The organism is Blastococcus saxobsidens, from assembly GCF_002938435.1.
Taxonomy (GTDB): Bacteria; Actinomycetota; Actinomycetes; order Mycobacteriales; family Geodermatophilaceae; genus Blastococcus; species Blastococcus saxobsidens.
In genome coordinates this window covers 1-50,514 of sequence record NZ_POQT01000032.1, presented here as the reverse complement: position 1 = coordinate 50,514, position 50,514 = coordinate 1, and the positions used below count along the sequence as shown (strand labels likewise).

At 73.9% G+C, this 50,514-nt stretch carries 46 protein-coding genes, 2 tRNA genes and 3 pseudogenes; 24 read left to right on the top strand and 27 right to left on the bottom strand.

Annotated features, from left to right (window positions below; genetic code table 11):
* A partial coding sequence (locus C5507_RS17185; RefSeq protein ID WP_104529723.1) for a PucR family transcriptional regulator occupies positions 1 to 773 on the bottom strand: 773 nt, incomplete at its 3' end.
* Between the two features lie 176 nt (positions 774 to 949).
* Between C5507_RS17185 and C5507_RS17180 the strand changes: the two genes are divergently transcribed.
* Positions 950 to 1,882: a proline dehydrogenase family protein gene (locus C5507_RS17180; protein ID WP_207225632.1), complete on the top strand. Its 933-nt coding sequence runs from the start codon at positions 950 to 952 to the stop codon at positions 1,880 to 1,882.
* Positions 1,883 to 1,896: 14 nt separating this feature from the next.
* Positions 1,897 to 3,522, top strand: a complete 1,626-nt coding sequence (gene pruA, locus C5507_RS17175; protein WP_104529722.1) for an L-glutamate gamma-semialdehyde dehydrogenase — start codon at positions 1,897 to 1,899, stop codon at positions 3,520 to 3,522.
* A 31-nt stretch (positions 3,523 to 3,553) separates the two neighbouring features.
* Here the strand turns inward: pruA and C5507_RS17170 are convergent, their stop codons facing one another.
* Both C5507_RS17170 and C5507_RS17165 read right to left on the bottom strand, forming a co-directional pair.
* Positions 3,554 to 4,063: a gluconokinase gene (locus C5507_RS17170; RefSeq protein WP_104529721.1), complete on the bottom strand. Its 510-nt coding sequence runs from the start codon at positions 4,061 to 4,063 to the stop codon at positions 3,554 to 3,556.
* A gap of 13 nt (positions 4,064 to 4,076) precedes the next feature.
* On the bottom strand, positions 4,077 to 4,610 hold the full coding sequence (locus C5507_RS17165) for a DUF488 domain-containing protein (RefSeq protein WP_242610913.1): 534 nt from the start codon (positions 4,608 to 4,610) through the stop codon (positions 4,077 to 4,079).
* Between the two features lie 89 nt (positions 4,611 to 4,699).
* Here C5507_RS17165 and C5507_RS17160 point away from each other — a divergent pair, with 89 nt between their 5' ends.
* Entirely contained in the window at positions 4,700 to 5,872 is a 1,173-nt protein-coding gene (locus C5507_RS17160) for an MFS transporter (RefSeq protein ID WP_104529719.1), read from the top strand.
* 95 nt (positions 5,873 to 5,967) lie between these two features.
* Here C5507_RS17160 and C5507_RS17155 read toward each other — a convergent pair whose 3' ends face one another.
* Entirely contained in the window at positions 5,968 to 6,312 is a 345-nt protein-coding gene (locus tag C5507_RS17155) for a hypothetical protein (RefSeq protein ID WP_104529718.1), read from the bottom strand.
* Between the two features lie 31 nt (positions 6,313 to 6,343).
* On the bottom strand, positions 6,344 to 6,850 hold the full coding sequence (locus C5507_RS17150) for a cupin domain-containing protein (RefSeq protein WP_104529717.1): 507 nt from the start codon (positions 6,848 to 6,850) through the stop codon (positions 6,344 to 6,346).
* Positions 6,851 to 6,936: 86 nt separating this feature from the next.
* Here C5507_RS17150 and C5507_RS17145 point away from each other — a divergent pair, with 86 nt between their 5' ends.
* A complete protein-coding gene (locus tag C5507_RS17145) occupies positions 6,937 to 8,061 on the top strand; it encodes a helix-turn-helix transcriptional regulator (protein WP_104529716.1) in 1,125 nt (374 codons plus the stop codon).
* 42 nt (positions 8,062 to 8,103) lie between these two features.
* On the opposite strand, the gene C5507_RS17140 is transcribed toward C5507_RS17145, so the two are convergent.
* From C5507_RS17140 to C5507_RS17130, 3 genes are all read right to left on the bottom strand, one after another.
* On the bottom strand, positions 8,104 to 8,922 hold the full coding sequence (locus tag C5507_RS17140) for an ABC-2 transporter permease (RefSeq protein WP_104529715.1): 819 nt from the start codon (positions 8,920 to 8,922) through the stop codon (positions 8,104 to 8,106).
* Positions 8,919 to 9,845 carry an ABC transporter ATP-binding protein gene (locus C5507_RS17135; protein WP_104529714.1) on the bottom strand — a complete coding sequence of 309 codons (927 nt, stop codon included), beginning with the start codon at positions 9,843 to 9,845 and terminating at the stop codon, positions 8,919 to 8,921. Before C5507_RS17135 ends, C5507_RS17140 begins: the two co-directional genes overlap by 4 nt.
* Before the next feature lie 111 nt (positions 9,846 to 9,956).
* Positions 9,957 to 11,066: an NAD(P)-binding domain-containing protein gene (locus C5507_RS17130; RefSeq protein ID WP_104529713.1), complete on the bottom strand. Its 1,110-nt coding sequence runs from the start codon at positions 11,064 to 11,066 to the stop codon at positions 9,957 to 9,959.
* Between the two features lie 178 nt (positions 11,067 to 11,244).
* Between C5507_RS17130 and C5507_RS17125 the strand changes: the two genes are divergently transcribed.
* Entirely contained in the window at positions 11,245 to 12,561 is a 1,317-nt protein-coding gene (locus tag C5507_RS17125) for an ATP-grasp domain-containing protein (RefSeq protein ID WP_104529712.1), read from the top strand.
* 169 nt (positions 12,562 to 12,730) lie between these two features.
* On the opposite strand, the gene C5507_RS17120 is transcribed toward C5507_RS17125, so the two are convergent.
* The 6 genes from C5507_RS17120 to C5507_RS17095 all read right to left on the bottom strand — a co-directional run bounded on the left by C5507_RS17120 (position 12,731) and on the right by C5507_RS17095 (position 20,036).
* A complete protein-coding gene (locus C5507_RS17120; RefSeq protein WP_158657633.1) occupies positions 12,731 to 14,917 on the bottom strand; it encodes a CocE/NonD family hydrolase in 2,187 nt (728 codons plus the stop codon).
* A gap of 201 nt (positions 14,918 to 15,118) precedes the next feature.
* Positions 15,119 to 16,345 (bottom strand): ABC transporter permease, encoded by a 1,227-nt coding sequence (locus tag C5507_RS17115; RefSeq protein ID WP_207225633.1) that lies wholly within the window; start codon positions 16,343 to 16,345, stop codon positions 15,119 to 15,121.
* Between the two features lie 104 nt (positions 16,346 to 16,449).
* A complete protein-coding gene (locus tag C5507_RS17110) occupies positions 16,450 to 17,157 on the bottom strand; it encodes an ABC transporter ATP-binding protein (protein WP_242610914.1) in 708 nt (235 codons plus the stop codon).
* A 19-nt stretch (positions 17,158 to 17,176) separates the two neighbouring features.
* Positions 17,177 to 18,721 carry an efflux RND transporter periplasmic adaptor subunit gene (locus C5507_RS17105; protein WP_207225634.1) on the bottom strand — a complete coding sequence of 515 codons (1,545 nt, stop codon included), beginning with the start codon at positions 18,719 to 18,721 and terminating at the stop codon, positions 17,177 to 17,179.
* A gap of 1 nt (position 18,722) precedes the next feature.
* Complete coding sequence (locus tag C5507_RS17100) at positions 18,723 to 19,727, bottom strand: hypothetical protein (protein ID WP_104529710.1); 1,005 nt, start codon at positions 19,725 to 19,727, stop codon at positions 18,723 to 18,725.
* 233 nt (positions 19,728 to 19,960) lie between these two features.
* Positions 19,961 to 20,036: transfer RNA gene (locus C5507_RS17095), tRNA-Lys, on the bottom strand.
* A 293-nt stretch (positions 20,037 to 20,329) separates the two neighbouring features.
* Here C5507_RS17095 and C5507_RS17090 point away from each other — a divergent pair.
* From C5507_RS17090 to C5507_RS17075, 4 genes are all read left to right on the top strand, one after another.
* Complete coding sequence (locus C5507_RS17090) at positions 20,330 to 21,397, top strand: L,D-transpeptidase (RefSeq protein ID WP_242610915.1); 1,068 nt, start codon at positions 20,330 to 20,332, stop codon at positions 21,395 to 21,397.
* 67 nt (positions 21,398 to 21,464) lie between these two features.
* On the top strand, positions 21,465 to 21,875 hold the full coding sequence (locus tag C5507_RS17085) for a hypothetical protein (protein ID WP_104529708.1): 411 nt from the start codon (positions 21,465 to 21,467) through the stop codon (positions 21,873 to 21,875).
* Positions 21,876 to 21,931: 56 nt separating this feature from the next.
* On the top strand, positions 21,932 to 23,014 hold the full coding sequence (locus C5507_RS17080) for a sialidase family protein (protein WP_104529707.1): 1,083 nt from the start codon (positions 21,932 to 21,934) through the stop codon (positions 23,012 to 23,014).
* Between the two features lie 10 nt (positions 23,015 to 23,024).
* Positions 23,025 to 23,306 carry a ubiquitin-like small modifier protein 1 gene (locus C5507_RS17075; RefSeq protein ID WP_104529706.1) on the top strand — a complete coding sequence of 94 codons (282 nt, stop codon included), beginning with the start codon at positions 23,025 to 23,027 and terminating at the stop codon, positions 23,304 to 23,306.
* A 7-nt stretch (positions 23,307 to 23,313) separates the two neighbouring features.
* Here C5507_RS17075 and C5507_RS17070 read toward each other — a convergent pair whose 3' ends face one another.
* The 3 genes from C5507_RS17070 to C5507_RS17060 all read right to left on the bottom strand — a co-directional run bounded on the left by C5507_RS17070 (position 23,314) and on the right by C5507_RS17060 (position 26,062).
* Entirely contained in the window at positions 23,314 to 23,826 is a 513-nt protein-coding gene (locus C5507_RS17070; protein ID WP_158657632.1) for a P-loop nucleotide/nucleoside kinase family protein, read from the bottom strand.
* Positions 23,827 to 23,872: 46 nt separating this feature from the next.
* On the bottom strand, positions 23,873 to 24,115 hold the full coding sequence (locus C5507_RS17065; RefSeq protein ID WP_104529729.1) for a hypothetical protein: 243 nt from the start codon (positions 24,113 to 24,115) through the stop codon (positions 23,873 to 23,875).
* 153 nt (positions 24,116 to 24,268) lie between these two features.
* Positions 24,269 to 26,062 (bottom strand): AMP-dependent synthetase/ligase, encoded by a 1,794-nt coding sequence (locus C5507_RS17060; RefSeq protein ID WP_104529704.1) that lies wholly within the window; start codon positions 26,060 to 26,062, stop codon positions 24,269 to 24,271.
* A 126-nt stretch (positions 26,063 to 26,188) separates the two neighbouring features.
* Here C5507_RS17060 and C5507_RS17055 point away from each other — a divergent pair, with 126 nt between their 5' ends.
* The 5 genes from C5507_RS17055 (at position 26,189) to C5507_RS23545 (ending at position 31,910) form a co-directional block, all read left to right on the top strand.
* Positions 26,189 to 27,331, top strand: a complete 1,143-nt coding sequence (locus C5507_RS17055; protein ID WP_104529703.1) for an acyl-CoA dehydrogenase family protein — start codon at positions 26,189 to 26,191, stop codon at positions 27,329 to 27,331.
* A 90-nt stretch (positions 27,332 to 27,421) separates the two neighbouring features.
* Positions 27,422 to 28,636 carry an acetyl-CoA C-acetyltransferase gene (locus C5507_RS17050; protein WP_104529702.1) on the top strand — a complete coding sequence of 405 codons (1,215 nt, stop codon included), beginning with the start codon at positions 27,422 to 27,424 and terminating at the stop codon, positions 28,634 to 28,636.
* Between the two features lie 12 nt (positions 28,637 to 28,648).
* Positions 28,649 to 30,799, top strand: a complete 2,151-nt coding sequence (locus C5507_RS17045; RefSeq protein ID WP_104529701.1) for a 3-hydroxyacyl-CoA dehydrogenase NAD-binding domain-containing protein — start codon at positions 28,649 to 28,651, stop codon at positions 30,797 to 30,799.
* An 80-nt stretch (positions 30,800 to 30,879) separates the two neighbouring features.
* Positions 30,880 to 31,434 carry a TetR/AcrR family transcriptional regulator gene (locus C5507_RS17040; protein ID WP_158657631.1) on the top strand — a complete coding sequence of 185 codons (555 nt, stop codon included), beginning with the start codon at positions 30,880 to 30,882 and terminating at the stop codon, positions 31,432 to 31,434.
* A 155-nt stretch (positions 31,435 to 31,589) separates the two neighbouring features.
* Entirely contained in the window at positions 31,590 to 31,910 is a 321-nt protein-coding gene (locus tag C5507_RS23545) for a hypothetical protein (protein WP_158657630.1), read from the top strand.
* Here C5507_RS23545 and C5507_RS17030 read toward each other — a convergent pair.
* From C5507_RS17030 to chrA, 3 genes and pseudogenes are all read right to left on the bottom strand, one after another.
* Positions 31,807 to 33,299, bottom strand: a pseudogene (locus C5507_RS17030) (alanine/glycine:cation symporter family protein). The gene C5507_RS23545 and the pseudogene C5507_RS17030 sit on opposite strands and share 104 nt — an antisense overlap.
* 22 nt (positions 33,300 to 33,321) lie before the next feature.
* Positions 33,322 to 33,739: pseudogene (locus C5507_RS23195) on the bottom strand (universal stress protein).
* Positions 33,740 to 33,858: 119 nt separating this feature from the next.
* A complete protein-coding gene (gene chrA, locus C5507_RS17015) occupies positions 33,859 to 35,268 on the bottom strand; it encodes a chromate efflux transporter (RefSeq protein ID WP_242610918.1) in 1,410 nt (469 codons plus the stop codon).
* 227 nt (positions 35,269 to 35,495) lie between these two features.
* On the opposite strand from chrA, the gene C5507_RS17010 reads away from it, so the two are divergent.
* The gene (locus C5507_RS17010) at positions 35,496 to 35,948 is read left to right on the top strand and encodes a hypothetical protein (RefSeq protein WP_130504128.1); all 453 of its coding nucleotides are present in this window, start codon (positions 35,496 to 35,498) and stop codon (positions 35,946 to 35,948) included.
* Positions 35,949 to 36,535: 587 nt separating this feature from the next.
* Here the strand turns inward: C5507_RS17010 and merA are convergent.
* Positions 36,536 to 37,906: a mercury(II) reductase gene (merA, locus tag C5507_RS17005; protein ID WP_104529725.1), complete on the bottom strand. Its 1,371-nt coding sequence runs from the start codon at positions 37,904 to 37,906 to the stop codon at positions 36,536 to 36,538.
* A gap of 55 nt (positions 37,907 to 37,961) precedes the next feature.
* On the opposite strand from merA, the gene C5507_RS17000 reads away from it, so the two are divergent.
* Positions 37,962 to 38,381, top strand: a complete 420-nt coding sequence (locus C5507_RS17000; RefSeq protein WP_104529697.1) for a heavy metal-responsive transcriptional regulator — start codon at positions 37,962 to 37,964, stop codon at positions 38,379 to 38,381.
* A gap of 165 nt (positions 38,382 to 38,546) precedes the next feature.
* Here the strand turns inward: C5507_RS17000 and C5507_RS16995 are convergent, their stop codons facing one another.
* The 3 genes from C5507_RS16995 to C5507_RS16985 form a co-directional block, all read right to left on the bottom strand.
* Positions 38,547 to 39,770: an MFS transporter gene (locus C5507_RS16995; RefSeq protein ID WP_242610919.1), complete on the bottom strand. Its 1,224-nt coding sequence runs from the start codon at positions 39,768 to 39,770 to the stop codon at positions 38,547 to 38,549.
* 303 nt (positions 39,771 to 40,073) lie between these two features.
* Positions 40,074 to 40,940 carry a cytochrome c biogenesis CcdA family protein gene (locus C5507_RS16990; protein WP_104529695.1) on the bottom strand — a complete coding sequence of 289 codons (867 nt, stop codon included), beginning with the start codon at positions 40,938 to 40,940 and terminating at the stop codon, positions 40,074 to 40,076.
* Positions 40,937 to 41,530, bottom strand: coding sequence for a TlpA family protein disulfide reductase (locus C5507_RS16985; RefSeq protein ID WP_104529694.1), 594 nt, complete (start codon positions 41,528 to 41,530; stop codon positions 40,937 to 40,939). The genes C5507_RS16990 and C5507_RS16985 overlap by 4 nt, the downstream gene beginning before the upstream one ends.
* 154 nt (positions 41,531 to 41,684) lie before the next feature.
* Here C5507_RS16985 and C5507_RS16980 point away from each other — a divergent pair, with 154 nt between their 5' ends.
* The 6 genes from C5507_RS16980 to C5507_RS16950 all read left to right on the top strand — a co-directional run bounded on the left by C5507_RS16980 (position 41,685) and on the right by C5507_RS16950 (position 45,783).
* A complete protein-coding gene (locus C5507_RS16980) occupies positions 41,685 to 41,897 on the top strand; it encodes a hypothetical protein (protein ID WP_104529724.1) in 213 nt (70 codons plus the stop codon).
* A 181-nt stretch (positions 41,898 to 42,078) separates the two neighbouring features.
* Positions 42,079 to 42,447, top strand: a complete 369-nt coding sequence (locus C5507_RS16975) for a BlaI/MecI/CopY family transcriptional regulator (RefSeq protein ID WP_104529693.1) — start codon at positions 42,079 to 42,081, stop codon at positions 42,445 to 42,447.
* Entirely contained in the window at positions 42,444 to 43,403 is a 960-nt protein-coding gene (locus C5507_RS16970) for a M56 family metallopeptidase (protein ID WP_130504129.1), read from the top strand. Before C5507_RS16975 ends, C5507_RS16970 begins: the two co-directional genes overlap by 4 nt.
* A gap of 63 nt (positions 43,404 to 43,466) precedes the next feature.
* Positions 43,467 to 44,360 (top strand): F510_1955 family glycosylhydrolase, encoded by an 894-nt coding sequence (locus C5507_RS22420; RefSeq protein ID WP_158657628.1) that lies wholly within the window; start codon positions 43,467 to 43,469, stop codon positions 44,358 to 44,360.
* Positions 44,360 to 44,950: a TlpA family protein disulfide reductase gene (locus C5507_RS16960; RefSeq protein WP_104529691.1), complete on the top strand. Its 591-nt coding sequence runs from the start codon at positions 44,360 to 44,362 to the stop codon at positions 44,948 to 44,950. Before C5507_RS22420 ends, C5507_RS16960 begins: the two co-directional genes overlap by 1 nt.
* A gap of 578 nt (positions 44,951 to 45,528) precedes the next feature.
* Positions 45,529 to 45,783 carry an SHOCT domain-containing protein gene (locus C5507_RS16950; protein WP_207225635.1) on the top strand — a complete coding sequence of 85 codons (255 nt, stop codon included), beginning with the start codon at positions 45,529 to 45,531 and terminating at the stop codon, positions 45,781 to 45,783.
* Between the two features lie 79 nt (positions 45,784 to 45,862).
* Here the strand turns inward: C5507_RS16950 and C5507_RS16945 are convergent, their stop codons facing one another.
* From C5507_RS16945 to orn, 3 genes are all read right to left on the bottom strand, one after another.
* Positions 45,863 to 46,597: an SCO family protein gene (locus C5507_RS16945; RefSeq protein WP_207225636.1), complete on the bottom strand. Its 735-nt coding sequence runs from the start codon at positions 46,595 to 46,597 to the stop codon at positions 45,863 to 45,865.
* Positions 46,598 to 47,103: 506 nt separating this feature from the next.
* Positions 47,104 to 47,176: transfer RNA gene (locus tag C5507_RS16940), tRNA-His, on the bottom strand.
* A gap of 88 nt (positions 47,177 to 47,264) precedes the next feature.
* Positions 47,265 to 47,912: an oligoribonuclease gene (gene orn / locus C5507_RS16935; protein WP_242610920.1), complete on the bottom strand. Its 648-nt coding sequence runs from the start codon at positions 47,910 to 47,912 to the stop codon at positions 47,265 to 47,267.
* A 158-nt stretch (positions 47,913 to 48,070) separates the two neighbouring features.
* On the opposite strand from orn, the gene C5507_RS16930 reads away from it, so the two are divergent.
* Positions 48,071 to 49,255 (top strand): hypothetical protein, encoded by a 1,185-nt coding sequence (locus tag C5507_RS16930; protein WP_104529686.1) that lies wholly within the window; start codon positions 48,071 to 48,073, stop codon positions 49,253 to 49,255.
* Between the two features lie 161 nt (positions 49,256 to 49,416).
* A pseudogene (locus tag C5507_RS16925) lies at positions 49,417 to 50,514 on the top strand (hypothetical protein); the annotation flags it as partial.

Here is a 50,514-nt window from a genome sequence, read left to right as displayed (position 1 = left end):
CGCCACTGGCCGGCCAGCGCGCCGGTGCCGCTGCGGACGGCCGAGACCCCGGCGGCGCTCCCGCGCGGCAGCGAGCGGAGCGAGGCGGCGGTCAGCGCGCCGGCCGGGCGCAGGTCGGTGGCCGTGGGCAGGGGGAGGAGGACGGCGACGGGTCCGTCGTCGAGCACGGTCGCGACGGCGCCGGCGGCCGGCAGCCGCCAGTGCAGGGGCAGCCGCCCCCCGGCGGGGGCGAGCGCCACCAGCACCTGCGCCCCGTCGCCGGAGAGCTGGTCGGCCAGCCGGCGCTCGGCCTGCGCACGGGCACCCGGGCGTCCGGTGAGCGCGTCGGCCAGCGTCCGCCCCAGGTCCGCCGCCGGGCGGTCCGCGAGCAACCGGCCCGCCTCGGCGGCCAGCTCCACCGCCCTGGCCAGCGCGGGGTCGCCGTCGTCGTCGGGGTCGATCCGGCCGTCGTCGAGGAGCCACAGGTAGCCGTGGGTGCGCTCGTCGTGCCGCACGGGCAGCACGATCCGGGTGAGGATCCCGGCGGCCGCGTCCGCGGGGGTGCGCAGCGGCCGGGTCGTCGAGGCGATGCCGAACTCCTCGAACCAGCGCCGGGTCTCGGGGGCCGAACCCCGGGTCAGGATCGAGCGGGTGCGGACGGCGTCCATCGGGTCGACGCCGCTGTCGTCGTGCGCGCAGAAGGCAAGCAGCGTGAAGGTGGCGTCCTCGAGGGTGGCGGGCGCGGCCAGCACCCGCGACACCTCGTCCACCAGCTCCTGCAGGTCGTCCCGCACCGCCGCCCCCCTCCCTCCCCTGCGGTTGGTGCACGAACCGCCCTGCGGTTAGTGCACTTTCTGCCCTTGTACAGGTGTATGAGAGCAGAGGTGGGGAGTCCCGACATCTGTCCCTGGCCCCGAGGGGTGGGGATGCCTAGCGTTCAGGGTGTCGTGCCGACCCTCCGGGAGGTCCCGTGCTGCTCTCCAAGGCCCTGCTGGCCGCCGCGCGCCGCCCGGCGCTGCGCGCGGCGGTCGTCCGCACGCCCGCCACCCGCGCGGTGGTCGACCGGTTCGTGCCGGGGGAGTCCCTGGACGACGCCGTCGCCGCCGTCCGCGCCCTCTCCGCCCAGGGCGTCGCGGTGACGCTGGACCACCTCGGCGAGGACGTCACCGACCGCGCGCAGGCCGTGCGCAGCCGCGACGCCTACCTCGCCCTCCTCGACGCGCTGGCTCCGCTCGCGCTCGGCCCGGCCGCCGAGGTGTCGGTCAAGCTCTCGGCGTTCGGCCAGGCGCTGCCCGACGGCGGGCACGACGTGGCGCTGGAGCTGGTGCGCCCGGTGGCCGAGGCGGCGACGGCCGCCGGCACCACCGTCACCCTCGACATGGAGGACCACCGCACCGTCGACTCGACGCTCGCCGTCCTGACAGACCTGCGCAAGGAGCACCCCGGCACCGGCGCCGTGCTGCAGGCGATGCTGCACCGCACCGAGGAGGACGCGAAGGCCCTGGCCGTCGCCGGCTCCCGGGTGCGGCTGGTGAAGGGCGCCTACGACGAGCCGGACACCGTGGCGTACCGGCGGAAGAAGGACGTCGACGCCGCCTACGCCCGCTGCCTCGAACTCCTGATGGCCGGCCCCGGCTACCCGATGGTCGGCTCGCACGACCCGGCCATCATCACCCGCGCCCACGAACTGGCCGCCCAGCACTCCCGCGCCGCGGACTCCTGGGAGGTGCAGATGCTCTACGGCATCCGCCCCGACGAGCAGCGCCGCCTCGCCGCCGCCGGCACCACCGTCCGGGCCTACGTGCCCTACGGCGCCGACTGGTACGGCTACTTCATGCGCCGCCTGGCCGAGCGCCCGGCCAACGTCACCTTCTTCCTGCGCTCCCTCGTCACCCGCTCCTGAAAGAGGTCCCGACCATGGACGCCGTCACCCGCGTTCCCGCGCCGCACAACGAGCCGGTCCTCGGTTACGCCCCCGGCTCGCCCGAGCGCGCCGCGCTGCAGCAGCGCCTGGCCGAGCTGGCCGCCGAGCCGCTGGAGCTGACCAGCACGATCGGTGGCCGGCAGCGGATGGCCGCCGGCGAGCGCTTCGACGTCGTGCAGCCGCACCGGCACAGCGCCGTCCTCGGCACCGCGGCCAACGCCACGCACGCCGACGCGCAGGACGCCGTCCGCTGCGCCAAGGAGTCCGCCCCGGGCTGGCAGGAGCTCTCCTTCGACGACCGCGCCGCGGTCTTCCTGCGCGCCGCCGACCTCCTCGCCGGTCCGTGGCGGCAGACCCTCAACGCCGCCACGATGCTCGGGCAGAGCAAGACCGCCGTCCAGGCCGAGATCGACAGCGCCTGCGAGCTCGTCGACTTCTGGCGCTTCAACGTGCACTTCGCCCGCCAGATCCTGGCCGAGCAGCCGCAGTCCTCGCCCGGCGTCTGGAACCGCACCGACCACCGCCCGCTCGAGGGCTTCGTCTACGCGGTGACGCCGTTCAACTTCACCGCGATCGCCGGCAACCTCCCGACCGCGCCGGCGCTCATGGGCAACACCGTGGTGTGGAAGCCGGCGCCCACCCAGCAGTTCGCCGCCCACCTGCTGATGCGGCTGCTGGAGGAGGCCGGGCTGCCGCCGGGCGTCATCAACATGGTCACCGGCGACGGGATCGCCGTCTCCGACGTCGCCCTGGCCGACCGCGACCTGGCCGGCATCCACTTCACCGGGTCCACCCCGGTGTTCCAGCACCTGTGGCGCACCGTCGGGCAGAACATCGCCGGCTACCGCGGCTACCCGCGGATCGTCGGCGAGACCGGCGGCAAGGACTTCGTCGTGGCCCACCCGTCGGCCGACGTCGACGTGCTGCGCACCGCCCTGGTCCGCGGCGCCTTCGAGTACCAGGGCCAGAAGTGCTCCGCCGCCTCCCGCGCGTACGTGCCGCGCTCGGTGTGGGCCCGGCTCAAGGACGACCTGGTCGCCACCACGGAGTCGCTGCCGATGGGTGACGTCACCGACTTCTCCAACTTCATGGGCGCGGTCATCGACCGGAAGTCGCACTCGTTGCTCTCCGGCGTCCTGGACCGGGTCGAGGGCGACCCGGCGCTCTCGATCGTCGCCGGCGGCACCGCCGACGACAGCGAGGGCTTCTTCGTACGGCCGACGATCATCGAGGGCACCGACCCCGGGCACGAGGTCTTCAGCACCGAGTACTTCGGCCCGGTGCTGGCGGTGCACGTCTACGACGACGCGGACTACGACGCAGTCCTCACCCAGATGGAGTCGGCCGCGCCCTACGCCCTCACCGGTGCGGTCATCGCGCAGGACCGGGTGGCGATCGCGCACGCGCAGACGTTCCTCCGCCACGCGGCCGGCAACTTCTACGTCAACGACAAGCCGACCGGCGCCGTCGTCGGCCAGCAGCCGTTCGGTGGCGGGCGGGCGTCGGGCACCAACGACAAGGCCGGGGCCCCGCAGAACCTGATGCGCTGGACCAGCAGCCGGTCGATCAAGGAGACGTTCGCCGCGGCGACCGACCACCGCTACCCGCACATGGGGTGACGCGCCGGCCCCCGCCCTTCCGGGGGCGGCGCTACCGGGGCAGCTCGCGGACGATGTGGTCGGTCACCTCGTCGAGCGGCCCGGTGCCGGGGATCGTCGCGCCCGCCTCGTCCTCGCCCAGCGGCTCCAGCGTGCTGAGCTGGCTGATCAGCAGGCTCGGCGGCATGTACTGGTGGGTGCGGGTGGTGACCCGCTCCATGAGGACGTCCTGCGGCACGGCCACGTGCACGAAGAACACCGTGTCGTTCCCGGCGCGCAGCAGGTCGCGGTAGCTGCGCTTGAGCGCCGAGCAGGTGAGCACGCTGGACCGGCCGGCCCGCTGCCGCTCGGCGATCCACGCGGCCAGCTCCTCCAGCCAGGGCCGGCGGTCGTCGTCGTCCAGGGGGAAGCCCGAGCGCATCTTCTCGACGTTGGCCGCCGGGTGGTGGTCGTCGCCCTCGCCGAACTCCCAGCCGAGTCGCTCGGCCAGTGCACGGGCCACGGTCGTCTTGCCGGCTCCGGACACGCCCATGACGACGACGCTGGTGGGTCGCTGCTCCATGACCGGACCGTAGTCACTGCGCCGGCCAGTGCACCTCCGACCCCACGACGACCGCGCCGTCGGCGGGCCGGTGAGGGCTCAGCCGGCCGTCCGGCATCAGGTGCCGCACCGGCAGGCCCCGCCCGAGGACGACGACGTCGGCGATGAGCCGCCGGTGGCAGCGCCACCACACGCTCTCGCTGCACATCACGGCCACGGTCCGCCCGGCCGCGTCGCCCAGCACCTCGTCGAGCGCCGCGGCGAACTCCGGGGTGCGGGTGTGGGCCGCGTAGGCGGCGAACTGGGCGACCGTCCACCAGCCGTCGGCGACCGGCTCCCCGGCCGGCAGCGCGCGGCGCCCCCCGAGGCGCTCCTCCCACCGGTAGCCGATCCCCGCCTCCGGGAGCCATGCCGCGAGCGCCTCCCGCTGCACGTCGGGGTTGTTCCTGCTGCCCGGGAATCGGCGGACGTCGACCAGGAGCTCGACGCCGGCGCCGCGGAGGCGGGCGCCGAGCAGCGAGCAGTCCTCCGGGCCGTGGCCCACGGTCAGCAGCGGAGAGAGGACCACCCTTCCCCCCGCACCTCGCATGCTCGGCGCGGGCCCCTGAAGGGTGGCCGCCCCGGAATCGTCCTCTGGCATGCCACTAGCTTCGTGGCGTGACCGGGGGAGCGGCGGGGGGCCGGGCCGTGCTGTGGCGCTCCTGCGGGGTGCTCGCGCTGGTCGGGGTCACCGCCCTGGGCTTCGCCAGCTACTGCCTGACGCTGGCGTCGCTGCCCACCTACGCGGTCACGGGCGGGGCGTCGGAGAGCACGGCCGGTGTCGTCACGGCGGTCCTGCTCACCGTGACGATGGCGGTGCAGGTCGTGGTGCCGGCGCTGACGACGCGCTTCGGCGCCGGTCCCGTGCTCGCCGCGGGGCTGCTCGCCCTCGGCCTGCCGGCGCCGTTCTACGCCCTCGACGACGGCGTCGGCTGGATCTGCGCGCTGTCGGTCGTGCGCGGTGCCGGGTTCGGTGTCCTCACCGTGCTCGGCGCGACGCTCGCCACGCGGGTCGCGCCATCGGAGCGGCGGGGGGAGGCGCTGGGGGTCTACGGGCTGGCCATCGCCGTCCCCAACATGCTGGCGGTGCCGGCCGGCGTCGCGCTGGTCCTCGGCGGGCAGGTCGGCTGGCTGTCGTGGCTGGCTGCCTCGCCGCTGCTGGGGCTGGTCTTCCTCCCCGTACTCATGCGCTCGGTGCGCGCCGGAGAGGGGATGGCCACGGCCGGCCGTGCGGGTGCCGCGGTGCGCGCGGCAGTGGCGCCGTCGGCGGTGCTGTTCGTGGTGACCACCGCCGGTGGCGGGCTGGTCACCTTCCTGCCGATCGACCGTCCCGACGGACGGCTGGCGACCGTCGCTCTCCTGCTGTGGGGGTTGACCGGTGCCGTCACCCGCTGGCGGGCCGGTGTGCTCGCCGACCGGTTGGGCACCGCGCTGCTCCTGCCGGTGGCGCTGATGGTGGCGGCGGTCGGGGTGGGGCTGACCGGCGTCGGGCTGTGGACCGGATCGGCCTGGGTGCTGCTGGGCTCGGCGCTGTTCGGCGCCGGGTACGGCGCGGTGCAGAACCTCACGCTGCTCCGGGCGTTCGCCCGGGCCGGTGAGGGCGGCACGACGGCGGCCAGCGCCACGTGGAACGCGTCGTTCGACCTGGGGACGGCCAGCGGCGCCCTGCTCCTGGGCGTCGCGTTCGGGACCGTGGGGCTGTCCTGGACGTTCGTCCTGGTGGCGGCGGTGCTCGCCGCCGCGCTCCCGCTGGCCCGGATCTCCGCCCGTTCCGTCCCGGTGCGGGCCTGACCGCCGCCCGCCCGCTCTGGCGGCACCCGGGCATGGGAAGCGATACATGCGTTCTGGGCCCGAGAACGCATGTATCGCTTCCCATGCCCAGGGGGTCAGGGGAGCTGGGCGACGATGGCCTGCAGCGACCGGATGAAGAGGATCTCCTCGCCCGAGCGGCGCAGCCAGGTCCGCAGACCCTCCGGGTCGTCCCGGTGGGAGTCCCGCAGCTGGCCGAGCTTGAGCTGCCGGGTGCTGGCCTGCGCGCGCTGGGCGGTGGGCAGGACCCGGCCCTCGGCGCGGGCGATGGCGGTCAGCGCGGCGCCCACGAAGACGAGGTCCCGGATGTCGGTCAGCCCGGCGAGGAACTCGTCGGCGGCGTCGTCCGCACCCTCGGACAGGTTGGTGAGCAGGTGGTCGGCACGGCGGCGGCCCTCGGCCTGCGCATCCAGCGTGGTCACCCCACCACTGTCCCTGCCCGGCCGCGCCGGGTCACGCGAGGGGTGGCCCCAGCACATCCATCCCGTGCTGCCTCGCCGCCCCGACGAGGGCGGCCATGTCCGGTGGGCCGTCCGGAGGGGGTGGCAGGGTCATCGACCGGGCCGGCCGACCGGTCGCGCGCACGAACTGGTCGAAGCGGGCCGGGACCGCGATCGCGAGCAGGCGGGCGGTGGGTGAGTCGACCCGGAAGGTGTGGGCCAGACCCCGGGGCGCCCAGACGAAGCTGCCCGCCGTGGCGACCCAGGTCTGGTCGCCGACCTGGAAGGTGAGCTCCCCGTCCAGGACGAACCAGGCCTCGTCCTCCTCGTGGTGGACGTGCAGCGGTGGGGAGGAGCGGTGGGGGAGGAGCTGCTCCCAGACGGCGAGACGTCCGCCGGTGTCCTCGCCAAACGCCTTGAACGTCATCAGCGTGTCGAGGTGCCAGATGCCGGCTCCTGCTCCGGGGCCGGTCACGACGGGAGCGGGCGGGGTGCGTGGGATCTGCGTGGGGGTGGTCATGCGGTGAGCCTGCGACCGGCCAGGTGGGCCCGACATCCCTGGCGCGAGGGGTTTTCCCTGGTGTCCCGCGGCCCTATCGTCTCGACATGGCAGCGGCGGCCGTGGCGCGGGACCGGGTCGAGCGGCTCTGCCGGTCGGCCACCGATCCGTTGGCGCTGTACCGGGACGTCGTCCGGGTGCTCGGTCGCGCGGTCCCTTCCGATCTCTGGTGCGGCCTGCTCCTCGACCCGGCGACGGTCATGAACACCGGCGGGTACCACGACGAGGGGCTGCCGCTGGAGGTCCTGCCGCGGCTGCTGCAGCTGGAGGTGGGCAGCGACGACGTCAACCAGCTGCCCGCGCTGGCCCGCGCCCGCTCCGGGGTTGCCACCCTGCACCGGGGCACCCGGAACCGGCCGGAGCTCAGCGCCCGCTACCGCGACGTGATGGTCCCGGCCGGGGTGGGGCCGGAGCTGCGGGCGGTGCTGCGCGACCGGGGCAGGCCCTGGGGTGCGGTGATCCTCTTCCGCGAGACGGGGGCGCCGGACTTCACCGAGGCGGAGGTGGAGCTGGTCGCGGCACTCGCCCCGGACCTCGCTGCCGCCGTCCGGCGCACCCTGCTGGTCTCCGAGGTCGCCCACCGGGACGCCGAGGAGGGGCCGGGAATGGCGGTGCTGCGGGTCGACGGCTCGCGGATCCGCCTCGAGCTGGCCAGCCGAGCGGCTCAGGTGCTCATGGACCAGATGCCTGACACCCGCATCGACGGGCTGCCGGTCGGGGTGATCTCGCTGGTGTCCCGGTTGACGGCCGCCGGTGGACGGCGGCAGTCGGCTCGCGTGCGGCTCCGGACGGGCCGGTGGATGAGCGTGCAGCTCGACGTCCTGGAGCCGGCCGACCCGAACGGCGTCGAGCGGCTCTCCCTGGTCGTCGAGCCGGTGGCGCCCTACGAGCTGGCCGAGGTGATCGCCGAGGCCTATGGGCTCACCGCCCGCGAGCGGCAGGTGGCCCGGCTGGTCGTGTCGGGGAGCAGCAACCTGGAGGTCGCGGCCACGTTGTCGATAGCCCTGACCACGGTCCAGGACCACGTGAAGAACCTCTACGCCAAGCTGGGGGTCGGCAGTCGGCACGAGCTCACCGCCCGGATGTTCTTCGACCAGTACCTGCCGCGCCAGCTGTCCCGGCTGCCGGTCGGTGGCGACGGCTGGTACCTGCCGGCGCGCCCGCACCGCTGAACCACGGGTCCAGCGGTGCAGGACGGGCGAGGAACCGGACCGTCAGGCGTCGCGACGCCGGAAGACCAGGTAGCCGATCAGCCCGACGGCGGCGAGCTCGGCGCAGAACACCCCGAAGCCCACCCAGGGGTCGAGCAGGTTCGGGTTGAACGACACCGGCGTCGCGACGGCTCCGCCGGCGTTGCCCGGCATCAGCTTGGTGGCCCACTCGCCCCACGCGCCGGGGAGCAGGACCACCATGTTGCCGAGCACCAGGATCAGCGCGAGGACGATGGACAGCGCGGCGGCGGTGTGCCGGACCAGGAGCCCGACGGCGGCGGCGAACAGCCCGATCCCGGCCATGTAGAGGCCGCTGCCGAGCAGTGCGCGGAGCACGCCGTCGTCCCCGAGGCCGAGGCCGATGCCCTCCTGCTCGAGGAACCAGTTGCCGCCCAGGTAGCCGAGGACGGCGGTGACGGTGCCGACGACGAACAGCGTGCCGGTGAGCACGAGCGCCTTCGCCGCGAGCACCCGTGCACGGTGCGGGGTCGCGGTCAGCGTCGCCCGGATCATCCCGGTGCCGTACTCGCCGGTGACCACGAGGGAGCCCAGGACGATGGCGGTGATCTGGGCGATCGTCATCCCCCAGGTGATGAACGAGCCGGCCGCCTCGCCGGCGGAGCCGTCGGCGAGGTCGTCGGCACTCGTCGCGCACACCAGGACGGTCAGCCCGGCGCCGAGGACGACGAGCGCGACGATGGACCAGGCGGTGGAGCGCACCGACCAGAACTTGATCCACTCCGCGTGGAGGGTGTGCGTGAAGCCGGGCCGGCGCACCCCCGGGACGTTCCGGTGGGGGTCGAGGGCGACGGTGTCGATCATCGGGGGGCTCCGGCCGGGGTCTGCTGCCGCGCGGAGTACTCCACGCTGGTGGCGGTGAGGGTCATGAAGGCGTCCTCCAGGGAGGACCGGACGAGCGTCAGCTCGTGCAGGAGCAGGCCGCTGCGGCCGACGAGCTCGCCGACCGCGGCGGCGTCGAGACCCTGCACGCGCAGCTCGTCGCCGTGGACGGCGACGTCCAGGCCCTGGGACCGGAGGAGGTCGGCCACCTCGCCGCGCTGGGGGCTGGCGACCCGCACGTAGGAGGCGGCGTGCTGCGCGATGAAGTCGGCCATCGAGCAGTCGGCCAGGATCCGGCCCCGCCCGATGACGACGAGGTGGTCGGCGGTGAGCGCCATCTCGCTCATGAGGTGGCTGGAGAGGAAGACGGTCCGGCCCTCGGCCGCCAGCCGGCGGGTGAGGGTGCGCACCCAGCGGATGCCCTCGGGGTCCAGGCCGTTGACCGGCTCGTCGAGGACGACGACCGGCGGGTCGCCCAGCAGCGCGACGGCGATGCCCAGCCGCTGCCCCATGCCGAGGGAGAAGCGGCCCACCCGCTGGCCGGCGACGTCGGTGAGGCCCACCATGTCGAGCACCTCGTCGACGCGGCGGACCGCCAGGCCGTTGCTGGCGGCCATCCAGCGCAGGTGGTCGCGGGCGGAGCGGCCCGGGTGCAGGGCGCGGGCCTCCAGCAGCGCGCCCACCTGGCGCAGCGGCGCGGGGAAGTCGGCGTAGCTGCGGCCGTTCACGGTCACGGTGCCGGCGGTCGGGCGGTCCAGTCCGAGCAGCATGCGCATCGTCGTGGACTTGCCGGCGCCGTTGGGGCCGAGGAAGCCGGTCACCCGGCCGGGGTGCACGGAGAAGGAGATGCCGTCGACGGCGGTGCGGTCGCCGTACCTCTTGGTGAGCCCCTGCGCCTCGATCATCGCGGGGCTCCGGGGAGCGGTCGGAAGGTCATGGCCGAAGCCTGTCGAGCCGGCGCTGCCCGGACCATCGGGGAGCGCCCTGATCGGACCCTGAAAAGTTCCCTCAGCAGGTCAGGCGCTGCGGGCCAGTGGGGTGCCGGGTCGCAGCTCGCGGCGCAGTGCCCGCGCGGCGGCCTGCCCGGCGCGGTTGGCCCCGATGGTGCTGGCCGAGGGGCCGTAACCCACCAGGTGCACCCGCGGTTCGCCGGCCACCTGGGTGCCGTCCATCCGGAAGCCCCGGCCGGGTTCGCGCAGCCGCAGCGGGGCGAGGTGACCCACGGCGGCGCGGAATCCGGTGGCCCACAGGATGACGTCGGCGGGGACGGTGCGACCGGCCTCGCCGTCCGCCGCGTCCCATGCGACGCCGTCGGGCGTGATGCGGTCGAACACCGGCAGCCGCTCGAGCACCCCGCGGTCGAGGCCGTCACGGACGTAGGGCGTCGAGGTCAGCAGGCCCGTGACGCCCACGACGCTGCCGGGACGGCGGCCCTCCCGGACGGCCTGCTCGACCGTGGCGACCACCTCGCGGCCCACGTCCTCGTCGAAGGGGCCGTCCCGCCAGACCGGTGGGCGGCGGGTCACCCACGTCGTGGAGGTGACGCGGGAGATCTCCGCGAGCAGCTGGGTCGCCGACGCGCCCCCGCCCACCACGACGACGTGCCGGTCGCGGAACTCCTCGGCGTCACGGTAGTCGACGGTGTGCAGCTGGCGGCCGCGGAACAGCTCCTGGCCGGGGTAGCGCGGGACGAACGGGCGGGTCCAGGTGCCCGTCGCGTTCACCACCGCACGGGCTGTCCAGTGGCCGCGGTCGGTCTCCACGGTGAAGGCGCCCTGCCCGGTGCGCCGGACGGCGGTGACCCGGACCGGGCGGACGACCGGCAGCTGGAAGCGGTGCTCGTAGTCGGCGAAGTAGGCGGGGACCGACTCGACGGCGGGGGCGTCCTCGCTGTCCGGTCGGAACGGCAGCCCGGGGAGGTCGTGGACCCGGTGCGTGGTGCCGAGGGTCAGCGAGGGCCACCGGTGCCGCCACGCCCCACCCGGGGCCGGCTCGCCGTCGAGCAGCACGAACTCGCGGCCCCGCTCGAAGCCCTGCCGGGCGAGGGCCCAGCCGGTGGCCAGGCCGGCCTGACCGGCGCCGATCACCACGACGTCGACGTCGCGGGGGGTGGGGGAGCCGGTCACATGAGGACCAACCGCCGGTGCCCGCGTGGGCTTCCCGGCGGCCGGCGGGGGCCCGGAGGCCACCGGGTCCGGGGGAGTGGACGATTCCTTTCCGTCCAGCTGCAGAAACTCTTCCCTGTGAAACCAACCGACCGGTATGGTCCGGTCCCACTGGGAAGCGGATGGGGGAACAGCGCCCATGGCGATGTCGAACGCAGTCGGGCGGGGCATGATCCCGCGCCAGGGTCACCGCTGGTTCGTCGCCGTGGAGCTGCTGCGGCGGTCATCGGCCGGGCGCCCCGAGCTCGGGGTGGGGGAGCGGCTGGAGGCCCCCGGGGTGGCGCAGCTGGAGCGGGCCCGCGCCCGGGGACTGAGCACGGCGGTGCTCACCCGGGACCGGGCGTTCTACGGCGACGACGCCGACTGGCTGGTCGACCGGTGGATCGAGTGCGACACCGTGGACCCGAGCGCGATCCTCGCCGCGATCGGTCCGCTCGGCGGAACCGTCGCCGCGATCACCAGCACCGTCGACGGGTTCCTGGGGGCGGCCGCGGCAGCTGCCCGCAGCCTGGGGCTGCGCGGCCCCACCCCTGACTCGCCTGCGCTCGCCAATGACGAGGCGGCCCTCCGTTCGGCCGTGACGTCCGCGGGCCTCGCCGTCTCCCCCTGGGTGTCGGTGTCCGCCGGCGCCCTCGCGCTCACGTCGGCCGTCGGCTACCCCTGCGTGGTGACGCCGGTCGACGGTGCCCGGCGGTGGGACGCCGCAGTGGTCGCCGACGACCACCAGCTCCGCGAACTGGCCGCTCGGCACGCCCGGCGGGACACGTACGGCCGACGGGTCCGCCCACGACACCGGCTCCTGGTCGAGCAGTACGTGCACGGGCCGCGCTACGCCGCCGACGGCTACGTCACCGAGGGGGAAGCGGTGATCCTGGCCTGGTCGGCCCAGGTCATGACCCTGCCGCCGGAGTTCACCGAGTTCGCCCTGACCGCCGTCCGGCAGCCACCCACCCCCGGGGCGGGCGCCTTCGTCGGGGCCGCCCTCGCGGCGGCCGGTCACGACTTCGGACCGTTCCACCTGGAGTTCGTACTCGGCCCCGCGGGGCCGGTGCTGACCTCCCTGCACGCACGACCGGCCGGGCCGGGGGCCCAGCTGTGCGTGGACCACGTCGCCGGCGTCGACACCGCGGACGTCGCCGTGGCCCTGCTGCTCGGTGAGTCGCCGCCGGGCCCGCCCGACGAGGCCGTCGCCGCCTGCACGCGCATGTACCTCGTGTCGCACACGGCGGGGAGGGTGCGCGAGGTCTCCGGCGTCCGCGAGGTGGCCTCCATCCCCGGGCTGCTGGTGGCCGAGGTCTTCACCGACGTCGGTGACGCGATCGAGCCGCCCGGGACGCCGGCGGGGTACATCGGTCACGTGCTCACCGTGGGCGCCTCGCCCGAGCAGGCGCGACGGCGTGCGGCGTACGCCCTCGACGGCATCCGGGTGGACGTGGAGGAGTTGCAGGCCGTCTGACGGGAGGCCTTGCGCGTGGCCAGGCGCTGATGATGCGGCCTGCTCTCGCCGCGCCGGTGCTGCGCCGTCGAGGGCGCGGATCGGCCGGCAGACGCCGAGCGCCCCCCTCCCGTGCGGGAGGAGGGCGCTCGGTCACGCGGACGGCGGGGTCCCCACCCCGCCGGGCACGTCACCCCGGCCGGCCGGCCGAGTTGAGCCAGGTCAGCGACAGGTCGACCCGCGTGCCCGGGGCGCCGGCCCAGTTGTGCACCTCGACCCGGTAGCGGCCGGGCGCGGGGGTGGCGTACCGGAGCGACTCCTCCGTCAGGCTGCTGCTGCCGCCGGAGGCAAGGTCGGCGGTCCACGTCCCGTCGGCGTTCTGCCGCTGCAGGTAGAGGTCGACGTCGGCGTCCAGGCTGGGCACCGCACTGATCAGCAGGGCCGCGTTGTCGAAGCCCTCCTGTGCGTCGAACTCGTGGAACGCCACCGTGGCCGGCGTCCGCGCCGGGCCGCCCAGGGCCGGCGTGACCGACGCCTGCTCCGCGGGCTGCGCGGGGCCGGCCTGCGCCGGCTGGTGCTCGCTGAACGGCACCGTGTCCTCGACCAGCGCCGGCTCCGCCACCACGGGCACCTGCAGGGAGGTGCCACCCGGGCCGGTCGCGATCGTGACCCGCGGGTCGACGGCGAAGGTCGGGACCTTGTCCGGGTCGGAGGTGGTGAACCGCAGCGCCAGCCGGTGCCCCTCGCGCAGGTTGTGGGCCATGGCGAACCCCGGCGGCTGCATCTCCATCAGCTGACCGGGGACCACCGGCTTCGGGGTGGCCACGCCGACCCGCAGCTCGGGGTTGATGGCGAACTGGCTGATCCGGCGGCGCTCGCCGTCGGGGCTCTCGTCGTACAGCGTGCCGATCAGGTGCACCCGGGGCGCGGTCACCGAGGCGACCAGGTCCATCAGCGGCTTGCCGGCGAGCACCGTGTCCTCGGCCACGGGCGCGGAGACGAAGTCGGCGCCGCCGGTGCCCTGCGGGTCCGCGAACCCGGTCGGGTCGCCGGTGAAGGAGACCGACCCGGGCACCACCGGGGCCGTCGAGCCGAGGGTCCCGTCGGCGGCCGGGTGCAGGGTGAGCATCGAGGAGCCCGACGGCGGCCACTGCGAGTCGGAGAGGATCTGGCTGCGGTCACCGGTGCGGCCGCCCTCGAAGGTGCCGTCGGAGAGGAAGAGCTCCGCGGCCGGGCCGGTCTCGACGTCGCGCTGGGCGAGGTGCTTGTCGAACCAGGCGTGCAGGGCGTAGGTCCACTGGATGCCGCGGCGGGTGGGGCAGCACCCGGAACCGTGGTCCCACTGGCCGAGCCAGATCTTGTCGCCGTCACGGCCGCCGCGCTGGGTGAACCAGTCCATGCCGGCGACGCGGGCGGCGTTGTCGTTGACCCCGTGGACCATGAACACCGGGAGGTCGGCGGCGGTGGCGGCCGCCCGCCAGTCGCGCTCGCCGTGCCACGACGTGTACTGACCCGACAGCTGGGCCTCGCCCGCCGTGAGGGAGCTGTTCGGCAGGCCGCAGCCGGTCTCCTCCGGCTTCTGGCCGAAGTGCTCCCCACCGGGGAGGTCCCGCTCCAGCGCGATCTGCTCGTAGGCCGCCATGGGGCCGGCCCACTGCAGGAAGTACGGCACGCCGGCCTGGAACTGGTGGTCGTACATCGTCGCCATGCCGGCGCTCGGGACGATGGTCTCCAGCCCCTCGGGGTCCATCGCCGCGGCCAGCGACGGGGTCGACCCGACGTAGGAGTGCCCGGTCATGCCGACCCGGCCGTTGGACCACGGCTGGGACGCGGCCCACTCGACGACCTGCTCGAGGTCCTTGGCGTCGTTCGCACCGAGGTGGTCCAGGCAGCCGTCGCTGAGGCCGGTGCCGCGCAGGTCCATCATCACGACCGCGTAGCCCTTGGGCGCGAAGTAGCCCGTCAGGCCGAGCGAGATGCCCTCCTCGTCGCGCGGCTCGGGCAGGATCCGCCTGCCCTCCCGGTCGGCCAGGGTGCCGTGGTAGGGGCTCGCCTCCAGGATCACCGGCCACTGACCGTCGGCCGGCCGGCCGTCGGCGCCGGCGGGGCGGGTGACCTCGATGTGCACCTCGGTGCCGTCGTGCATCGGCAGCTCGAGGGTCTCCTGCACGGTGCCGAAGCGATCGGCGGTGAGGCCGGCCACCTGGGTGTAGTCGAAAGCGGCGGCCGGTTGGGTGGTCGAGGGGCGCCCCTTGCCCGGGTGGTCGTCGGGGGGCGCGGCGGTGGCGGGCTGGGTGAGGCTGACGGCGACGACGAGCGGGAGCGCGAGTCCCAGGCAGCGGGCGATGCGGCGTGCCGGGCGTGGCGTTGAGGTCATCATGGGGCCTTTCGGCTTCGTGGCCAGGTTGACCTTGGAACGAGCGACGTACCGGCGGGTAACGCAGGAGCTGCAGAGGGGGCCGGCGGAGTGGACCGGGTCCGACCGCCGGCGGACCGTTCGTGCTGCCGCGGTGGCGCACGTCCGCCGTCGCCGTCCGGGCGCCGGCACTCCGGCGCGCGGGGACCAGCGACAGGGCGGTCAGGTGCCGCCGCGGAGGGCGTCGACCGGCTCGATCCTGGCGGCGCGGTGCGCCGGCAGGCCCCCGGCCACGAGGCCGACGACCGCACCGAGGAGGGCGCCGCCCACGGCGACCCGGGGATCGACCACCGGCGTCCAGTCCCGCACCACGGAGATGACGACGACGGCGAACACGCCCAGTGCCGCACCGATGAGGCCACCGAGCAGGCCGATGACGACCGACTCGGCCACGAACTGCCCGGCGATCTGCCGCCCGGTCGCCCCGATGGCCCTGCGGAGCCCGATCTCGCCGACCCGCTCCATGACCGACAGCATGGTCACGTTGGCGATGCCGACGCCGCCGGCGAGCAGCACGATGACCGCCAGGACGAGGAACACCCCGTTCACGTCGGCCTGCACGTCCCGGCCCAGCTCGGACCGGCCGTCCGGCGCTCGTACCTCGAGGCTCTCCGGGTCGTCGGGGGCCAGCGCCAGGGCGGCCTGGTTGCGCAGCTGCGGACCGGCCCCGATCGCGATCCGGGCCTGCACGTCGCCGGGGGCGGCCAGCCGGAAGTCGGCGCGCGCCGTCTCGGTGGGCACGATCACGGCGTTGAGCAGCTCCGCGCGGACATCGGCCGAGCCGACCACGCCCAGGACGGCATAGGCGATGCCGTCGATGAACACCGAGGGCTGGGTGTCCACCCGCTGCAGGCCCAGCCGTTCCGCGGCCCGGATGCCCAGGACCGCCACCCGGTCGGCCCGGCCGTCGTGGCCGGCGTCGAAGAACCGGCCGGTTGCCAGTCGGCCGCCCACGGTGTCGAGCAGCTCCGCGGAGGCCGCGTAGATCGGTGGAGGGGCGCTCGGCGGTCGCGAGGGGTCGTTCACCGGCACCGCGGTCACCACGGCCTCGGGCAGCTGCACCTCCGCGAGCACGGCCGCGGACTCGATCCCGGCCAGCCGTTCCAGGCGGGAGACGGCGTCCCAGGGCAGTGCCCCCGCGGCGATCGTCGCCCCGCCGCCCGTGTTCGCCGTCCTCGGGCCGACCACGAGCTGGGTGGCGGCGTTGGCGTCGAACTGCCGGGCGATCTGGCCGGCGGCGGTCTGGGCGAGGCCGATGGTGGCGATCAGCGCGGCGATGCCGAGCACGGTGCCGACGATCGTCGTCACCAGCCTCCCCGGGCGGGACCCGATGTCCGCGGTCGCCTCCCCGAGCAGGTCGGGAAAGCGGAACCGGTCGGCCGGCGCCACCGGCCGGATGGAGGGGTCCGGCGTGCGCCGGCGCCTGCGCAAGCGAGCCGGGAGGTGCAGCCAGGACGGGCGACGACCCCGGGACGGCGGCGCTCCGAGGCCGGTCACCCCGCCTCGCTCACGCGACCGTCGGCGAGGCGGATGCGCCGCGAGGCCCGCCGGGCAACCTCCTCGTCGTGGGTGATGACGACGAGCGTCAGCCCGTCGGCGTGCAGCTCCTCGAAGAGGTTCATGATCTCCGCGGACCTGGCCGAGTCGAGGTTGCCGGTCGGCTCGTCGGCCAGCAGCACGCGCGGCCGCGAGGCGACGGCCCGTGCCACGGCGACCCGCTGGCGCTCGCCTCCGGAGAGAGTGCCGGGCAGGAAGTCGGTGCGGTGGCCCAAACCCACGCGCTCGAGCGCCTCGCGGGCGCGGGGCTCGCGCTCCGCGCGTGGGGTGCCGTTGTAGAGCATGGGCAGCAGCACGTTCTGCAGGGCGGTTCGCCGGGACATGAGGTGGAACGCCTGGAACACGAAGCCGAGGTGCCGGGCGCGGACGGCGGCCCGGTCGTCCTCGTCGAGCACGCCGGTCAGCACCCCGCCCAGCCGGTACTCACCGACCGTGGGCCGGTCCAGCAGCCCGAGGATGTTGAGCATCGTGGACTTGCCCGACCCGCTGGGGCCGGTGATGGAGACGTACTCGCCGTCGGCGACGGACACGCTGGCGCCCTTGAGGGCCTGCACCTCCGGCGGTCCCGGGAAGGACCGGGTGACATCGCGGAGCTCGATGGCCGGCGCCGTGGTCGGCAGTGGCAGCGTCGCCGGGTCGCTCACCGGTGCCGGGCTCCCGCCGTCATCGGCCGACCACCACCAGGTCGTCCTCCTCCAGATCGCCCTCCAGCGGGCGGACCTCGACGGCGCCGTCGGCGGCCAGCCCGGTCTCCACCACGACCAGCCGGGTCTCGGCGCCCGCACCGTCGCGGGGGTCGCCCACGACCACCTCGACGCGGGACTCCCCGCCGGGGCCGGCGCTCAGCGCGGCCAGGGGCACGGACAGCACGTCACCGTCCGTCGCACCGACCGGGATGCCGACCCGCACGTTGGTGCCCTGCACCTGCACGACCTGCTCCGTGGTGAGCGGGGCCGGCTCCAGCTGCACGGTCCACCGGGCTCCGTCACCGTCCCCAGGGGTCACCTCGGTGATCGTGGCGGCGTGCTCCTCGCCGTCGAGCAGCTCGAAGGTCGCCGGCATGCCGGCGGAGAGCAGCCGGGCGTCCGCGGCGGCGACGGTGCCGGACAGGCCGAGGGTCGCCCCCGACACCGTCATGGCCGCGCCCTGGAGCACAGCGCCACGCCGGGTCTCGACGGCGTCCACGCGGCGCGGCAGCCGGCTGAGGTAGAGGACTTCGCCGGCCGGCAGGGTGGGCAGGACGGCTTGCTGCGACTCGGTCAGCGCCGCGCGCGCCTGGTCGAGCTGCTGCTGCGCGGCGGACAGCGAGGCACGCTGCGCCGTGGTGTCCGGCGGGACGTCCAGTTCCTGACGCCGGAGCTGGGCCAGCGCCAGGGCGTCCCTCAGGTTCCCGATCACCACCGGGTCGTCGGGGGTGGTCGCGAGCGCTGCGTCCAGCTCCCGCTTGGCGCCGGCGACGCCGTTGTCCGCTTCCCGGACCTCGACGGCCGACGGGCCCCGGCGCGCGCCGGCCAGTTCGGCCTGCGCGGCGGCGACACCCTGCTCGGCGCTGCGCACGGCGCCCTGGGCCGCGAGCACGCCCTCCTCAGCGCCCTCCTGACCGCCGGGGGCCGGGTAGCCCGCCTGGGCGTACAGAGCGGTGACCGCGGACGCGGCGGCCCCGTCGAACCTGTCGTCGGCCGGGTCGCCGGCGTCCAGGCCGACGGCGCGCACGGCCTCCTTGAACTGCACGACGTCCGGTCCGGAGACACCGACGCGGAGCGTCCGGTAGGCCGGCAGCTCCCCGGGCAGCACGATGACCGGGCGTCCGGCGATCTCCAGGGCGACCCCCAGCGGACCCAACTCGGAGCCGACCTCGGGCACCTGGCCGGTCACCACCGCCGGCCCGGAGATGGCGGACGTGTCGATGGTGACCTCGACGGAGTCGGCGTACGCGACCTGGCCGCGGATGGTGACGTCGTTGCTCAACGGCCCGAACGCGACGGGCACGGTCACCAGTCCGGGGGCGGGGGTCTCGGCCCCGGCGGGGTCCGGGGCGACCACGAACCGGCCGACGAGCAACCCGGCGACCAGCGCCACCGCCGCCACCGCCGCGGTGATCCACAACGGGCGGTTGCGGCGGAGGAGAGCCGGCCAGGCCGACCGGCGGGAGGGTCCCGCCTCGTCGATCTCCGGCTCCTCCAGGTGCTCCTCGACCAGTCCGGGCACGTCAGTTCTGCTCGGCCGCGGCAACCAACGCGTCCAGCTCCGCCTTGTGGTCCTCGATGAACTGCTCCTCGACCTCACGGGTGATCTCGGCGGACCGGTCCCGGTAGTCGGTCTCCTCGCGGCACTCGAGGTCGGCCAGGGCCAACTCGATCTCCCGCTCGGCGAGGGCGTCCATGTCGACCTGGTCGGGCCCGCTCTCCATGCTGCCGTCCTCGGACATGCCGCCCTCCTCGTAGAGCGCGTTCATGGCGTCGTGGATGGAGGTCTGCGCCTCCATCGGGTCGGCGTGGCCCCCGTGACCGGCGTCGTCCACGCACGCGGCCCACGCCGCGTCGAGCTCGGCCATGCCCGGCCAGGACGCCATGTCCGTGTAGAGCTCGTTGATGGCGTCGAACAGCGGCCGGAACTCCTCCGACTGCGACGGGTCCTCACCGGCGACCTTGTGCTGGGCGGCGCCCTGGCACCCGGCCGTGGTCCAGTCGTACTCGAACTCACCGCCGCCCTCGGCCATCTCCTCCTCGGTCGGCATGGGGCCGTGCAGCGCCTCGTAGAAGGCCATTTGCTCCGGCTCCGACAGACTGGCCACGTACTCGGCGTTGGGGTCGAGGTACTCCTCCTCCGGCGGCGGCGGCTCCTCGCTGAAGGGGGACTTCACCGCGCCGTAGCCGTACTGGGCCACCCACTCGCGGTCGTCGGGCCGCCACTCGCTGCCGTCGCTGACGTAGTACCCGCCCGAGCCCGTGGCGGGCGTGTACTCGAAGCCCTCCGCCTGCATGCACTCCGCGACGAGTTCCTCCGTCCTCCGCTGCTCCTCGGCGAACCTCTCCTCCTGCTCCTCGGGAGAGAGCTCGCCGCCGTACACAGCGCTGAAGTACTTCGACAGCGGCGACTCCTGGTGGGCGTCGTCGGGGGCTCCGGAGGCGTCCTCCGAGCCGGCGCAGCCGGCCAGCAGGAGGGTCAGCGCGGCCAGGGCCGACAGGGGGGCAGCGGCACGGCGCACGCGCATGGGGACTCCCGGGTGACGGTGGTTGTCGCACCGTAGAGGGCCGTAACTCCCTTGGACATCCTTCTGACGGCGGACTTCGTCACGATCCGGACTCGAAATCACCGCACTCGGGTTCGAGGGCCGGCCGGTGCGTCCACCCGCCTGCGGGTTCGACGGTGCACGCCCGTCCGTCCTCAGGGCCGCCTGGACGACGAAACGGCCCCTCCCCGGGGGGAGGAGCCGCTGGTCGATCCTGGTGCGCCATCAGGGACTCGAACCCCGAACCCGCTGATTAAGAGTCAGCTGCTCTGCCAATTGAGCTAATGGCGCGGTGCCGTCCGGCCGGGGCCGGGCAACGAGAGGAAACGATACCAGCGCCGCGCCCCCCGTCGGCGGGCGCCCCGTGCGTGCTTCACCACACGATGCCGGTCGGGCGTGGACACTGGAGGGGTTGCCGTGCCCAGGGAGGGCGAGGCGGGGGAGAGATTCCGGTGCGAGTGCGACGGACAGCCGCGACGGTCGCTGCGGGGGCCCTGGTACTCGTGGCCGGGTGCAGCGGGGACGACGCGACGCCCTCACGTGAGGCCGCCCCGGATGCCGGGCCGGCGACGATCGAGCTGGCCGTGGCGGACGGGACCGCCGACGTCTCGCCGGTGGTCCCGCTGGAGATCGCCGTCGACGGCGGGGAGCTCACCGGGGTCACGGTCACCGACGGTGCCGGGGCGCCCGTGCCCGGCGCGCTGGCCGCCGCGGCCGGGGAGGAGGCTGAGGGGGCCGAGGAGACCGCCCGGGTCTGGAGCCCGGAGACCCCGCTGGCGTACGCCACCAGCTACACGCTGACGGTGACGGTGACGGCCACCAACGCCGACGACGAGGTGACGACGCAGGAGTCCACCTTCACCACCGTCGACCCGGAGACGCTCTCGACTCCGGGCATCGGCCCCCTCGACGGGCAGACCGTCGGTGTCGGCATGCCGATCCGCGTCTACTTCGAGCAGCCGGTGGTCGACAAGGCCACCGTCGAGAGCAACCTGCAGGTCACCAGCACGACCCCCACCGACGGGGTGTGGAACTGGTTCAGCGACACCGAGGTCCACTTCCGCCCGTCGGACTACTGGCCGGAGAACATCGAGGTCACCCTGGACGCGGACCTGTACGGCGTGGACCTCGGCAACGGCGTGTGGGGGGAGAAGGACCGCTCGATCTCCTTCTCGATCGGTGAGCGGCACGTGTCGATCGCCGACGCCAGCACCTACACCATGGAGGTCTACGACGGCGACCAGCTGGTCAAGACCTTCCCGATCAGCGCCGGTAGCCCGGACAACCCGAGCTACAACGGACCGCACGTCGTCACCGAGATGAACCGGGACCGCATCATGGACTCGAGCACCTACGGCGTCCCCGTCGACAGCCCGGACGGCTACCGGACCCCCGTCGAGTACGCCGTCCGCCTGTCCGACAGCGGGGAGTTCGTCCACGCCGCCCCCTGGTCGGTCGCCCAGCAGGGCAACACCAACGTCTCGCACGGCTGCATCAACATGTCGACCGAGAACGCGCGCTGGTTCTTCGAGTTCTCCATACCTGGCGACGTCGTCGAGATCCAGGGCTCCAGCGCCGGGACGCTGCGGTCCGACATCTACGACTGGACCATCCCCTGGGACGAGTGGAAGGCCGGCAGCGCCCTCGCGTGATCGTCTCCGGGCGTTTCCCGGGTCCTGACCGGGGCACCCACGACTCCGACGTGGAGGAGGGTAAGCCGTGGACACCTGGGTGATCGTGCTGATCGTCGTCGTCGTGCTGGTGCTGCTGGCTCTGGCGGCGCTGGCACTGATGAAGCGCTCCCGTGCGAGCCGTGTGCGCCGGGAGGCGCACCACCGCGAGCAGGCTCGGGAGAACCTGCAGGAGGCGCAGGTCCGGGCCGCGCGCGCGGACAAGGAACAGGCCCTTGCCGAGGAGCAGGCCGCCCGCGCCCGCCGCGAGATGGCCGAGGTGCAGGAGCGCGCCGCGCAGGCCGAGCAGGAGGCCCGCGAGCGGGCCGCCCGAGCCGGTGAGGACCGGACGGCCGCCGAGCAGCTGCGGGCCGAAGCGCAGCGGCTCGCACCCGACGTGAACCCCGACGGGCACCCCGCCCCGCACGGTCATCCCGAAGGTGGCGCCACCCGCCGCTGAGTTCCGGAGCGCGCTCCGGTCCAACCTCCGGGAGACCGTCTACTCGGAGGGGTGTCATGACCGATCTGCTGGCCATCGGGACGCGCAAGGGGCTGTGGCTGGCCCGCAGCGAGGACGGGCGCCGGACGTGGACCCTCGACGGGCCGCACCTGGTGGCCCAGGAGGTCGCCGCCGTCTCGATCGACACCCGGCGGTCGGCACCCAGGGTTCTGGCCGGCGTCCAGTACGGGCACTGGGGTCCGACGGTCACCTGGTCCGACGACCTCGGTGGCAGCTGGCACGAGACCGACTCCGGCGCCATCCGCTTCCCGGCGGACACCGGCGCCGCGCTGGGCCGGGTCTGGCAGCTGCGGCCCGACACCGCCGCCCGGCCGGACGTCGTCTGGGCCGGTTGCGAACCGCACTCGCTGTGGCGCAGCACCGACGGCGGCTGCAGCTTCAGTCTCGTGCGCGGGCTCTGGGACCACCCGCACCGCCCGACGTGGGAGCCGGGCGCCGGCGGGGGAGCGGTGCACACGGTCCTGCCCGATCCCGCGACGGAGCGGGTCGTGGTCGCCATGAGCACCGGTGGCGTCTACGTCAGCGACGACGGCGCGACGGGCTGGGCGCCGCGCAACCGCGGCATCAGCGCCGTCTTCATGCCCGAGCCGACGCCGGAGTACGGCCAGTGCGTGCACAAGGTCGCCGTCGACGCCGGGGACCCGGCGCGGATGTACGCGCAGAACCACTTCGGCGTCTACCGCACCGACGACGGCGGCGGCTCCTGGACCTCCATCGCCGACGAGCTGCCCGCCGACTTCGGCTTCCCGATCGCCGCCTCGCCGTCCACCCCGGGCACCGCGTGGGTGGTGCCGCTGGTCGCCGACATGCGCCGGATGCCGCCGGACGGGCGGCTGCGCGTGCACCGCACCCGGGACGCCGGGAACAGCTGGACCGAGATCGGCGAGGGGTTGCCCGACGGCCACTGGACCGCGGTGCTCCGGGACGCCTTCTGCACCGACGCGGGCGAGCCGACCGGTCTCTACGTGGGCACCCGCGACGGCTGCGTCTACGCCAGCGCCGACGAGGGGGACACCTTCACCGTCGTCGCCGAGCACCTGCCCGACGTCCTCGTCGTGCGCGCCGCGCGGCTGCCGTGAGGAGCCAGGGATGACCGTGCAGGTCCTGCTGCCGGGGGCGCTCGCACCGCTGGCCGGCGGCGCCCGGCACCTGGCCGTCGAGCCCCGCGGCGAGACGCTGGCCGACGTCCTGGACGCCCTGGCGGCGGAGCACCCGACGCTCACCCGGCGCATCCGGGACGAGACCGGGCGGGTGCGCCGATTCGTGAACGTCTACGTCGACGGCGAGGACGCGCGCTTCCAGGGCGGGCTGGCGACGAAGGTGCGCGCTGGTGCGGAGGTGCACGTGCTGCCGTCGGTCGCCGGCGGCTGACCGCGCGTCAGGGTCCGGACAGGCCGCGGCGGATGTCGAGCACCACGGCGTCCAGAGGGCGGCCCGCGTCGATGCGGGCGCAGGTCCCCTCGGCCCACGGTGCGTAGGAGCCGGCGCGTGCGACGACGTCGTCCCAGGAGGGCTCGGGCACGCGCGTGAATCCCCGCGTCCGTCCTTCCAGGCGGCGGCGGTGCTCGCCGTCGTCGTCCAGCGTCAGCAGGACGAACCGCACCTCGGCATCCGCCTCCACGGAGGCGCTGCGCCAGGTCTGCCGGGCCGGTTCGCTGTCGTTCACGGCGTCGGCCACGACCACCCGACCGGCGAGCAGGTTCTGCACGGCGACGGCGCCGGCGGCCTCGTAGGCGGCCACCCCGGTCTCCCACGCGGGCGGCAGGCCGGCGCGCAGGAGCGCGTCCTCGATCGGATCGACGGAGATCCAGGTGGCGGCCAGCCGGGCGGCGAGCTCGGCGGCCACGGCGGACTTGCCCACGCCGGGCAGTCCCGAGACGACGATCAGCACGCGCCCACCCTGCCCGCCGCAGGTCTCCGGCGGTCGGCCCCGGCACTCAGAGGGCGGCCAGCTCCGCGCAGCTCGGGCACAGCTGTTCGCCGTCGTAGCCCTCGGGGGGCCAGGGGAGCTGCTCGTCGATGGACACGTAGGCACCGCACAGCGCCTTGCGGCTCTGCCCGTTGACCCGGCCGATCGTGGCGTGCGCCGGGCCGATCTGCCGCGGCTTCAGCCCCTCCGCGCCGAAGGAACCGACCATCACGACCGCGTGTGCTGTGCCGTACGCGTAGACGCTGGTCATGCCACCAGAGTCCGAGCCCGTGCCGCCCGTGGCCAGCACCGCCGGGCGCGTGTCCGGCGCACCCGTCACACCCGCCCCACCCGTAGGGCGGAACGCCGGGAAGGGTGGCTCCCGGGGATGGGGGACGTCCTTCCGGGCGCGGTTGCGACGCCGTCACGCCTGGGCGTAGATCTTCTCCACCTCGCGGGCGTTCTCCTTCATGACCACCGACCGCTTGAGCTTGAGCGAGGGGGTCAGCTGCCCGCCCTCCACGGTCCACTCGACCGGCAGGACGGCGAACGAGCGGATCGACTCGGCGCGCGAGACCTGCTTGTTGGCGGCGTCCACGGCCGCCTGGATCTCCGCCATCACCTCGGGGTCGTCCACGAGCTCGCTCACCGGGGTGCTCCCCGGGCGGCCCTTGGCCTCCAGCCAGCCCGGCATCGCCTCGGCGTCGAGGGTGATCAGGCAGCCGATGTAGGGCCGGTTGTCGCCCACGACGATGCACTGGCTCACCAGCGGGTGCGCCCGGATCTTGTCCTCGAGCACGGCGGGGGAGACGTTCTTCCCGCCCGAGGTCACGATGAGCTCCTTGATCCGCCCGGTGACGGTCACGTAGCCCTCGTCGTCGATGACGCCGATGTCGCCGGTCGCGAACCAGCCGTCGCGCATCGTCTCCGCCGTGGCGTCGGGGTTCTTCCAGTAGCCCCGGAACACCTGCGGGCCGCGCACCTGGATCTCGCCGTGCTCGGCGATCCGGACGGCGGAGCCGGGTGCCGCGCGGCCGACGGTGCCCACCTTGAGGGCGTCCGGGCCGCTGACCGTGGCCGGGCCGGTGGTCTCGGTGAGCCCGTAGCCCTCGAGGATGGTCACGCCGATGCCGCGGAAGAAGTGGCCCAGCCGCTCGCCCAGCGGGGCGCCGCCGGAGAGGGCGTACTCGACCCTGCCGCCCATCGCGGCGCGCAGCTTGCCGTAGACCAGGGTGTCGAACAGCTTGTGCTGCAGCGTCAGGCCCAGGCCCGCGCCGCCGGTGTCCTGCGCCTTGGACCAGGCGACCGCCACCCGCTCGGCGCGGTCGAAGATGCTGCCCTTGCCGGCGGCGTGCGCCTTCTGCCGGGCGCCGTTGTAGACCTTCTCGAACACCCGCGGCACGGCGACCAGGAAGCTCGGTTGGAAGCTGCCGAGGTCGGCCAGCAGCTGCACCAGGTCGCCGGTGTGGCCCAGCCGCGCCCCGTTCTGGATGCAGCTGACCTCGATGATCCGCGCGAACACGTGCGCCAGCGGCAGGAACAGCAGCGAGCTCGCGTCCTCCGCACGCATCGCCGGGATGACCGAGGGCGCCAGCTCGGCGACGTAGAGCAGGTTGCCGTGCGTGAGCTCGCAGCCCTTGGGGCGCCCGGTCGTGCCGGAGGTGTAGATGATCGTGGCCAGCGAGTCGGTGTCCACCGCGGCCCGGCGGGTGGCGAGCTCCGACTCGGGTGCCTCGGCGGCCCGCGACGCGACGGAGTCGAGGTCGCCACCCTCGATCTGCCACACCTCGCGCAGCTGCGGCACCTGCTCGCGCACGGAGGCGACCAGCGCCGCGTGCTCGGCGGTCTCCACGACGACCGCCACGGCGCCGGAGTCCGACAGGATCCACTGGGTCTGCTCGGGGGAGGACGTCTCGTAGATCGGCACGCCCACGCCGCCGGCCGTCCAGATGGCGTAGTCGGCCAGCGTCCACTCGTAGCGCGTCTTGGACATGATGCCCACCCGGTCGCCGACCTGGACCCCGGCGGCGATCATGCCGCGCGCCAGCCCGGCGACCTGGTCGGCGAACTCCCGGCTCGTCACCGGCACCCACGACCCGCCGACGTTGCGGGTGAGGGCCACCCGGTCGGGGTTCTCGGCGGCGTGCGCGGTGACCGCGTCCGAGAGGGCGGCGGTGGCCGGGATCTCGAAGGTGGCGGGGGTGGAGTACTCCTGCACGGGGGGCTCCTGTCGGTAGGCACGGCGCTGTGACCTGGGTCGCGAACATACAGAACAGGTGGTCTGTATGTTGAGCTTTCTGGCGTCCCTTGCGCCGCAAACGATCACGCCCCCCGGAGGGTTCCTGTGCAGTCCGCGCTCTACGAGGCCGAGCACGAGACGTTCCGCGCGATGCTGCGCGACTTCCTCGCCAAGGAGGTCGTCCCGCACCACGCCGACTGGGAGGAGGCCGGCGTCGTCGACCGGTCGGTCTGGCTCAAGGCAGGCGAGCAGGGCCTGCTCGGCATGGACGTCCCGGAGGAGTACGGCGGCGGCGGGATCAAGGACTTCCGCTACAACGCGATCCTCTCCGCCGAGGTCAGCCGCGTGGGCGCCAGCGGCCTGGGCTTCACGCTGCAGAACGACGTCGTCGCGCCCTACCTGACCGCGCTGACCACCGAGGAGCAGAAGCAGCGGTGGCTGCCCGGCGTGGTCAGCGGCGAGATCATCACCGCGATCGCCATGACGGAGCCCGGCGCGGGCTCGGACCTCCAGGGCCTGAGGACGACCGCCCGCCGTGACGGCGACGAGTGGGTGCTCAACGGTTCCAAGACGTTCATCACCAACGGCATCAACGCCGACCTGGTCATCGTGGTCGCCCGCACCGATCCCGAGGCCGGTGCCCGAGGGTTCTCGCTGCTGGTCGTCGAGCGCGGGATGCCGGGCTTCGAGCGCGGCCGGAACCTGGACAAGGTCGGCCTCAAGGCGCAGGACACCGCGGAGCTCTTCTTCTCGGACGTGCGCGTCCCGGCCGCCAACCTGCTCGGCACCGAGGGGCACGGCTTCTTCCACCTGATGGAGAACCTCCCGCAGGAGCGGCTGTCCATCGCCGCGGGAGCCGTGGCCTCCGCCCGCATCGTGCTCGACCTGACCGTCCAGTACTGCAAGGACCGCACGGCCTTCGGCAAGCCGATCGGGAAGTTCCAGAACACCCGGTTCGAGCTGGCCGAGATGCACACCGAGGTCTCGATCGCCGAGACCTACCTGGAGAAGGCGATCCTCGAGCACAACGCCGGCCGGTTCACCGCCGAGGACGCCGCGATGGCGAAGTGGTGGACGACGGAGCTGCAGAAGCGCGTCGTCGACCGGTGCCTGCAGCTGCACGGCGGCTACGGCTACATGCTCGAGTACCCGGTCGCCAAGGCCTTCCTGGACTCCCGCATCCAGACCATCTACGGCGGGACGACCGAGATCATGAAGGAGATCGTCGGTCGCTCCCTCGGCGTCTGACCCCTTCCCTGCTTTTCCGCGGAAAAGCAGGGCGACGTTCCCGCGGAAAAGCACGACTCGCGCCTGCCTGGACCACACGAGAGGACCCGAATGACCGCCGAGGCGTTCATCTACGACGCCGTGCGCACCCCGCGCGGCAAGGGGAAGAAGACCGGTGCGCTGCACTCGGTCAAGCCGATCAGCCTGACCACGGGCCTGATCGACGCCGTACGTCAGCGCAACCCGCAGCTGGACCCGGCGCTGGTCGACGACATCGTGCTCGGCGTCGTCTCCCCGGTCGGTGAGCAGGGCGCGGTCATCGCCCGCACCGCCGCGCTGGCCGCCGGGCTGCCCGACACGGTGGCCGGCGTGCAGATCAACCGGTTCTGCGCCAGCGGTCTGGAGGCAGTGAACCTCGCCGCGCAGAAGGTGCGCTCGGGCTTCGAGGACCTCGTGCTCGCCGGCGGCGTGGAGTCGATGTCGCGCGTGCCCATGGGCTCCGACGGCGGCGCGTGGCCGATGGACCCCGAGACCGCGGCGGCCACCGGCTTCGTCCCCCAGGGCATCGGCGCGGACCTCATCGCCACCCTCGCCGGCTGGAGCCGCGAGGACGTCGACGCCTACGCCGCCGAATCGCACGCCCGCGCGGCCAAGGCCTGGTCCAACGGGTACTTCGAGTACTCGGTCGTGCCGGTGATCGACAAGAACGGCACCGTGGTGGCCGACACCGACGAGCTGGTGCGCCCGGGCACGACCGTGGAGTCGCTGGCCGGCCTGCCCTCGGCCTTCGCCGGCATCGGCGACATGGGTGGCTTCGACGCCGTCGCGCTGAACGAGTACCACTGGGTCGAGCGGATCGACCACGTGCACACGGCCGGCAACTCCTCGGGCATCGTCGACGGCGCCGCGCTGGTGGTCGTGGGAACCGAGGAGGCCGGCACCCGCAACGGGCTGACGCCGCGCGCCCGCATCCTGAGCGCCGCCGTCTCCGGCAGCGATCCGGTGATCATGCTGACCGGCCCCGCGCCGGCCACGCACAAGGCGCTGGCCAAGGCCGGCCTCACGGTCGACGACATCGACCTGGTGGAGATGAACGAGGCGTTCGCCGCCGTCGTCCTGCGGTTCATGGCCGACACCGGCTTCGACCACGAGCAGGTCAACGTCAACGGCGGCGCGATCTCGATGGGCCACCCGCTGGGCGCCACCGGCGCGATGATCCTGGGCTCGCTCGTCGACGAGCTCGAGCGCCGCGACCTGCGGTACGGCCTGGCCACCCTGTGCGTCGGCGGCGGCATGGGCATCGCCACCGTCGTCGAGCGAGTCTGAGGAGCACCCCGGATGTCCGAGAGCACCATCCGCTGGGAGTCCGATGCCGACGGCGTCGTCGTCCTCACCCTGGACGACCCTGCGTCGTCGGCCAACACCATGGACGACGCGTACGTGACCTCGATGGGCGCGACGATCGACCGCCTCGAGGCCGAGAAGGACTCGATCCGCGGCGTCGTCCTCACCAGTGCCAAGAAGACGTTCTTCGCCGGCGGCAACCTCGGCAGCCTGATCCAGGCGACGCCGGAGACCCGCGACCAGGTCCTCGCGCAGGTGACGCTGGTGAAGAGCCAGCTGCGCCGGCTGGAGACCCTCGGGATCCCGGTCGCCGCGGCGATCAACGGCGCCGCGCTCGGCGGTGGCCTGGAGATCGCGCTGGCCTGCCACCACCGCGTCGTCCTCGACGACCCGAAGGCCAAGCTGGGCTTCCCGGAGGTCACCCTCGGGCTGCTGCCCGGCGGTGGTGGCATCGTCCGCTCGGTCCGCCTCCTCGGCCTGACGACGGCGCTGCTCGAGCTGCTCCTGCGGGGCCAGCAGCTCCACCCGTCGAAGGCGATGGAGTTGGGGCTCGTGCACGAGCTCGCCGGTGACCGGGACGAGTTGGTGGCCAAGGCCCGAGCCTGGGTCCTGGCGAATCCGGACGCCGCCCAGCCCTGGGACACCAAGGGCTGCAAGGTGCCCGGCGGCACACCGTCGACGCCCTCGCTGGCCAGCACGCTCCCGGCGTTCCCGGCCAACCTGACCAAGCAGCTCAAGGGCGCGCCCTACCCGGCGCCGTACGCGATCCTCTCGGCCGCCGTGGAGAGCCTGCAGGTCGACGTGGACACCGCGTTCACCGTCGAGGGCCGGTACTTCGTCGACCTGGTCACCGGCCAGGTCTCGACGAACATGATCCAGGCGCTGTGGTTCGACCTGAACGCGATCAACGGCGGGGCCTCCCGCCCGGCCGGCCCGGAGCGGTACGCCGCCGCCAAGGTCGGCGTGCTGGGCGCCGGGATGATGGGCGCCGGCATCGCGCACGCCTTCGCCGAGGTCGGCGTCGAGGTCGTGCTCAAGGACGTCAGCACCGAGGCGGCGCAGAAGGGCAAGGCGCACGTCGAGGGCCTGGTCGGCAAGCAGGTGTCCCGCGGCAGGATGACGCCGGAGTCGGCCGACGCCTTCCTGGCCCGCATCACCCCGACCGGCGACGCCGCCGACCTCGCCGGCTGCGACGTGGTCGTCGAGGCGGTCTTCGAGGACCAGGCGCTCAAGCACCGCGTGCTCGGCGAGGCGGAGGCCAACGCCCTGCCGGACGCGCTGCTGGCGTCCAACACCTCCACGCTGCCGATCACCGGCCTGGCGGAGGGGGTGCAGCGGCCGGCGGACGTCGTCGGCATGCACTTCTTCTCGCCGGTGGACAAGATGCCGCTGGTCGAGCTGATCGTGGGGGAGCAGACGTCCGACGCCGCGCTCGCCCGCGCCTACGACGTCGTCCGGCAGATCGGCAAGACGCCGATCGTGGTGCGGGACAGCCGCGGGTTCTTCACCAGCCGGGTGTTCGGGACCATGGTGCTCGAGGGTGCGTCGCTGCTGGCCGAGGGCGTGGCCCCGATGAGCATCGAGCGGGCCGCGCTGCAGGCCGGCTTCCCGGCCGGGCCGCTCACCCTGATCGACGAGGTGACCCTGACCCTGCCGCTGAAGATCCGCGACGAGGCAGCCAAGGCCGGCGCGACCGAGGACCACCCGGGCGTCGCCGTGCTGCGGGCGCTGGTGGAGCAGGGCCGCACCGGCAAGTCGGCCGGGAAGGGCTTCTTCGACTGGCAGCCGGAGAAGCGGGTCTGGCCGGGCCTGGCCGAGCTGTTCCCGACCAGCGACGCGGTGCCCTTCGCCGACGCCCAGGAGCGGCTGCTGTTCGTCATGGCGGTGGAGACGGCGCGCTGCGTCGTGGAGAAGGTGCTCAACTCCGTGGAGGACGCCAACATCGGCTCCATCATGGGCATCGGCTTCCCGCCCCTCTACGGCGGCGTGCTGCAGTACATCGACCAGTACCCGGGCGGCGTCGCGGGCTTCGTGGCGCGCGCCGACGAGCTGGCCGACGCCTACGGCGAGCGGTTCCGCCCGCCGGCGATCCTGCTGGAGCGGGCCGTGCCGGCCGGCAGCCTGCGCGTAGCGGTGGCGAGCTGACCGACACCGCGATCCACGAGTCCCGCCCGCCGCTGCGCCGCACCCAGGCGGAGCGGCGGGCGGCGACCCGCGACGCCCTCGTGCGGGCGACGGTCGAGTCGCTGGTCGAGCTGGGGTACGCCCGCACCACCACTCAGGAGGTGCAGCGACGGGCCGGCGTCTCCCGTGGTGCGCTGACCCACCACTTCACGTCCAAGGCCGAGCTGCTGCTCGCCGGGATGGACCACTTGTACGAGGAGTTCAGCGCGAGCGTCCGCGAGGCCGCGGCGGAGCTGCCCGCCGAGCCGACCACCCGGATCCGGCTGGGCGTGCAGCTGGTGTGGGAGCGCTTCCACGGCCCGTTGTTCATCGCCGCCATGGAGCTGTGGGGAGCCGCCCGGACGGATCCGGAGCTCCGCGCCGCGCTGCTCCCGCACGAACGCCGGCTCGGCGTCCAGCTGCGGGCGCTGACGATGGAGGTCTTCGGCGAACGGGTCGCCCACCACCCGCAGGCCGAGGCGGTCTACCAGGTGCTGCTCACCTCGATGCGTGGCCAGGCGCTGACCTATGCGCTGCAACCCGACGCCCCGCGGGACGCCCCGCACCTGCAGCACTGGATGGACCTCGTCGCGGCCTTCACCCGGTCGGCCGACTGACCGGCCCCTTCCCACCCGCCAGGAGAGAGCAGATGAGCGCTGACGAGCAGCCCGCCGTCCGCCGCGGAGCCGCGCCCGCGGCCGCCCTCGTGGAGGGCCGGCCGTGACCAGCATCGCCATCATCGGCTGCGGGTTCGGGCGGCATCGCGGCAGCGGTGCGCCTCGAGGAGGCCGGGGTCACCGACCTCGTGCTGTTCGAGAAGAGCTCCGACGTCGGTGGTCGAGGAGCAGAACGCCTCCACCGCGCAGGCCCAGGACGCCATCGTCTGCGCCTCGCGGGAGGCCACCCGCATGGCCCAGGACCTTCGCTGCATCGTCAGCACCATGTGATCGGGGCGGTCGCGGTGCGGGGGCTGCCCGCACCGCGACCGCTCAGGTCCGTTCCGCGACGGGCACGATCTCCCCGGTCTCCCGCCGGCTCCGGTAGCCGTAGATCTCCCGCTTCACCACGCGGGTCAGGATGTAGAGGCCGATGATGTTCGGCAGCGACATCAGGAAGATCATGCTGTCGGAGAAGCCGATCACCGCGTCCAGCGTCGACGAGGCGCCGATGACGACGAAGAGGCAGAAGACGAACTTCCACGTGCGGTCCACCAGCATGGACTCGCCGAACAGGTAGGTCGCGGCCTTCAGCCCGTAGTAGCTCCAGGCCAGCATCGTCGAGTAGGCGAAGAGGATCACCGCCACCGCCAGCACGATGGGGAACCAGCCGACCACCGACTCGAACGCGGCCGACGTGGTCTGCACGCCCGGTGCGCTGGACTCGTCCGCGTAGGTGCCGGTGATCACGATGGCCAGGGCGGTCATGGTGCAGATGACGACGGTGTCGATGAAGGGCTCGAGGACGGCGACGTGCCCTCCGTCGCCGGCTCCTGCGTCTTGACGGCGGAGTGCGCGATCGCCGCCGAGCCCAGCCCCGCCTCGTTGCTGAACGCCGCGCGCCGGAAGCCCTGGATCAGCACGCCGACGATGCCGCCGTAGCCGGCCTCGGGGGTGAAGGCCTGGGAGAGGATGTCCCACAGCGCGCTCGGGATCGCCGAGGCGTTGGCGAGCAGCACGGTCAGGCAGGCGATCACGTAGAAGACCGCCATGAACGGCACGAGCTTGTCGGTGACCCGGGCGATGCTGCGGATCCCGCCGATGATGACGGCGCCGACGAGCAGGGCGAGGACCAGCCCGAAGATCGCGCCGGCGGCGCCGCCGCCGAGGGGGCCGTCCTCCCCTCCGGTGACCGACTGCGCCTGGCTGAAGGCCTGGTTGGCCTGGAACATGTTGCCGCCGCCGACGGCGCCACCGAGGGTGAAGATGCAGAACAGGACGGCGAGGACCTTGCCCAGGGTGCCCAGCCGCGGGCTCTTCTCCTTGAGCCCCTTGGTCAGGTAGTACATCGGGCCGCCGGACACCCGGCCGTCGGCGTAGACGTTGCGGTACTTCACGCCGAGGGTGCACTCCACGCCCTTGGTGCACATGCCGACGAGCCCGGCGATGATCATCCAGAACGTGGCGCCGGGGCCGCCGAGGCTGATGGCGACCGCGACGCCGGCGATGTTGCCGAGCCCGACGGTGCCGGACACCGCCGTCGCCAGGGCCTGGAAGTGGGTGACCTCCCCGGCGTCCGCGGGGTTGTTGTAGTCACCGCGGGTCAGCTGGATCGCGTGCTTGAACGCCCGGAACTGGAACCCGCGCAGGTAGACGGTGAAGAAGACGCCCGCGACCACCAGCCAGACGACGATCAGCGGCAGCTCCACCCCCTCGTCGATGAAGTCCAGTGGCACGGCGAAGAAGACGATCGCGGTGATGACCTCGGAGACCGGGGCGAAGAAGCTGTCGACCCGCTCGTCGAAGGTGGCGGCCAGGACGTCCATCACGGCACCACCAGGACGTCCATCACGGCACCACCAGGACGGGGATCGGCGAGAGCTGGATGAGGCTGCTGGGCGTCGACCCGAACAGCAGGGTGCGCACGCGGCTCTGCCCGACGCGGCCGACGGTGATCCAGGCCGCGTCGTGCTCGCGGGCCAGGGTCACCAGCGTCTCGGCGGGGTGGCCGCGCCGGACGACCCCGTCGACCTGGAGGTCACCGGGTGCGGCGAGGCGCTCGGTGACGGGGCCCAGGACCCGCTCCCGCGTCCGCGGCCTCGCGTTCCTTCTCCACCGACCGGCGTTCGTTCTCCTCCGCGGTCGTGAACGAGTACGGCGACCAGGGAACGACGCAGGCGAGCACCAGGCGCAGACCGTGGTGGCGCGCGGCGTCGGCGGCCGCGTCAGCGGCTCGGCCGCTCGACTCGCTCCCGTCGAGACCCACGACGATCGATTCGGGCACGGTCGCACGTCCGGCCGGTTCGCAAGTGGCGGGAACGCTAGACCCGCCGGGGACGTCCGGCAGGTCGAAACGGGAGGCCGAGGGGCCGCGCTGCTCCCGCCTCAGGCGACCGGCAGCCCGGCGAGCCCGGCGACCAGGCCCAGAGCAGCGCAGACGCCGAGGGTGCGCAGCACCGACCACCGGAACCGGAACAGCAGGACGGCGGCCACGACGGCGAGGGCGACCGCGAGCGGCCGCAGGGTGCCGACGTCGGGCAGCTCCACCTGCAGCGCACCCCAGCTCACGGGGGCCGACTCGGCGAACAGCGTGTGCACGGCGAAGTAGACGCCGAGGTTGGCGATGACCCCGACGACCGCCGCGGTGATGCCGGTCAGCGCCGCGGACAGCGAGGTGTTGCCCCGCAGCCGCTCCATGTACGGGGCGCCGAGCAGCACGAACAGGAAGCTGGGCACGAAGGTGACCCAGGTGACCAGCAGCGAGGCGAGCACCGCGGCCACCCACGGGTCCAGGGACCCGGGCGCGCGGTAGGCGCCGAGGAAGGCGACGAACTGCACGACCATGATCAGCGGGCCGGGCGTCGTCTCGGCCAGCGCGAGGCCGCGCACCATCTCCCCGGGGGACAGCCAGCCGTAGGTGGCCACGGCCTGCTGCGCCACGAAGGCCAGCACCGCGTAGGCGCCGCCGAAGGTGACGACTGCGGTGCCGGAGAAGAACAGGCTCTGCTCGGTGAGCGTGCTGCCCGCACCGGTGAGCGCCGCCACGACGACGATCGGCACGCCCCAGACGAGCAGCCCGACGAGCAGCACGCGCAGGGTGCGCTGGGTCGAGGGCGCCTCGGTGTGCAGGACGTCGTCGGAGATGACCGGCGGGGGGCCGGCGTCGGCGTCCTCCGACCTCGGCCGCGGTGCGGCCGGGCGCCACCGGCCGAGGGCCCACCCGGCGAGGCCGGCCACGGCGACGACCACCGGGAACGGGACGCCGAACAGCGCCAGGGCGAGGAACGCCGCCACGGCCAGGGCGACCAGCTCCGGGCGGTCCAGCGTCTTCCTGGCCACCCGGACGACGGCCTGCGCCACGATCGCCAGGACGGCGGGGGCGAGGCCGGCGAACACCGCGAGCACGGCGGTGGTGGTGCCGAAGGCGACGTAGACCGCCGACAGGACCAGCAGCGCGAGGACACCGGGCAGCACGAAGAGGCCACCGGCGACCAGGCCGCCGCGGGTGCCGTGCAGCAGCCAGCCCACGTAGGTGGCCAGCTGCTGGGCCTCGGGGCCGGGCAGCAGCATGCAGTAGTTCATGGCGTGCAGGAACCGGCGCTGGCCGATCCACCGCTTCTCGTCGACCAGCGTGCGCTGCATGACCGCGATCTGGCCGGCCGGTCCGCCGAAGGTCTGCAGCGAGATCAGGAACCACGCGCGCACCGCCGACCGGAACGGGACGCCGAACGCATCGCCTTCGGTGGGCCGCGGTGCGCCGCCGCTGTCCGGCAGGGGAGCGGCGTCGGGCGTCACAACGGTATGGAACCGGAGCCGGTCCAGGCCTGTCCAGGCGGGGGGGGGGGGTGTGCACCGGACCGGCGCCTCCCCGTCACCTGCCGTGGCCACGACCGGGCCCGGCCGGCCGAAGGCGGTGCTCGTCGTCCGTGCGGCTGAGCGCGGACGGTGCGGGTACCGCAGCGGCACGGCCCGCGACCACACCGGGCCCTCCGTGGCATCGACCCCAAGAGGAGCACACGGCCATGCGTCGCTGCTTGATCGTCGCCAACCAGACTCTCACCACCGGTGCGCTGACCCGCGCCGTCCAGGAGCGGCTGGACGCCGGACCGCACGAGTTCCACCTCGTCGCCCCCGCAACGCCGGCACGCGACGAGGTCGACGGACCGAGCGCGTACGCGGGCCTGGGGCCCTCCGTGAGCGACCGCGCCTACGCGCTGGCCCGGCAGCGCCTGGACCGGGCCCTGGACCACCTGCGGGACCAGGGCGCTACAGCGGACGGCGAGGTCGGCGACGAGGACGTGCTGCAGGCGGTCCGGGCCACCCTGGGCCACTTCCAGGCCGACGAGATCATCGTCTCCACCCTGCCCGCCGGGCTGTCCCACTGGCTCCGCCGTGACCTGCCGGCGCGCCTGCGCAAGGGCTGTGGCATCCCGGTCACCCACATCGCCGCCGACATCGTCGACGCGCAGGGCTGAGCGCGCCCGTCCCGACCGGGCCCGACCGCCGCTGTCGTCGACGGAGGAGGCCCCGGTCAGTCGCCTGACCGGGGCCTCTCCTGCGTGGGGTGAGTGGCGGGGCTCGAACCCGCGAGTGAGACCGGTCCCGGGCCTGGTGGCCCCGAATGCCCGTCAGACTGTGGATGGGCGTCGCTGGTCGTCCCTGAGCCGTCCTGAGCCCTTCTGTGCCTGGCTGTTGCCCCCCGACCTGTCCCCCCGATCGGAGCGGCCAGTTCCCCCTCAGCGCGCCGGCGTCGCCCGCGGGGTCGAGTTCTCCGCCGAGGGCATCCGGGGGATCGGCCGGATGCGGCCCCACCTGATGGGTGGACGCCGCCGCGGCGACCGGACAGGTCCGCCGGACCAGCAGCAGACCGACCCCGTCCGGCGGTCGGTCCGGAGCTGTCTGCGGACACGACCGCCGCCTGGGCGAAGCTCAGCGCGCACTCGCGGTCCCCGAGGCGCCCGACACGCTGACGACAGGCGCGGACGTGGCCGACCCAGGAGCAGGTCACCGGCCCGCTGCCAGCGCTGCCGTTCCGGCGCTCGAGGCCGCCGGGTGTCGACGCTCATGCGCAGCAGCTGGTCGGCTTGTCCGTGCGGAACAGGCCGGCGGCGATGCGCAGCGCCTCGGCCATCGTCAGGTACGGCGCCCAGGTGTCGGCGATGTCGTCGACGGTCATCCCGGCCCGGATCGCGTACGTCGCTGCGAGCACGACGTCGCCGGCGCCGTCGAGGGCGGCGTGCACGCCGAGCACCGTCCCGGTGTCGGCGTCGATGACCATCTTCAGCGCGCCCAGGGGATCCTGGTCGGCCAGCGCGCGCGGGACGTCCTGGGCGCCGAGCACCCGGCAGTCGCAGGCGTGCCCGGCCGCGAGGGCTTGCGCCTCGGTCAGCCCGACGCTGGCCAGCTGCGGGCGGGTGAAGACGACCTGCGGCAGGCCGGTGTAGTCGACCTCGGCCTTGCCGCCCAGCGCGTTGACCGCTGCGGCGCGGCCGGTCGCGGCGGCGACGTAGACGTACTGGGGTGCGCCCGAGACGTCACCCGCGGCCCACACCTTCGGATTGGTCGTCTGCTGCTGGGCGTCGACGGCGATGAACCCGCGCTCGTCGACCTCGATACCGGCCGCCGCCAGGTCCAGCCCGTCGGTCCGCGCGCTGCGGCCGGTGGCCACCAGCAGCCGCGCGCCGGTCACCGTCGCCCCGGCGTGGGTGGTCACCCGCACCCCGTCCGCGGCTGCGGCCACCTGGACCGCGCGCTGCTCGAGGAGGGTGACGCCGCCGCGGTCGAACGCCTCGGCCATCACCGCGGCCAGTTCGGGCTCGGTGTGCGGGGCGAGCCGGCCCACCAGCGTCACCCGCGTGCCCAACCCGGCGAACAGCTGGGCCTGCTCCATGCCGACGTACCCGCCGCCGACGACGATCAGGCTCTCGGGCAGCTCGGTCAGCTCCATCGCCGTCGTCGAGGTCAGCCAGTCCACCTCCTCCAGGCCCGGCAGGTCCGGGGTGTCCGGCACCGACCCGGTGGCCACCACGTACGCCGCGGCCGGCAGCGGCTGCCCGTCCACCAGCAGGGTGTGCGGATCGGCGAAGCGGGCCTCACCGTGGCGGATCTCGAAGCCGTGTGCGTCGGCGACGTCGAGGTACTTCGCGCCGCGCAGCTGCTCGATGAGGTCGTCCTTCTGCGTGACCAGCGACCGGAGGTCGACCTGCCCGCCGCTGGTCGGCGCGCCCGGGAAGGAGCTGTGCTGGGCGCGCTCGCGCCGTCCGCTGGCGGCCAGCAGCGTCTTGCTGGGGACGCAGCCGACATTCAGGCAGGTCCCTCCGACCACGCCCCGTTCGACGAGGACGACTCTCTTGCCCTGTCCGCGGGCGTGGATGCCCGCGGCCATGGCCGCACCGCCGGTGCCGACAACCACCAGGTCGAGTGCATCGCGCATGATGGGACCGTAGAGCTTCCCCTGCACTGGAAGGTCAAGTCGTAGAGTCGGCGGCATGCGCATCGGCGAGCTCGCCGCCCGGGCCGGGGTGAGCGTCAAGGCCCTGCGGTTCTACGAGTCCGCCGGCGTGCTGCCCGAACCGGCGCGCCGTCCCTCGGGCTACCGGGACTACGACGAGCAGGCGCTGGCCCGGCTGCGGTTCGTCAAGGCGGCGCAAGCCGCCGGCCTGACCCTGGCCGAGATCCGACAGGTGGTCACCGTCCGCGAGAACAGCGGCCCGCCGTGCCGGCACGTCGCCGACCTGCTCGACGCGCACGCTGCTGACCTCGACCGGCGCATCGCCGAGCTGACCGCGCTGCGGGCGGAGGTCCGCCGGCTACGTCAGCGGGCCGACCGGCTCGATCCCGCCGCCTGCGACGACGCCGTCGTCTGCCACGTCATTCCCACGCAGACCGCCATTCCGACCGGTGCGTAGGTGAGCTACCGCCGCGGGGCGGAGGCCCGGCGGCCGCCTTCGCGGCCACATGCCGCTGTTGCGCAGCCCGCCTCGACCTCGCGTTCAGGCCTCGGGCAGCCGCCGGGGGAAGTGCTCACCTCGGGCCGGCGCCGGAGTGCCCGGCGGGCGGCCAGTGGACCGAGGTCAGCCCTGGCGGCCGGCGGGGCCGGCGGCGCGGCCGGCGGCGAAGCCGACGGCGGCGGCGAGCAGCAGCAGGGCACCGCCGAGGTAGTAGACGGCGCGGATGCCGACGGCGTCGGCGAGCAGGCCGCCGACGCCGAGGCTGGCCAGCCGCCCGGTCTGCCAGAGCAGGTCCATCAGGGCGAAGACCCGTCCACGGGTGCGGTCGATGACGTGGGACTGCAGCAGGCTGTTGAAGGTGATCGCGCCGGTGGAGCTTCCGACGCCGTACACGGCCAGGGCGGCCGCAGCGACCGGGAGCGAGCGGACCGAGGCGAGGACCAGGTCGACCGCTCCGCGCAGCACATAGGGGCCGAAGACGTACAGGGGCCGGCGCGGGTCGGGGATCAGCCGCAGCAGGAGCGTGGGCCCGAGGGCGGCGCCCACGCCTATCGCGCCGAGGAGGAACCCGTAGGCGTCCGCCGGTGCCCGAAGGTGCTCGGCGGCCAGCACGACCAGCAGTGCACTGGTCGCGCCGGCCGACAGAGCGGCCAGCAGTTGGCCGATGGCCAGGGCGCGCAGCAGCCGGTCGCCGCGGACCAGGGCCACCCCTTCGCCGGCCTCGGAGAGCAGCCGGCGGCGGCCGACCTCACGCGCCGGCTCGACCAGCCGTAGGCCGCGTAGCACCCGTGCCGAGACGAGGAAGCTCGCGGCGTTGAGGCCGAACGCCCAGCCAGGACCGGCCAGGTCGACCAGTCCTCCGGCCAGCGGCGCGAGGATGATCTGCGACAGCACTGCCGCGGTCCAGACGGCGCTGTTGGCGGCGACGATCCCGGGGTCGGCCACCACCGCGGGCAGCACGCTGTTGGCGGCCGGATTGAACAACGCCGCCCCGGCCGACAGGCCGAAGGCGACCGCGTAGATGACCAGCGGGTCGTCGTGCCAGATAACCAGCACGCCGGCCAGAGCGGCGCGGAGCACGTCGGCGGCGACCATCACCTGCACGCGGGGCAGCCGGTCGACGACGACGCCGGCGATCGGGGCGACCAGCAGTAGCGGGATGATCTCGGCGACGACGACACCGGCCACGCCGAGCCCCGAGCCGGTCAGCCGGTAGATCTGGATGGCCAGGGCGACGAAGCTGAAGATGTCCCCCCACTGGCTCACCGTGCGTGCGGTCCACAGCCGCCGGAAGTCCGGCTGGGCCAGCACGGCGCGCATCCCCGCCGGCCGCTGATCGTCTGCCACGTCCCGCCTGTTTCCTCGCCGTTGCGTTCTCGTTCCTGCAGCCCTACCCGAGCGGCCTCCGCGCGCTGCCCCGATGCTCAGCCGGCGCGTGTCCGGTCCGGCGAGAGGGCGGACACGTCGCCGCCGCACAGCGGCCGCGGGCAGCCGTTCTCGAGCACGGCCGTGTCACCCCGACCGGCGCACAGTCGACCGTCCTGGGTGCCGGTGACCCGGCGGTGCGTCCTCCGCAGGGGTCGAAGACCCACGTGCTGTGAAGGAAGTCGGCGACTTCCACCGTTCGAGGCGGCCGAAGGTCATGGGGTCTCAGAGGACCGACGTGCTGAGCCCGGTGGCACCCAGCCAGGCCCGCAGCCAGATCATCAGCGCGTCCCACCAGCCGGTCAGCAACAGGATCCCGAGGGCGATCATCAGGCCCCCGCCGACCCGCATGACCGTGGGCGCGTGCCGGCGGGCCAGGGCGGAGAACGCAAGGGCGCGCCGGGCGCCGAGAGCGACCAGGACGAAAGGGATGCCCAAGCCGAGGCAGTAGGCGAGGGCCAGGACGGCGCCGCGCCCGGCCGAAGCCTGGGTGTAGGCCAGGGTGTTCACCGCGGCCAGCGTCGGGCCCAGGCAGGGCGTCCACCCGAGGCCGAACACGACGCCGAGGACCGGGGCGCCGGCCAGGCCGGCCGGCGGCCGGTGGTGGATGCGGCGTTCGCGCATCAGCCAGGGGATCGCGCCGAGGAAGGACAGCCCCATCGCGATCACGACGACGCCTGCGACGCGGGTGAGCACCGGGGACCACTCCAGCAGCAGCCGGCCCAGGCCCCCGAACAGCGCTCCGAAGGACACGAAGACGGCGCTGAAGCCGGCGATGAACAGCAGGGAACCGGCGAGCACCCGACCGCGGCCGGCGGCTGCCGGCGGTGCGGGGGCAGGGCCGGCCTCGCCTGAGCAACCGGCCGACGTCGCATCGGCGGGGCCGCCGCCGGCAGGCTGCGGAACTCGGGGCCGGCCGGCGGTGGCCTGGGAGCCGGCGAGCCCGGCGACGTAGCTGACGTACCCGGGGATCAGCGGCAGGCAGCAGGGTGAGGCGAAGCTGATCAGCCCGACCAGCGCGGCCACGCCGATGGCCAGCAGCAGCGAGCCGTCGGTGACGATGTCGGCGAAGGTCGCCGCGAGCTCGCTCACCGCTGGTCCTCCGCGAGCAACAGCTCGACGGCGGTGCGCAGGTCCGCACCGCGGACCTGGCCGGTGTAGACGGCGGCGACCCGGCCGTCGCGGTCGAGCAGGATGGTGGAGGGCACCACGTTGGCCGGGAAGCCGCGGAAGGCCATCGCGACCTCACCGCGCGGATCGAACACCGACGGGTAGGCCACCCCTAGCCGTTCGACGAAGGCGACGGCCATCTGCCGCTGGTCCTTGACGTCGATGCCGAGGAACTGCACGCCGCGGGCGGCGACGTCGGCGTGCACGGCCTGGAACTCCGGGGTCTCGACCCGGCACGGCACGCACCAGGACCCCCAGAAGTTGATGACCGCGACGTCCCCGGCCAGTGACGACGAGTCGAACGGGGTGCCGTCGAGCAGCTCCCCGGAGAACGCCGGGGCCTGTGCTCGCTGGTCCTCGGCGAGCACGGTCGCCGGCGGGGTGGGCTCGGTGAACTCGTACTCCCCGCTGCCGCTTCGGGCGCCGTCCTCACCGGGGGAGCAGGCGGCCAGCGCTCCGGCGAGGGCGCCGGCGGCCACGAGCAGGGTCCGGCGGCTGAACGGCCGGCTCATCGACGTGCCGCCGCGGCGTAACCGGAAGGCCGGTGGCCGGCTGTGCGACTGAGCTGCTTCCTCACCACATCCCTACTATGACACCTAGGAGCAGCGGTCTACTATCGGGCATCGTGGCGCCGTCGTGGCGTCGCACGACCCGTTGGAGGCACCGATGTCGGAGCCGCTCTACCTGCTCGCGTTGCTGGCCTGCCCGGTCGGCATGGGGGCGATGATGTGGTGGATGAGCCGCGGTCACGGATCGGCACGGCAGCCGTCCGCGGACAGGCTGAGCGAGCTCGCCGGGCTGCGTGCCGAGATCGACCAGCTGCGTGCCGAACGATCGGCCACCGACGGCGACGCGAGGCCGGTCGAGCCGAGCCGATGAGCGGCCGGCTGTCGCCGGCCCTCGCCCGCGGGTGCCGGCGGTGGCGAGATGCTGCCGGGCGGGACCGCCGCAGGCACGTCGTCCACTACCGCCGCTAGTACTGTGGCGGGAAGCTGCGGCGCGGCCGACGGCTTGCTGAGGGTCCCGTCGCGCAGCGGCGCGGAGGAGATGGGGGTGGCGAGTGCGCCCGTTCGGTGAGTTGGAAGCCGTCGTGATGGACGTGCTGTGGCGCCGTGGCGAGGCGGCGACCGTCCGGGAGGTGCTCGCTGAGCTGGCCGCATCCCGGTCACTGGCCTACACGACCGTGATGACGGTGATGGACAACCTGCACCGCAAGGGCGCGCTCGGTCGGGAGATGGAAGGCCGGGCCTGGCGGTACCGCGCCACCCGGACCCGCGCGGAGCACTCGGCGGCGATGCTCCAGGACGTGCTGAGTGCGGCCGGGGATCGCGACGAGGTGCTCATGCACTTCGTCGCTGACCTCGATGCGGACGCGGTGGCCAGCCTGCGGACCGCGGTGGAATCGGCCCGGCAGGCCCAGACGTCGTGACCACCACCGTCGCGCTGCTGGCTCTCGCCGCGACGCTGGTGGTGCTGGCTCCGCGGGCGCTCGGTGCCGGTTGGGCCGACCGGTCTCCGCGGCTGGCCGTCGGCGCCTGGCAGGCGGCGTCTGTGAGCGTGCTCGTGTCCGTGGTGCTCGCCGGCCTGGCGCTGCTGGTGCCGGCCGGCGTGGTCGCCGACGGCCTGGCATCGATTCTCGATGCCTGTGCGGCGACCATCGCCGCCGTCTACGGCTCGCCCGGGCAGCTGACCGCGGTGCTCGTCGGCGTGCTGCTGTCGGGCGGGGTGCTCCTGCGCCTGGGGTGGGTCGCCGTCCGCAGCCGCCTGCGCGACCGGCGGGAGCGGCGCCGGCTGCGCGGGGGCCTCCTGGTCGGGGCTCGCCGCGAGCAGTCGCTGGGGGCGGTGGTGCTGGAGTCCGACCACGCGGCCGCCTTCTGCCTGCCGGGACGCCGCCGCGCCGTCGTGGTGACCACAGCGGCTCTCCGCCTGCTCTCCGCCGACGAGCTCTCCGCCGTGCTGGCCCACGAGCGGGCGCATCTGCGGGGTCGGCACCACCTGGCCGTCGGCGCTGCCCGGATCCTGGACCGGGCCTTCCCCGGAGTGCCCCTCTTCTCCCGGAGTCGGGCGGAGACCGAGCGGCTGGTCGAGCTGCTGGCCGACGACGCGGCCGCCCGGCAGGTGAACCGGGTGGAGGTCGCCTCCGCCTTGGTCACCCTCGCCGGCATGCGCGCCCCTGCCGCGGCGCTGGCCGCCGCGCAGGGGGCCGGCGCGCTTCGCGTGACCCGGCTGCTGCGGCCGGCCGCCCCTCTCGGGGCCGCGCAGCGCATGGCCGCCGTCACGGCGGCGGTGCTGGTGGTGACCGGGCCCGTGGCGCTGGCCGCCTGGCCCCTGCTGTCCGCGGTCTCGAGCGGGTTGTGCGTCCTCCCCGGATCCGGCTGGGTCTGACCCCTTCCACCGAACGCCTACTATGGGAAGTAGTAATGCTGCGTCCGGCCTCCTGGGGAACTCATGCGATCGTCCGTCCCGTCCACCAGTCCTGCCCGCCGTGGCCGGCCGTGGGTGCTGCCCGGCGCCGCCGCGGTGAGCGTGCTCGTCCTCGCCGGTTGTGGCGCGGACCCGGCCGTCGTGGGTGGGGGCGGGGCGCGCGCGGGCGGCGGAGACGTGGCCCTGGAGCACGTGCACGGGCTCGGAGTGGACCCCGCTGACGACGCCCTCTACGCCGGCACGCACTACGGGCTGGTGCGCATCACGCCGGACGGGGAGCTGACCCGCATCGCCGACCGGGTGCAGGACTTCATGGGGTTCACCGTCGTCGGCCCCGAGCACTACCTGGCCAGCGGCCATCCCGGTGAGGGCCAAGACGGTCCGGCGAACCTGGGCCTGATCGAGAGTGTCGACGGCGGGCGGACCTGGGAGCCGCTGGCGCTGGCCGGCGAAGCCGACTTCCACGCGCTGGACGCTGCGGGCGGCACCATCTACGGCTACAGCGGTGGCCGGTTGCTGGTCAGCGAGGACGGCGTCGAGTGGGCCGACCGCGGGGGCATGCGGCTCGCCGACCTGGCTGCCGATCCCACCGATCCGCAGCGGGTGCTGGCCACCACGGAGGCCGGGCTGGTGGTCAGCGAGGATGCCGGGGAGAGCGTCACCGCCGTCGCCGGCGCCCCGCTGCTCGTGCTGGTGGACATCGCCGCCGAGGGCGGTCTCACCGTTGGTGTCGCACCCGACGGCACGGTGTTCGGGAGCACCGACGGCGGGCGGACCTGGGCCGAGCGCGGGACTGTCGGTGGCGCGCCGGCGGCGCTGACGGTGGAGGGGGATGAGGTCTACGTCGCCGTCGACGGCGCGGTCCTGGCGTCGACCGACGGTGGGGAGACCTTCACCGAGCTGTACCGGGAGTCCTGATGCGGGCGCGGTTGGTCGGCGGGCTGTTGGCCGCCGCCCTGTCGGCCGGCTGTGCGACCGCCCAGTCGAACGGGACCACTGGGCGGACCGGGTCCGCGACCGCCGAGGCGGCTCCGCCGGCACCGGCCTGCGAGCAGCTGCCCGAGGACCTGGTGCCGGCCGGCGCGGATGCCCTGCCGCCGCTCACCCTTCCCTGCCTGGGTCCGGGCGCGGACGTGGCGCTGGACCGGCTGACCGGCCGTCCGACGTTGGTCAACCTGTGGGCGACCTGGTGCGGCCCGTGCCGGGAGGAGATGCCGCTGCTGCAGGAGGCCTACGCCCGCCATCGCGAGCAGGTCCGCTTCCTGGGGGTGGACGTGCAGGACGATCCCGATGCCGCCCGCTGGTTCCTCGCCGAGCACGACATCGACTACCCGCACGCCGTCGATGCCGACGGGGCGCTGCTGCGCGAGCTGGGGATCCGGGGGCTGCCGGTGACCCTCGCACTCGACGCCGACGGCCGCGTGGTCGAGCGGGTGGTGGGCCAGCTGACCTCCGCGGAGCTGCAGCGCCTGATCGACGACCTCGTCCGCTCCTCCGACGGCGCCTGAGCGGTTCCTCCACCTGGATGTGCCTCGCCGTCGAGGGCGCGAGGACTTCGCCAGGCCGGGGCGGCGATCATCGCGATGCCGCCGAGTGCGACGACACGCTCATCGCTGGTCGTCCGCCCGGCTGGCCGTCATGGCGATTCCTCTGCCGTCGCTCCTGCTCCTCCATCGGGCGTTCGTGCCGCGGTCGCTGCCGGGGCAGGCTGCGGGCCTCCGCCGCACGTCCTACTATGCTCCATAGTAGATTGGGTCCATCGAGACGCGCACGGGACCGAGGGGGCGCACCATGGAGCACCCCCTGCTGGTCGCAGCGCTGTTGGCAGGAGGGGTCACCCTTCCCGCCGGGGTGGCCCATGCCCACTCCGGCGACGACGGTGGGACGCCCGGTGCGCCCGCCGCCGTGGCGCAGATGCACGAGCTCATGGAGGAGGGGAAGCGCGGCACCACGCAGCGGTGCGCGCGGATGGGCGAGGGCGCCCGCGCTCACGCCTGGTCGATGGACCGGCCGCCGACAGCGGTCGACGACACGTGGCAGGGCGTTCCGCGGGGGCGTCCTGCCGACTCGAGGGATGGAGCAGTCGATGGGACATGACGGCGGAATGATGGATGGCGGAATGATGGGGATGATGGGCGGTTGGATGCTGCTCTGGGCCGTGGTCGGGGTCGCCCTGCTGGTGGTCGCGGTTCTTGCTGCCGTCTGGCTGGTCAAGCACCGCGCGCCGGCCCGGCCCGACGCATCCCCCAGCGCGCAGGAGCTGTTGCACCGCCGCTACGCCGCCGGCGAGATCGACCGCGAGGAATACCTCCGGGTGCAGCGCGACCTGTCCGGGGGCTGACGCCGACCGGTCCCCGGCGGCCTGTGCCCGCGGTGCGCCGACGCGGAAGCCGACCGGCGGCCGGGGCGGGTGGTCCGCTTCAGTCGGTGGTGGCCAGTCGGGTGAGGTCCGCGGCGTACTGGTCCGGCGTGGTGCCGCCGGTGTAGACGATCGACCGGCCTCCTGGGCCCCAGGCGTACACGGCTCCCGCGTGATCGACCCCGTAGTCGCCGTGGCTGTGCGTACCGCCGGCCTGCCCGGGGTCCGCCGTCGTGTCCTCGCCTTCGTGCGGGTGGGCGACCTCTGGGGACGGGTCGGTCACCTGGGCGCTCTCGGGCAGGTACAGCTCCCGCAGCGCCGCCGCCGTGGCCTCGCTGCCGCCGATGAGTCCGGTGAAGGCCGGGTCGAACCGGTCCAACCACTCCCGCAGTGCCACTGGGGTGTCCCGCGCGGGGTCCTCCGTCACGAACACCACCTGCACCCGGTCGCGGATCTCCGGGTCGAGTCGGTCCCGCGCCACGGCGAGGTCGGCCATCGTGGTCGGGCACAGGTCCGGGCAGTGGGTGTAGCCGAAGAACAGCAGCGTGATCTCGCCCTCCGGGCGATCCCCCAGGTCGAACCGTTCTCCGCTGGTGGTGGGCAGCGTCAGGTCCGGACGGGGCTGCGGCTGCTGCAGGAGCGTGCCGTGGAAGCCGTCGTCCTGCGTCGTGACGATGGCGCCGCCCGCGACGGAGGCCTCGGCCGCTCCGGTGGCGTCCTGGCCGCAGCCGGTGAGCAGCAGCCCGCCGACCAGGACGGCGGAGCCTACAGCTGCTGGGGTTGACGCTCCTTGCACGTGGCCTCCTGGGATGCGGGGGTGGCCGGGTCCGGCGCCCGGCCGAATGTACTATTACCCATAGTAGGACGCGGCCGTCCTGACCGTGACGGCCAGACGCGCTCGTCAGTTCGATCGGTCCGCCAGCGGGTGATCATCCAGCCGCGGGCGGCCGCGTGGGAGCGGTCGGCCGGTCCGCCCGTGGAGCACCGGGGGGCCAGGCCCAGCAGGTCAGCCATGCCGACGAAGTGCGCGGCCTCGGCGCGACCGTAGAACGGTATGCAGGACCGCGCCGGCAGGCCGGGGACGGGCGTTGCACCAGTACACGAGGTGCTGGGCCCGGCGCTGTGCGACCGACAGCCGGGGGCTCGAGGGGCATGGTGGTGTGCTCCGTGCGATTGGTCGGAAAGGACCAGCCGCACCATCAGCAGGTGCGCGCGTTGCGCAGTCGTCCCGATTGCAGTCAGGGACGGCGCCGCAAGCGGGAAGGCCCTGGCCGGCGAACCGACCAGGGCCTTCTCGTGCGGGGTGAGTGACGGGGCTCGAACCCGCGACACCCAGGATCACAACCTGGTGCTCTACCAACTGAGCTACACCCACCGTGACTCCGCCCGTGCGCGTACGCCCGGGGGGAACGGCACCACGATACCGGAGACCGGACGGCGGTCCGCCGGGGGAGTGGTCGCGGTCAGGCGGTGCCGGCGTCGCCCGCCGCGAGCAGGCCGGCGAAGGTGCCCACCACCTCGTCGGCGGCCTTCTTCGCCTGGTCGCTGTTGGGTCCCGGTGCGGCGACGAACAGCGTGCTCCGGTAGTAGGCCAGCTCGCGCACCGACTCGATGATGTCGGCCAGCGCCCGGTGGGCGAGGCCCTTGGCCGGCTGGGCGAAGTAGACCCGCGGGAACCAGCGGCGGGCCAGCTCCTTGACCGAGGAGACGTCGACCATCCGGTAGTGCAGGTGGTCGTCGAGCTCGGGCATGTCGCGGGCGAGGAAGCCACGGTCGGTGCCGATGGAGTTGCCGCACAGCGGGGCCGTGCGGCGCTCGGGCACGAACTGCTTCACGTAGGCCAGGACCTGCTGCTCGGCCTCGGCGAGGGTCAGCGTCGAGGCGCGGACCTCGTCGGTCAGCCCCGACGTGGCGTGCATCTCGGCGACGAACTCGGTCATGCCGTCGAGATCGGCGTCGTCGGCGGAGATGATGAGGTCCAGGCCCGGGTCGAGGACGTTGAGCTCCGAGTCGGTGATCAGCACCGCGACCTCGATCAGCTTGTCCTTGGTCAGGTCCAGGCCGGTCATCTCGCAGTCGATCCAGACCAGGTGCCCCGCGCTCTCCGCCACGTCGGCTGACAGTACGCACCGTGGGCACCGAGCGTCCCGCACACCCCGTGCGTTCGCGCACTCGCGGGTCGACCGCCGGAACGCGACTCCCATGGCTCGGAATCGGTGCCGATCACGGTTACTGTCGCCGGACCGCCCTCCGTCAGGAAGCAAAACCAGTGTCTTCTGCACCCGCACCCGCCACGACCCCCGTGCCGCAGGCGCCGGGCACGCTCCGCGCCGGCCTGGCCCACCCGGTGGCGCTGCTGAAGTGGCTCTGGATCGCCTACATGACCCCCGGGCGCCCCGGGCGCGCGACCACGGCCACCGAGCTGCGCTGGATCTACACCGCCTGGCTCGGGGCCTTCCTGTTCAAGATGCTCGGCTCGTCGTGGGACGTCTCGTGGCACTTCAAGTGGCTGCGCGACGACCTGGCGCCGCCGCACCTGCTCAACACGGCAGGCACCGCGGTCGTCGTCGCCCTGGTCGTCTTCCACAGCTACAGCGGCTACGGCGTCGACCGCCGGGCGCTGCGGCTCATGCAGGCCGGCATCGCGACCTTCCTGGTCGCCATCCCGATCGACATCGTCAACCACCGCATCAACGGCCTGGACATCACCAGCTGGAGCCCCAGCCACGCCCTGCTCTACCTCGGCACGGCGATCATGCTGGCCGGGGCCATCCGCGGCTGGTGGCTCTACGCCGCCCCCGGCCGCATCCGCGAGCTGGTGTCGCTGGGGCTGTGGCTGTTCTTCGTCGAGAACGTCCTCTTCCCCAACCAGCACCAGGAGTACGGCGTCCTGTCGCTGGAGGCATACCGGGCCGGCCGCACGACGGCCGAGCCCTCGCTGCTGGACTTCGCGGCCGCGCAGGGGCAGACGCCCGCCATGTTCATGCTCCCGGTGCCCTCGTGGGTGCACCCGGCGTGGCTGATCTGCGCCGGCCTGCTCTCCCTCGTGCTGGCCCGCAAGATCATCGGGCTGCGCTGGACCGCCACGGTCATCGCCGTGGTCTACCTCGGCTACCGCGGCGTCATGTGGCTCGGCCTGGTGGCAACCGGCTTCCCGCCGTCGGTGCTGCCGGTCGTGCTCATCCTGGGCGCCGTCCTCATCGACCTCGCCGTCACCCGGGGGATCCCGGGCTGGATCGCCGGCGTCGTCGTCACGGCCGCCGTCTACGGCCTCGCCCACCCGCTGGAGGCGATGGGCCTGCTCCCGCCGTGGGGCTGGTGGTCGGCGCTGCCGGTCGCCGTCGGATTCGCCGTGTTGTGGGGTCTGGTCGATCTCGTCGCGGGCTCCGCCTGGTTCGCCCACTGGCGGTCCGCCGACGAGGACGTCGCGCTGCCGGCGGCGTCCGCCGCCTGATCGGCCACACTCCGGCGCGGTACGCCGGGACGCCACCTCCATGACGTAGCGTCGGTGGCGGCTGCGTCACGGGGGCGCCCACCGAGCCTGCCCCCGGCCGCGTTCGAACGGGCGCCGGCCCTCGACCGCTGACCGTTGACCGAGCGCCCCCGGAGGACGACGTGCTGGCCCTGACCCCGGAGCCGTTGCAGACGGCGGGGGAACGCGCCTTCTTCGGCGAGCTCGCCCGCTGGGACACCGGTGCCTCGGTGCGCGCGGCGGTGGTCGCCTCGATCCCGCTGGTCGACGGTCCGCTGGGCCGCCGGCAGTCCGACGCGGTGCTCCTGGTGCCCGAGGGCGTCGCCGTCATCCGGGTCGTGGAGGTGCTGCGCCAGTCCGGCGTCGTCACCGCCACGCCGGACGGCGCCTGGAGCATCGCCCCCGAGGGTGGGCCGAGCCAGGTGCTGCAGCTGGTCGGCGGCGGGTCCAGCCCGCTCGACGGCCTCATGCGGGCCGGCATGGACACCGCGATGAAGCTGCGCCGGGCCGGGCTCGAGCCCGGGCGGATCGCCCGGCTGACCGTGCTGGTCGGCGAGATCACCGGCCTGGTGCCGGCCGACGGCGACCTGGGCGAGGGCGATCTCGTCGCGACCCTGGATCCCCGCTCGCTCCTGCTCGCCTTCGCCCGGGCCAGCCGGCACGCCGGCGTGGACAACCCCCGGTTCTGGACGACGGCGGACGTGCGGGCGGCGCTGCAGGCCCTGCAGCTGCCCGGACGCGGGCCGACCGTGGAGGAGCTGAACGGAGAGGCCTTCCCGTACTCGCCCTACGTGCTGCGCCGGCCCCAGCTGCTGGCGCCCGCGGCCATGGCGGCCTCGCCCATCCACCTGGCGCCGTCCACCGAGACCGCGGTTGCCGAGGACGAGCAGCCGGAGGCCGGTGCCGCCCAGCAGCTGAGCGCCACGTCGGTGGCCCGGGCCGTGGCCGCGTCGGTCGCCTCGGCGAACGCGGCGGCCGTCGCGGCGGCGGCGCCGCCCCGGCCGGTGCCCGACCTCACCGTGCAGCGCGACACGGTGGAGGTGGACGAGCGGCCCACGCCGTCCACCCCGTCCACCCCGTCCACGCCGTCCACCCCGTCCGCGCCGGCCGCTCCCGCGACGGCGCCGCGCACGTCGGTGCTGCCGGCGGTGACCGGGGCCGACGCCCCGCCCCCACCGGAACGTCCGCCGCTGTCCCCGGCCTGGGGCCCGCCGCCGCCCGACCGCGGGCGTCCGCGGTCC

Bases quoted from the DNA above. Each gene is read 5' to 3' on its own strand.
- pruA (WP_104529722.1), top strand. From the start codon at position 1,897: ATGGACGCCGTCACCCGCGTTCCCGCGCCGCACAACGAGCCGGTCCTC.
- C5507_RS17170 (WP_104529721.1), bottom strand. From the start codon at position 4,063: ATGGAGCAGCGACCCACCAGCGTCGTCGTCATGGGCGTGTCCGGAGCC.
- C5507_RS17150 (WP_104529717.1), bottom strand. From the start codon at position 6,850: ATGACCACCCCCACGCAGATCCCACGCACCCCGCCCGCTCCCGTCGTG.
- C5507_RS17145 (WP_104529716.1), top strand. From the start codon at position 6,937: ATGGCAGCGGCGGCCGTGGCGCGGGACCGGGTCGAGCGGCTCTGCCGG.
- C5507_RS17140 (WP_104529715.1), bottom strand. From the start codon at position 8,922: ATGATCGACACCGTCGCCCTCGACCCCCACCGGAACGTCCCGGGGGTG.
- C5507_RS17135 (WP_104529714.1), bottom strand. From the start codon at position 9,845: ATGATCGAGGCGCAGGGGCTCACCAAGAGGTACGGCGACCGCACCGCC.
- C5507_RS17125 (WP_104529712.1), top strand. From the start codon at position 11,245: ATGGCGATGTCGAACGCAGTCGGGCGGGGCATGATCCCGCGCCAGGGT.
- C5507_RS17120 (WP_158657633.1), bottom strand. From the start codon at position 14,917: ATGACCTCAACGCCACGCCCGGCACGCCGCATCGCCCGCTGCCTGGGA.
- C5507_RS17100 (WP_104529710.1), bottom strand. From the start codon at position 19,727: ATGCGCGTGCGCCGTGCCGCTGCCCCCCTGTCGGCCCTGGCCGCGCTG.
- C5507_RS17080 (WP_104529707.1), top strand. From the start codon at position 21,932: ATGACCGATCTGCTGGCCATCGGGACGCGCAAGGGGCTGTGGCTGGCC.
- C5507_RS17075 (WP_104529706.1), top strand. From the start codon at position 23,025: ATGACCGTGCAGGTCCTGCTGCCGGGGGCGCTCGCACCGCTGGCCGGC.
- C5507_RS17065 (WP_104529729.1), bottom strand. From the start codon at position 24,115: ATGACCAGCGTCTACGCGTACGGCACAGCACACGCGGTCGTGATGGTC.
- C5507_RS17050 (WP_104529702.1), top strand. From the start codon at position 27,422: ATGACCGCCGAGGCGTTCATCTACGACGCCGTGCGCACCCCGCGCGGC.
- C5507_RS17045 (WP_104529701.1), top strand. From the start codon at position 28,649: ATGTCCGAGAGCACCATCCGCTGGGAGTCCGATGCCGACGGCGTCGTC.
- C5507_RS17010 (WP_130504128.1), top strand. From the start codon at position 35,496: ATGCGTCGCTGCTTGATCGTCGCCAACCAGACTCTCACCACCGGTGCG.
- merA (WP_104529725.1), bottom strand. From the start codon at position 37,906: ATGCGCGATGCACTCGACCTGGTGGTTGTCGGCACCGGCGGTGCGGCC.
- C5507_RS17000 (WP_104529697.1), top strand. From the start codon at position 37,962: ATGCGCATCGGCGAGCTCGCCGCCCGGGCCGGGGTGAGCGTCAAGGCC.
- C5507_RS16985 (WP_104529694.1), bottom strand. From the start codon at position 41,530: ATGAGCCGGCCGTTCAGCCGCCGGACCCTGCTCGTGGCCGCCGGCGCC.
- C5507_RS16980 (WP_104529724.1), top strand. From the start codon at position 41,685: ATGTCGGAGCCGCTCTACCTGCTCGCGTTGCTGGCCTGCCCGGTCGGC.
- C5507_RS22420 (WP_158657628.1), top strand. From the start codon at position 43,467: ATGCGATCGTCCGTCCCGTCCACCAGTCCTGCCCGCCGTGGCCGGCCG.
- C5507_RS16960 (WP_104529691.1), top strand. From the start codon at position 44,360: ATGCGGGCGCGGTTGGTCGGCGGGCTGTTGGCCGCCGCCCTGTCGGCC.
- C5507_RS16950 (WP_207225635.1), top strand. From the start codon at position 45,529: ATGGGACATGACGGCGGAATGATGGATGGCGGAATGATGGGGATGATG.